At 55.1% G+C, this 57,671-nt stretch carries 46 protein-coding genes and 1 pseudogene (1 of these 47 running past the window's edge); 36 read left to right on the top strand and 11 right to left on the bottom strand.

All coding sequences use genetic code 11. The features are described 5' to 3' along the window. On the top strand, nucleotides 1–559 hold the end of the coding sequence (locus HJW02_RS07490) for a sulfite reductase subunit alpha (RefSeq protein WP_180970920.1). 572 nt of this gene lie to the left of the window's left edge; 559 of the gene's 1,131 nt are visible here — the last part of the coding sequence; the start codon falls outside the window, past its left edge; the stop codon is at nucleotides 557–559. Between the two features lie 187 nt (nucleotides 560–746). On the opposite strand, the gene HJW02_RS07485 is transcribed toward HJW02_RS07490, so the two are convergent. Further along, entirely contained in the window at nucleotides 747–1,745 is a 999-nt protein-coding gene (locus HJW02_RS07485) for a glycosyltransferase family 2 protein (protein ID WP_180970921.1), read from the bottom strand. A 494-nt stretch (nucleotides 1,746–2,239) separates the two neighbouring features. Here HJW02_RS07485 and HJW02_RS07480 point away from each other — a divergent pair, with 494 nt between their 5' ends. Next, nucleotides 2,240–2,416 (top strand): hypothetical protein, encoded by a 177-nt coding sequence (locus HJW02_RS07480; protein WP_156340794.1) that lies wholly within the window; start codon nucleotides 2,240–2,242, stop codon nucleotides 2,414–2,416. 78 nt (nucleotides 2,417–2,494) lie between these two features. On the opposite strand, the gene HJW02_RS07475 is transcribed toward HJW02_RS07480, so the two are convergent. Continuing rightward, complete coding sequence (locus tag HJW02_RS07475; protein WP_146018114.1) at nucleotides 2,495–3,547, bottom strand: glycosyltransferase family A protein; 1,053 nt, start codon at nucleotides 3,545–3,547, stop codon at nucleotides 2,495–2,497. Nucleotides 3,548–3,969: 422 nt separating this feature from the next. On the opposite strand from HJW02_RS07475, the gene HJW02_RS07470 reads away from it, so the two are divergent. From HJW02_RS07470 to HJW02_RS07460, 3 genes are all read left to right on the top strand, one after another. Beyond that, on the top strand, nucleotides 3,970–4,800 hold the full coding sequence (locus HJW02_RS07470; protein ID WP_208050622.1) for a glycosyltransferase: 831 nt from the start codon (nucleotides 3,970–3,972) through the stop codon (nucleotides 4,798–4,800). A gap of 221 nt (nucleotides 4,801–5,021) precedes the next feature. Then, complete coding sequence (locus tag HJW02_RS07465) at nucleotides 5,022–5,969, top strand: glycosyltransferase family 8 protein (RefSeq protein WP_102722120.1); 948 nt, start codon at nucleotides 5,022–5,024, stop codon at nucleotides 5,967–5,969. A gap of 854 nt (nucleotides 5,970–6,823) precedes the next feature. Beyond that, nucleotides 6,824–8,128: a BACON domain-containing protein gene (locus tag HJW02_RS07460; protein ID WP_146018115.1), complete on the top strand. Its 1,305-nt coding sequence runs from the start codon at nucleotides 6,824–6,826 to the stop codon at nucleotides 8,126–8,128. A gap of 79 nt (nucleotides 8,129–8,207) precedes the next feature. Here the strand turns inward: HJW02_RS07460 and HJW02_RS07455 are convergent, their stop codons facing one another. Further along, nucleotides 8,208–9,767 carry a flippase gene (locus HJW02_RS07455; RefSeq protein WP_022397692.1) on the bottom strand — a complete coding sequence of 520 codons (1,560 nt, stop codon included), beginning with the start codon at nucleotides 9,765–9,767 and terminating at the stop codon, nucleotides 8,208–8,210. A gap of 270 nt (nucleotides 9,768–10,037) precedes the next feature. On the opposite strand from HJW02_RS07455, the gene HJW02_RS07450 reads away from it, so the two are divergent. The 8 genes from HJW02_RS07450 (at nucleotide 10,038) to mnmE (ending at nucleotide 18,943) form a co-directional block, all read left to right on the top strand. Further along, nucleotides 10,038–11,225 carry a glycosyltransferase family 4 protein gene (locus HJW02_RS07450; RefSeq protein ID WP_102733093.1) on the top strand — a complete coding sequence of 396 codons (1,188 nt, stop codon included), beginning with the start codon at nucleotides 10,038–10,040 and terminating at the stop codon, nucleotides 11,223–11,225. 344 nt (nucleotides 11,226–11,569) lie between these two features. Beyond that, a complete protein-coding gene (locus HJW02_RS07445) occupies nucleotides 11,570–12,739 on the top strand; it encodes a glycosyltransferase family 4 protein (RefSeq protein WP_102722117.1) in 1,170 nt (389 codons plus the stop codon). A 62-nt stretch (nucleotides 12,740–12,801) separates the two neighbouring features. Then, the gene (locus HJW02_RS14025) at nucleotides 12,802–13,404 is read left to right on the top strand and encodes a DapH/DapD/GlmU-related protein (RefSeq protein WP_102722116.1); all 603 of its coding nucleotides are present in this window, start codon (nucleotides 12,802–12,804) and stop codon (nucleotides 13,402–13,404) included. 7 nt (nucleotides 13,405–13,411) lie between these two features. Further along, a complete protein-coding gene (miaA, locus tag HJW02_RS07435) occupies nucleotides 13,412–14,326 on the top strand; it encodes a tRNA (adenosine(37)-N6)-dimethylallyltransferase MiaA (protein WP_180970922.1) in 915 nt (304 codons plus the stop codon). 142 nt (nucleotides 14,327–14,468) lie between these two features. Then, entirely contained in the window at nucleotides 14,469–15,458 is a 990-nt protein-coding gene (locus HJW02_RS07430; RefSeq protein WP_102722114.1) for a hypothetical protein, read from the top strand. An 18-nt stretch (nucleotides 15,459–15,476) separates the two neighbouring features. Beyond that, nucleotides 15,477–16,304, top strand: a complete 828-nt coding sequence (locus HJW02_RS07425) for a hypothetical protein (RefSeq protein WP_102722113.1) — start codon at nucleotides 15,477–15,479, stop codon at nucleotides 16,302–16,304. A 219-nt stretch (nucleotides 16,305–16,523) separates the two neighbouring features. Continuing rightward, complete coding sequence (gene mnmA / locus HJW02_RS07420; RefSeq protein ID WP_102722184.1) at nucleotides 16,524–17,597, top strand: tRNA 2-thiouridine(34) synthase MnmA; 1,074 nt, start codon at nucleotides 16,524–16,526, stop codon at nucleotides 17,595–17,597. Next, complete coding sequence (mnmE, locus tag HJW02_RS07415; protein WP_102722112.1) at nucleotides 17,594–18,943, top strand: tRNA uridine-5-carboxymethylaminomethyl(34) synthesis GTPase MnmE; 1,350 nt, start codon at nucleotides 17,594–17,596, stop codon at nucleotides 18,941–18,943. Before mnmA ends, mnmE begins: the two co-directional genes overlap by 4 nt. Nucleotides 18,944–19,520: 577 nt before the next feature. Here the strand turns inward: mnmE and HJW02_RS07410 are convergent. The 6 genes and pseudogenes from HJW02_RS07410 to HJW02_RS07390 all read right to left on the bottom strand — a co-directional run bounded on the left by HJW02_RS07410 (nucleotide 19,521) and on the right by HJW02_RS07390 (nucleotide 27,408). Further along, nucleotides 19,521–22,817, bottom strand: a complete 3,297-nt coding sequence (locus HJW02_RS07410) for a reverse transcriptase domain-containing protein (protein ID WP_102733094.1) — start codon at nucleotides 22,815–22,817, stop codon at nucleotides 19,521–19,523. A gap of 81 nt (nucleotides 22,818–22,898) precedes the next feature. Then, nucleotides 22,899–23,552 (bottom strand): hypothetical protein, encoded by a 654-nt coding sequence (locus tag HJW02_RS07405; protein ID WP_102722110.1) that lies wholly within the window; start codon nucleotides 23,550–23,552, stop codon nucleotides 22,899–22,901. Nucleotides 23,553–23,573: 21 nt separating this feature from the next. Beyond that, the gene (locus tag HJW02_RS07400; RefSeq protein WP_102722109.1) at nucleotides 23,574–24,626 is read right to left on the bottom strand and encodes a CHC2 zinc finger domain-containing protein; all 1,053 of its coding nucleotides are present in this window, start codon (nucleotides 24,624–24,626) and stop codon (nucleotides 23,574–23,576) included. A gap of 123 nt (nucleotides 24,627–24,749) precedes the next feature. Beyond that, nucleotides 24,750–24,925 (bottom strand): annotated as a pseudogene (locus HJW02_RS14135) (AAA family ATPase); the annotation flags it as partial. Between the two features lie 1,021 nt (nucleotides 24,926–25,946). Next, nucleotides 25,947–26,576: a trimeric intracellular cation channel family protein gene (locus HJW02_RS07395; protein WP_180970923.1), complete on the bottom strand. Its 630-nt coding sequence runs from the start codon at nucleotides 26,574–26,576 to the stop codon at nucleotides 25,947–25,949. Nucleotides 26,577–26,628: 52 nt separating this feature from the next. After that, a complete protein-coding gene (locus tag HJW02_RS07390) occupies nucleotides 26,629–27,408 on the bottom strand; it encodes an MBL fold metallo-hydrolase (RefSeq protein WP_022397703.1) in 780 nt (259 codons plus the stop codon). A 157-nt stretch (nucleotides 27,409–27,565) separates the two neighbouring features. On the opposite strand from HJW02_RS07390, the gene HJW02_RS07385 reads away from it, so the two are divergent. The 23 genes from HJW02_RS07385 to HJW02_RS07275 all read left to right on the top strand — a co-directional run bounded on the left by HJW02_RS07385 (nucleotide 27,566) and on the right by HJW02_RS07275 (nucleotide 55,704). Further along, nucleotides 27,566–28,021, top strand: a complete 456-nt coding sequence (locus tag HJW02_RS07385) for a protein MraZ (RefSeq protein ID WP_022397704.1) — start codon at nucleotides 27,566–27,568, stop codon at nucleotides 28,019–28,021. Between the two features lie 9 nt (nucleotides 28,022–28,030). After that, nucleotides 28,031–29,596 carry a 16S rRNA (cytosine(1402)-N(4))-methyltransferase RsmH gene (rsmH, locus tag HJW02_RS07380; protein WP_240454359.1) on the top strand — a complete coding sequence of 522 codons (1,566 nt, stop codon included), beginning with the start codon at nucleotides 28,031–28,033 and terminating at the stop codon, nucleotides 29,594–29,596. Between the two features lie 23 nt (nucleotides 29,597–29,619). After that, nucleotides 29,620–29,964 carry a hypothetical protein gene (locus HJW02_RS07375; RefSeq protein ID WP_022397706.1) on the top strand — a complete coding sequence of 115 codons (345 nt, stop codon included), beginning with the start codon at nucleotides 29,620–29,622 and terminating at the stop codon, nucleotides 29,962–29,964. 16 nt (nucleotides 29,965–29,980) lie between these two features. Then, the gene (locus tag HJW02_RS07370) at nucleotides 29,981–32,080 is read left to right on the top strand and encodes a penicillin-binding protein 2 (protein ID WP_102722107.1); all 2,100 of its coding nucleotides are present in this window, start codon (nucleotides 29,981–29,983) and stop codon (nucleotides 32,078–32,080) included. A 7-nt stretch (nucleotides 32,081–32,087) separates the two neighbouring features. Then, nucleotides 32,088–33,593 carry a UDP-N-acetylmuramoyl-L-alanyl-D-glutamate--2,6-diaminopimelate ligase gene (locus HJW02_RS07365; protein WP_102722106.1) on the top strand — a complete coding sequence of 502 codons (1,506 nt, stop codon included), beginning with the start codon at nucleotides 32,088–32,090 and terminating at the stop codon, nucleotides 33,591–33,593. 18 nt (nucleotides 33,594–33,611) lie between these two features. After that, complete coding sequence (gene murF / locus HJW02_RS07360; protein ID WP_102727615.1) at nucleotides 33,612–34,985, top strand: UDP-N-acetylmuramoyl-tripeptide--D-alanyl-D-alanine ligase; 1,374 nt, start codon at nucleotides 33,612–33,614, stop codon at nucleotides 34,983–34,985. A gap of 5 nt (nucleotides 34,986–34,990) precedes the next feature. After that, on the top strand, nucleotides 34,991–36,094 hold the full coding sequence (gene mraY / locus HJW02_RS07355) for a phospho-N-acetylmuramoyl-pentapeptide-transferase (protein ID WP_022397710.1): 1,104 nt from the start codon (nucleotides 34,991–34,993) through the stop codon (nucleotides 36,092–36,094). 11 nt (nucleotides 36,095–36,105) lie between these two features. After that, complete coding sequence (gene murD / locus HJW02_RS07350; RefSeq protein ID WP_180970924.1) at nucleotides 36,106–37,416, top strand: UDP-N-acetylmuramoyl-L-alanine--D-glutamate ligase; 1,311 nt, start codon at nucleotides 36,106–36,108, stop codon at nucleotides 37,414–37,416. 23 nt (nucleotides 37,417–37,439) lie between these two features. Next, on the top strand, nucleotides 37,440–38,240 hold the full coding sequence (locus HJW02_RS07345) for a LysM peptidoglycan-binding domain-containing protein (RefSeq protein ID WP_102722103.1): 801 nt from the start codon (nucleotides 37,440–37,442) through the stop codon (nucleotides 38,238–38,240). A gap of 27 nt (nucleotides 38,241–38,267) precedes the next feature. Next, complete coding sequence (locus tag HJW02_RS07340) at nucleotides 38,268–39,410, top strand: putative peptidoglycan glycosyltransferase FtsW (RefSeq protein WP_022397713.1); 1,143 nt, start codon at nucleotides 38,268–38,270, stop codon at nucleotides 39,408–39,410. After that, entirely contained in the window at nucleotides 39,407–40,531 is a 1,125-nt protein-coding gene (gene murG, locus HJW02_RS07335) for an undecaprenyldiphospho-muramoylpentapeptide beta-N-acetylglucosaminyltransferase (protein ID WP_022397714.1), read from the top strand. The genes HJW02_RS07340 and murG overlap by 4 nt, the downstream gene beginning before the upstream one ends. Beyond that, nucleotides 40,524–42,821 carry a UDP-N-acetylmuramate--L-alanine ligase gene (gene murC / locus HJW02_RS07330; RefSeq protein ID WP_102722102.1) on the top strand — a complete coding sequence of 766 codons (2,298 nt, stop codon included), beginning with the start codon at nucleotides 40,524–40,526 and terminating at the stop codon, nucleotides 42,819–42,821. The genes murG and murC overlap by 8 nt, the downstream gene beginning before the upstream one ends. Nucleotides 42,822–42,844: 23 nt before the next feature. Then, on the top strand, nucleotides 42,845–43,780 hold the full coding sequence (locus HJW02_RS07325) for a D-alanine--D-alanine ligase (RefSeq protein ID WP_022397716.1): 936 nt from the start codon (nucleotides 42,845–42,847) through the stop codon (nucleotides 43,778–43,780). A 47-nt stretch (nucleotides 43,781–43,827) separates the two neighbouring features. Beyond that, entirely contained in the window at nucleotides 43,828–44,778 is a 951-nt protein-coding gene (locus tag HJW02_RS07320) for an FtsQ-type POTRA domain-containing protein (protein WP_102722101.1), read from the top strand. A 223-nt stretch (nucleotides 44,779–45,001) separates the two neighbouring features. Continuing rightward, nucleotides 45,002–46,042, top strand: coding sequence for a recombinase RecA (gene recA / locus HJW02_RS07315; RefSeq protein ID WP_022397718.1), 1,041 nt, complete (start codon nucleotides 45,002–45,004; stop codon nucleotides 46,040–46,042). Between the two features lie 187 nt (nucleotides 46,043–46,229). Then, nucleotides 46,230–47,216: an N-acetylmuramoyl-L-alanine amidase gene (locus HJW02_RS07310; protein ID WP_180971818.1), complete on the top strand. Its 987-nt coding sequence runs from the start codon at nucleotides 46,230–46,232 to the stop codon at nucleotides 47,214–47,216. Nucleotides 47,217–47,250: 34 nt separating this feature from the next. Beyond that, a complete protein-coding gene (gene lipB, locus HJW02_RS07305) occupies nucleotides 47,251–47,937 on the top strand; it encodes a lipoyl(octanoyl) transferase LipB (protein WP_102722182.1) in 687 nt (228 codons plus the stop codon). A gap of 156 nt (nucleotides 47,938–48,093) precedes the next feature. Then, complete coding sequence (gene leuC / locus HJW02_RS07300; RefSeq protein WP_102722100.1) at nucleotides 48,094–49,506, top strand: 3-isopropylmalate dehydratase large subunit; 1,413 nt, start codon at nucleotides 48,094–48,096, stop codon at nucleotides 49,504–49,506. Nucleotides 49,507–49,525: 19 nt separating this feature from the next. After that, on the top strand, nucleotides 49,526–50,134 hold the full coding sequence (leuD, locus tag HJW02_RS07295; protein WP_022397722.1) for a 3-isopropylmalate dehydratase small subunit: 609 nt from the start codon (nucleotides 49,526–49,528) through the stop codon (nucleotides 50,132–50,134). A 48-nt stretch (nucleotides 50,135–50,182) separates the two neighbouring features. Further along, nucleotides 50,183–51,304, top strand: coding sequence for a hypothetical protein (locus HJW02_RS07290; protein ID WP_102722099.1), 1,122 nt, complete (start codon nucleotides 50,183–50,185; stop codon nucleotides 51,302–51,304). Nucleotides 51,305–51,346: 42 nt separating this feature from the next. Further along, complete coding sequence (locus HJW02_RS07285) at nucleotides 51,347–52,918, top strand: trypsin-like peptidase domain-containing protein (RefSeq protein WP_022397724.1); 1,572 nt, start codon at nucleotides 51,347–51,349, stop codon at nucleotides 52,916–52,918. Between the two features lie 5 nt (nucleotides 52,919–52,923). Then, nucleotides 52,924–54,504, top strand: coding sequence for a S1C family serine protease (locus tag HJW02_RS07280; RefSeq protein WP_102722098.1), 1,581 nt, complete (start codon nucleotides 52,924–52,926; stop codon nucleotides 54,502–54,504). A 36-nt stretch (nucleotides 54,505–54,540) separates the two neighbouring features. Continuing rightward, the gene (locus HJW02_RS07275; protein ID WP_102722097.1) at nucleotides 54,541–55,704 is read left to right on the top strand and encodes a 3-dehydroquinate synthase; all 1,164 of its coding nucleotides are present in this window, start codon (nucleotides 54,541–54,543) and stop codon (nucleotides 55,702–55,704) included. Between the two features lie 28 nt (nucleotides 55,705–55,732). On the opposite strand, the gene HJW02_RS07270 is transcribed toward HJW02_RS07275, so the two are convergent. Beyond that, nucleotides 55,733–56,893: an amidohydrolase gene (locus tag HJW02_RS07270; RefSeq protein WP_102722181.1), complete on the bottom strand. Its 1,161-nt coding sequence runs from the start codon at nucleotides 56,891–56,893 to the stop codon at nucleotides 55,733–55,735. Nucleotides 56,894–57,425: 532 nt separating this feature from the next. After that, a partial coding sequence (locus tag HJW02_RS07265) for a hypothetical protein (RefSeq protein ID WP_208050621.1) occupies nucleotides 57,426–57,671 on the bottom strand: 246 nt, incomplete at its 5' end.

The following is a 57,671-nucleotide window of genomic DNA, read 5'->3' as shown; positions in this document are numbered from 1 at the left end:
GGACCGCAAGCGCGGCGGCGTGTGCTCCACTTACATGGCTGACCGCCTCCAGCCGGGACATACGGCCAGGGTGTTCGTACATACCAACAAGAATTTCCGCCTGCCGGAAGACGGGGATACCCCCATCATCATGGTTGGCCCCGGCACCGGCATCGCCCCCTTCCGGGCATTCTGGGAGGAACGCATCGCCTCCGGGGACAAGGGCGGCAATTGGCTGTTCTTCGGCAACCCATACAAAGCTACCGATTTCTGCTATGAAGACGAGCTGGCCAAATTGACGGCGGACGGCAGATTGAAATTGTCCGTAGCCTGGTCCCGCGACCAGGAGAAGAAGGTATACGTTCAGCATCTCATGGTCCAGGAAGGCGAAGAGCTCTGGAAATGGCTGGAAAACGGCGCCTGCTTCTACGTCTGCGGAGATGCCTCCCGCATGGCCAAGGACGTTGACGCCGCCCTTCATGAAGTTATCCAGACCTGGGGCCACAAGACTCCGGAAGAAGCTGCGGAGTACGTAGCGGACATGAAACAGCACCGCCGCTACCAGCGGGACGTGTATTAATCCGGTTGACGCTTTCTTTCCTTTTACCGCGCCTTTCCACTATCCGTGGGAAGGCGCTTTTTCTTTTTACTACGGAGAAACCGTTACCGGTAAATCCGGTTGACGCAGGGAAGAGCGGCTTGCCTTTTCTCCTCCATCCCTTTTTCCGGGTTTTCCGGACCCCTTGCGGAAAGGGAATTTACTTGCCCTATAGAAACCCCTTATACAACCCATTTACCAGGAGGGACCAGGGACGCATGCACCATCTTTCCGCCCTGTCCGCCCAGACGCACCAGCAGTTTACCCGGGCCTGGAGCTTGTCAAACGCCTTTTCCATCTCAGCCGGCTCCTCCCGCGAGCAGGCCTGCACATAAGCATTAAAACAGGGTCCCTCCAGCCATCCATGCAGCATGGAACCAATCTCTTTGAGGAGCCGGATACGGGCTTCTTTCTCCATCTTCAGCAGTCTGGGCACATGTAATTCCCGCAAAATTAAAAAGTGCACGGCAAACTGCCATTCCCTGTGCGGCATCAGTTTCCATTCCTCCAGCCGATGCGTCAGCAGGTCTTCCACGGAAATATCACGGCAAGCCTGCTCCTGCATGGCAGAGCCGGCACGCTGTACATAGATGGAGCCCACTCTTTTTCCCAAGCCAATCATCGCCGTTCTTCTCATTAACCGCATCCAGTACAGGACATCCTCTCCGTATTTCATGCCTGCTTCCCACAAGGGAAGAGAAGATGCCAGGGAGGAATTCAGAACAACGCTGCTCGTATGGATGGATAAAAGCCCTCTTAACCCCAGTTTCCTGACTACGAAGGAGCACGGTTTTCCCTTCCTGCGGGGAATGCAATCTTCCCTGTTCCATGTATATCTGGCGGCATAAACGTACACGCCGGGATGTTTCCGGAAAAAATCATATGCCATCTTCAAATGATCAGGATACCAGTAGTCATCTCCATCAAGGAACGCCACGTATTTTCCTTTGGCCGCTTTCATTCCCGTGTTTCTGGCATGCGAAGCGCCTCCATTTTCCTGGGAAATGACGTTAATTCTGGAATCCTGAAAAAATTCCACCACTTGAAGGGTGCCATCCGTCGAGCCGTCATCAACGATGATCAATTCAAAATTCTTAAATTCCTGATCCAATACGGATTGAACGGTTTTTCTCAAATAATGCTCCAGATTATAGGCGATTAAAATCACGCTGAATTCTATCCAACCATAGCGGCTATATCGGAGATTCCTGTTCTTTTCTTCCATTTTCCAGATTTAAAACTCGGTGGAGAAATACAGGATTTCTAATCCGGGTTCTTTGTCCGGATACATGAAGGTTTACCAACATGCACATTATGAGCTTTTTATACGGCTTCATGCTGCTGCACGACAGGAAGGACATTTCTTTCCAGGATTGCCTCCCCTCAACTGTCACCATTTATATTAAGTATTTTTTATTGAATCCGGATTAGAAATTCGCGGTTAAGCCATCAGTTCTCATTTTTAGTAACAAAACATAAAATGCTTTTTGCTTTCTTATCCTGATTCCTGTTTTTCCGGACAACCAAAGAAGGATGATTCCATGAAATACGGCACTTCCTTCATTTTTTCCCTACATCCCTCCGATCAATCCCTTCGGTTTGAAAAGAAGCTTCCCGGAGGCTTTCACCTATCGACAAAGATTATGCATCGCCCTTCCCTGCATGCAGTTCATCCCCCTGTGTCCCTATCTGCCAAATGACCGGTATCAAGATTTCCCCTTCTTCTTTTTCGCGCATGAATACGCATTCATCCCCTTTTTCCCATTCCACGCACTCAAACCTGCACACGCTATTCCACATGCAGCAGAGGAAGCAGCCATGCAGAACATGGTTCCATGAACACTTCACGGAGATTTTATCCAAGAGCTTTTTCCCTGCCCTGGCGGTCCCTTTCCATCCGGGGTCTTCAGGCACCCCCTACCGCACTCCACAAACGGCTCTTTTCACTTTCCTGAGCTTGAAAAAGAAGACCATGCAGAACAGATACAGTTTTTGCGGCAAGCAATGGACGATGCCCATCCATCCCGGCTTCCTTAGCGCCCACCTTCGGCGAAAGGAATAGTTCCACCAGTTCTGCTGTTGATCAATGCAACGTATCGCCTTTCTTCTCTCCTCCATTTCGGCAAGCAATTCTTCCCGCGAACGGAAAACCGGAGTGCGGCCCTTCAACAAGTCCTTACACAGTTCCAGGCCGGCTTCCTTGCTTTTCTTCAACTGGCGCCGCATCATCCGATCCCTTTTTTCAAAGGCCGCAGCCGTTTTCATGCTGGCAAACCGCGCTGCACTGTTGACGGCACAAATATTTTTGACGGCAAACCTGTAATAGTACAGGGAGACATCCGGCAATTCATAGATGCTGCCTTGCAGCCACACATGAAATCCCATCAGGTCATCTTCAAAATTGTCCGTCATCGGCAGGGAGCGCCCCCATTGGCAGGCGCTTTTCCTGATCATCATACTGCCTCCGTAATGGGCAGTGGAGGAGAAAGTCCCCTCTTGAAGCCTGATCACCGGGGCCTTTTCCGGAACAGCGGGAAACGCCGGGAATTCGAACATAACGCCGGCTTCCTCATACACGCGGGTCATCTGGCTAACGACAGCCACGGCATCCGGATGCCTTGCCACCGCCCCGGCAAACACCCTGCACCTCCAGGGGAAGGAACAATCATCCCCATCCTGGCGGAGAATCCATTCATGGGAGGCCAGCTCCACCATCTGCCGTATATGCGGCCCGCGCCCCAGAGGGGTTTCATTCCGGTTCAATACCACACGGTGCGGTCCCCGGTACTCCGCCGCCATTTCCTGCATGACTGCAAAGGTACCGTCAGATGAACCGTCATCAGACAGGATGATTTCTACCGGCCCCTCGTAATCCTGCCCGAATACGCTCCGGATGGCATCTCCAATGCAATATTCCTCATTATGCCCGGTCAGAATAATGCTGATGGAGGGGAGTTCCGGAGGATTCATGAAGAAAAGCGGCACGGAAAAGGAAATGTGAATCCCGAGATGGACTATGATCCACAGTACTTATAGATAAGGCGTCACGTTTGTACCGGATTAAGAATCCGGCGTCAACGGAAAAATCTGGGAAAAAGTTTGTTAGGGGTAATGGGGAATATAAGGATGACGGGGATAACGGGGATTAAAAAGATTCTCCTATCATCCTGATGTTCCCTATCATGTGCAACTTTTATGGCGGCGTTGATTAATCACGGATTCTTAATCCGCTATGATTTGGTCCATCAATGCGTTGATTAACAATGAAGGCGTCACGAGGGATTTTTTCCCTCCTCCATTTACCGATTGTTATTACTCCAGAATCAGCGCGAAGTCTTTCCTCCACATCCGGATTCCCGTCCAGCTCCAAAAGCGTTCCATCTCCTTCCTAAATGCAGAAGCCATTTTTCAGCGTTATTATTCCAGCCTATAACCTGGAAAAATATATTGCTGCTACCATTCAGTCGGTACTGGCTCAAATATTTCAGGATTTTGAAATTATTATCGTTGACGATGGTTCTACAGACGGAACCGTTTCTATCATCCAATCTTTTCACGACCAAAGAATTCATCTTATTTCCCAGCGCAACGGCGGCGTTTCGCGAGCACGAAATGCAGGAATGAAGAAAGCCCAAGGCCTTTATATCGCTTTTCTGGACGGGGACGATTACTGGTACCCAGAACATTTGGCGCTGGCGGCTAATTTTTTCCATCTTCATCCTGAGATATTGGTTTATTCCAACCGTCACATCCTGGACGAGTTGGCCAACATAGCGCCACGTCCCCCATCCCATTCTGTATTCATCCGGAAATTGGGGTTAAGGGGATTGCTATTCATGCACCCAAGCAATGTTATCCTGAGTTCATCTCTTGCGTTTCAACTTCCGTCCTGGGAGGAAAATATGTCCTATGGAGAAGACGGCCTGTACTGGACGCGGTGCATGAGGCAGACAGCCCTGATCGGGCTGGGAGGAACCGTCACCTCAATTTACCGGCAAAGGGCATCATCCGCCATGCATGATGTGAATTACCGGCATGTCTCCATTCATACGCTCCTTGCGCCCTTGCTGGATGAACTTGAAGCCATGAAAAAACCCACATGGCAGTTCGCCGTTCATTTCCTGATCATCAGGGAATTGCATTCCAACAGGTTGCTGGCTCTTGACGAAGAGGAAAGGATCTCCTTGCTTGGCAGAATCAGGAAGGTGACGCATCCCTCCTGAACCGGACCTATTTTGACGCCTATGCGAAGGCATGTTTTGCAAAGGAAGGAATGGAACAATCATTTACTGCGCTCATGAATAGAACCGTTTCCTTATGCGTCTGGCTGGACCGCCTGGAAAGAATGGGAAGATCCATGTTGTTTCTCAATAGAAACCAGTAACGCGGATGGGAAACGCAGATCCATTTCTTCACCTGCCATAGTCCATGCCGGACCTTTACCATGAACATCGTATACGCTACAGACGATAAGGGAGCGCTGGGAACGGGGGTAAGCATCGTTTCCCTCATGGAGAATTTACCAGCCGACGTTCATGCCGATATTTACATCATGACAGACGGTTTGAACGAGGATAATACGGCTCGTTTAAATTCTCTGCAACGGTCTTACCGCCTGAGTTTACACTTCATTGAGATGAAGGATAAATACAAGGATTTTCCTGTTGGTTCCAAGTGGTCGGCAGCGACGTATTACCGTCTTGGCCTCGCAGGGGAACTTCCCGCCACGGTGGAACGCGCCCTGTATGTAGATATTGATACCATTTTCAACCGGGATATCAGTTCCATGTATGAAACCGAGTTCGGGGATTGCCTCATCGCCGGCGTTTTCACTACGGAACATTTGACTGAGGAGTTTTTCTCACGCTGGAAACAGGAAATGAATCTGGGCAGGGATTCCATTTACATCAATGCAGGCGTTGTTCTTTATCATATTAAGAAAATTCGTGAAGAACGGTTTGAATCCCAAGTTTTATCTTATGCGAAAAGCAACATCCATCATCTCTCCTGGCAGGATCAGGATATTTTGAACGCATGTTATCAAGAACGTATTTTCTTGCTCCATCCCATGTGGAACATCTGCGACGGCGCCATTTGGTCGATCCGCTGGGAAGGAATAAAAAGCTTCGAGAATAATCCCCTAGAGCCGAAGGATTTGTTGGAAGCCGCCACCAGTCCCGGCATCATCCATTACTGGGGGCATCCCAAGCCCTGGCAACCCAATAGCCTGCGTCAGGATAACGGGCTGTTCTACAAGTATTGGAAAAAATCTCCGTGGAAAGATAAGATCCGGGATTTCCGAAAGCAAAATGATTCTGCCCGAATGTTTGTTTCCCGAATGAGATGCCTCCTGGGGAAGGGCAAACGGCTTTTGCAGGGCAAACACCAGTAGGATTGCGCCAGCTTTTCCTGCCTTTCCCGATGACCAGGAAGCAACCGATTTACAGAGCGCTTTTTTATTAAGGAACGCCAATATCAGCCATTTTTTTTCGGGATACCATCCGTATTCCTTTTTTCCTTGGTATTTCCCCGAGTCAGGAAACTGTCCACTCGGGATTTCCATGGCTGCAAATGCTTCAAATGCACGAAGCTCATGTCTTTTTCATTCCGCGGCTGATGATGATCCGAAGCCACAGCTTCAGAATTTGCCTGTCTTTCCCGCACATAAACGTTATTACGAAAGCAGAATAAGCCCATTTTTTCCTTTTGATTTTTAGCTTTGCGTACAAAGGGTTTTTCATGGAAGCCCTTTTCACGCCCAGATTCCGGTATAGTGATTTTCCGGCTTGTCCAAAAAGATCATTTTACGGATGCCTCCATTAGTTTTCCACGACCGGGTTCCACGGTGACTATTTCCGCCAACCAGTTCTGGCAGTATACGCATTCAAAGCAGACCAGAAAAGCGTGTGCAAGAATGCGTCAACGTTTTATACCTGATGACCGTATCGGCAAGTAGGGAGTATTTTAAAAATTAGTTTATTCATGAAAGTTGACACTATCAAAGGAAGTTCCTATGTAATGACTTGTACAAAAGCTTGTACAGTACATGCCGTTTTAAGTTCCAGCGTGGATCTCATGCTTGTTCTGGAAGCAGGAAAAGCGGGCCAATACGGTTTTGTGGCTCCGACGGATGCGGTAGAAATATCCGATGAAGACGCTTTTGTCATACAGATTTTTAAAACGCCGGTCCCGAGATTGTTTGTCCAGGACGGCGTTCAACCCGGAGAGGATGCCATTTTAAAAAATATGATGGCGGAGTCCGGAACCTTTGCCGGCACCGTCAACGCCAACGGAGGCGTACGCGTGCCGCTGCCTGCCACGGCCCAGGAGGCCCTGTCCTGGGACTCCATGCTCGAAGAGCAGGCCAGACGGGAATGGCTCCTGGTGCGCAGCGCCTCCTATGCCGCCGTTCCGCCATGGGTGGCATTGCTGGCGCGCATGCAATCCCTCAGCATTTACAAGTATTCCAGCGCCAATGCATCCGTCAAGGAAGGCATCATTGAAAATGAACTATATGACCATGTCATTAGAATGACTCCCGCCTCCGGCATTTCCTTGCTGGGGGTGGGCACCAAGCCCTGGAAATTTGCTCATTCACTGGGAACCTACAAAGATTCCAGTTTTGCGGCGGCGGCGGCATGGTGCATTACGGGGGCGGACAAGGCGTCCATCATGCTGGGAAGCACCACACATGGCTATGGATGCACCACAAACCCGTCCTCGCCATGCTATGCGCATCCCATTCACTGGTGCAATTATGACCATGCCGGAACAGGGCAGGATTACAGGTTTCCTCTGCTCAATTCCGTTAATAATTACAACGGTTATGATATGACGCCCGCGTGGCAGGCGACTTTATACGGCAAGTCTTACCTGGGCAGTTCTGCATCCTGCTTGATTCGCGGCACGGATTACGGGCGCGGCAACGGGGAAGCCCGGTATGTGTGGGCGCTGGTCCCAGACGCCACCTATCTTGCCGTAGCAATGGCGCCCCGGCATGCGGCAGACCATCCCTACGTTGAAAACAGGTGGGAGTTGTTCGTCGACGGGCAATACGTCATGCCCATGACAGCGCGGTTCTGCGGCGGCGGCCATACGGCTGTATTGTCAGCAACAGTCAAAGCCCATGAAGTGGCCAGCGCGCAGGAGACAGGGTTGAGAATGGCCGGAATGCGGGTGAACACGGGCAGCCTGCCCGGCAGCACGGCGGCCAGGGATATCCTGGGGAAGGTGGTCATGGACGGAGTGGCGGTCAAGCCCGTGCCGGAGGTGACGGCTTCCGCGCTGGAGGTGGGAGCGGAAGGCGATGAAGTAACGCTGACGGTATCCTCCACGCTGGCGGAGGCTGTGTACGCCATTAACGACACGATGTGCGGGCATGACCCCGCCGCCGTATGGTGCAGCCAATCCGCGGAGCAGATACCAGCCGGCGGCGGCCAAATCACCCTGACGCTTGCCCCCAACACGACCGGGCAACCCCGGCAAGTGTGGGTTTTTGTCGGCCACCACTATGCCCAGACTGCTGTCGTAGAAATCAACCAGTTACCCTGAATATATGAATAAAAAAGAGTTGCACTTATTTTTCCTGCCAAGGAAGTAAAAAATCCTTATAATGCCCCATAGGGAACGCTTACTTTTTCCTCTTCCAGAGCAGCCGCGTCCCCGCTATTGCCAGTCCACGATGTACCATGCCACGCATGCCTTTCGTACAGCAATACATTAAAAGAATCGTTATGACGCCATAGGAAACAACCATCAGGAAGGCGCAGGCAAACCAGTTCAGGAAAGACCCGGAGGGTTGCAAGGGGGAATATTTCCAAATCCAGTTCATCAGCACCATAGGTATCAGAATCAGCGCCAGCTGGTAACCGAATTGGAGCCAGTAATTCATCACGTTCTTTCTGAATCCCCAAGTGTACAGCATGAAGGGTTTCCAAATGCCAACAATAAGCACCAGGCTGGAAATACCCCCCAGAAGAATGCCGGGCAATCCCCATAGGTAACCTCCGATAATTGCTACGGAAATGTTGATCACGCTTTCTACAATGGGCGCCCAGACATCCCAGAACAGGCCGTAGCCGTATAAAAATTGATCCACTGCACCCCGCGTGACAGTGATGAACAGGTTGATGATGATCAGGATCATGATTTCCCGGGGGAGGATGTAGCCCGCTCCCAGCCAAAGCGTGATGAATGGCTCCAGAAGCTGGTAAAGGGTAAAGCAGATTGTCCCGGCTATCAGCATGCGCAGGGAAAATAATTCATTGAACACCTTGCGGATTTTTTCCGCATTCCCCTCCGCGATCAGATTTCCCACGCTGGCTTCCGTGCTCCCCAGCAGGTTGTTGACCAGGAGGAACAGTTTATCCATGATGGTGGAATAGTTGCCATAGTAGGCCACCATCTGCAGGGAAACAAATGCATAAACCAGAAACGGCGTGACCTGGAACTGGAAAAAATAACCCAGCCGATGTACAAAGAGCTGCCTGGTATATTTAATAACCTCAGGGTATTTCCTGAACAGTTCCTTTCCCAGAGCCACATTGCTTTTCAACCAGGGATATACCTGATTAATTTTCCAGTTAAGGATGAAGGAATAAATAATGCCGAACAGCAGTTCTATCATTATCCATAGATAATAGCTGCCCGTATACCACGCAGATAATATCTGGCATAAAATTTTGATTATGGAGGCCGTCTGGAAATAGAAGGCCACCACGTAATTCCTCTGGTCCGCCCCCAGGAGAGTCTGCCTGTAGTTGGCGAAGTACCCAATCAGGGAAGAGGCGAGAAAAGAATAATAAGCAAAATAGATGATTCCATAGGAAAACCCCGTTGAAGGGAAGATCAGCGGCAGAAAACAGGAAAGCAGCAATCCGGCGGCAATAATGATGCGCCCTATCCACCGGTACATGTAACCCAGAACAGAAATAATTTCATTAATTCTGGCCTCATCATGTTCAAAAATAGGTTTATAAAGCACATATCCGATAGCCGTGCTTATGCCAAGCTCCGCCAAATTAAGAAAATTCAGCAGATTCATTAAAGTTCCCGTCAAACCGACGAAATCAGCGCCCAGGCAATTCAGGAAAACTTTTCTTGAAAAAAATGAAATGATGAGAATCAGAACATAAAAAATGAGGTTCACCCGGGCATTCAACAGGCTTTTTTTTACGCGAGACTCCTTCATACCATTTATTCCATGGACTTATCCTCTCTTCACGAGAAAACAAAAAATACAGAAATCATTCATACCCGGTTTCATTTATCCGGCTGGTAAAATACAAACAGGATATTCTGCCAGTCATACGGCCATGAAAAGCGGCATTAATCTAGCACAACATTCCACTGCATCAACATCTTTTTATCCATAAGCCACAACCTGCTCCATACCAGTTATCCAACATTGTTCCATAAAGCATTCTTGTTTTATTTCCCTCTTTCATCTATATTACCGCCCGTGAGCAAAGGAAGGATTCTGATTGCCGCCTATGCCTTCCCTCCCGGAGAAGGAGGCGTGGGTATGGCGGCCTATGAAATGGCGCACAGCCTGGGCTCCAGAGGCTGGGACATTCACGTTCTCACCCGCCAGCAGGATTTGCCGGAGGATCCTTCCCGCACAAGATGCTGCCCCATCACGGCCCTGCCGGATTCCCTGACGGACGACACCAACCGCTTGAAGGAGTACCTGGACGCTTTTTTAAAAGATATCCAGCCGGATTTTATCGTTTACCATTCCTGGTCGGGCTGGTGCCGGAAGGAATTGCTGGCATGCGCACGGGAAAAGCGCCTTCCCTTTTTTCTGCGTTCCCACGGCATGCCCACCAACCTCCGTTCCTATTTCCGCGTGGACTACCCTCCTTTTTTCGGCATGAAAAAATGGCTCTGCTCCTTTTTCCAAATACGCAGGGGCATTCTGAACGTACACCGGGAATCCCCGTTAAACCGCCTTGTTTTCCTTGACTCCTATGGAACGCCCTTCAAAGGGTTCGATTATTACTACTGCTCCAAACTGAATCTTTCCCGTTACGTCTGCATTCCCAACACGTTTCCGGCGCTGAAACAAGCCGTTCCTTTCTTCCGGGAAAAATACGGATTGTCCCACGCTCCCGTTTTCACGTGTCCCGCCAGCGCCTGCAACACGAAGCGGCAGCTTCTGTTTATTCGCCATGTAAAGCAAACCAAGCTGGACAACATCGTTTTCCTTTTCCTTGTTCCGCAACGCAATTCCTACGCTGAGCAAATGGAGCAGGCTATTGGGGACGATCCCAGATTCAGGATTCTTTACAATCTTCCCCGTCCGGAGGTGGAAGCCGCCATTATGGAGAGCGCCGCCGTTTTCCTTTACTCCTATCAGGAGCAGCAGCCGCTTTGCATTCTGGAGGCCATGTCGTGCGGCATCCCATGGTTTGCTCCCGATGTGGGAGCCGTTTCCACCCTGAAGGGAGGCATCATCCTGAAAAAAACATCCTCCGCCACATTGGAAAAAACCGTGGGGGCTCTGACGGACGAAAAATTCCGGGAGCGCCGGGGGCAGGAGGGGCTGCGGCAATGGCAGGAACAGTATGACCCATCAGTCGTATATCAACAATGGGAAGACCTGCTCAGCTCCATTGCCTCCTCCCGTACCCCAAAGCAGAAGGATTGAATTGATTCCATGGGATGAATTCGGCCCCGGCTATTTTCCTCACGAACGTTATCCCACGGTAAAACGCCTTCTCACCATTTTCATCATTGCATTTTCCGGACCAGCCAAGTTTCTCAGTTATGAGAATTTTCGCGTTAAAATTTTTCAATAGGAGATTGCGGAGACCAAGTCTCCCGTTTTAAAGAAAGACCATCATTGTATCAGTTTAAAAAAGGGATTCCAGATAGAAAACAGACACAATCTTTTTTTCATCTTGCTCGCAGCCAAGGCGCTCATCATCATACTTGCGCATTTTCTGGACTTTTCAATTCGTCCGCGTTATTAATAGTCCTTGCTGTTTTTATATGGAAAATCGGTCATCTCTTCCTGTTATCGCCATTTTGGCAAACATGCCTTTGGGACGCTTGCTTCCTGAAGAGTTTCAAGATCAAGACCACACCTTGATTCCATGGATTTATGCTTTTTTCTGCGATCTGGCTCATCAAAAACGCTATGAAATTCATTGGATTACTCTCAAAAAATATGTAAAGGCCCATACCGTCCGGCAACTGAAAGGCCAGACCATTCACATTCTGCCTGATCCAAGTTTGGCTCTGGGACTTTTAAGCGGGCATTTTCTTGCCTCTAAAAGAATACGCCTTCTTCTCCATTCCCTGAAACCAGCCCTGGTCCATGCATGGGGCATTGAATTTCCATATGCCAAGGCATGCATGAACCAGCCGTATTCCCGATTATTATCATACCAGGGGGCCCTGCATGCCTATTGCCGGGAAAGTAAAATGCCCTTTCTGGCGCACCTTCAAGCATTCTGGGAAAAACGAACAACTCCGGCATACCAGCATATTACATGTGAATCACCATGGGCTGCGGAATGTGTCCGGAAACTCAACCCGGCAGCCTCCATCCATCTTATCGACTACGGCATTGAGTCCGAGTTCCAGGAAAAGAAACGCGCTCCCAGTACACGGCCATCCTGCCTGTTCGCAGGATCACTGAACGAACGTAAAGGTCTTCCCTTTCTGATTGAAGCCTTTAAAGATCCCTCCCTGGCGCATGTAGACCTTTATATTGCAGGAAACGGGAAACTACGCACCAAGCTAAATTCCGGATGCCCTCCCAATATCCATTGGCTTGGAGAACTATCCAGGATGCAACTCAGGCAGCAGATGGAAACGGCCTGGTGCCTGTTACTTCCAACTCTGGCCGATACAGGACCCACCATTGTCAAGGAAGCCCGCTGTATGGAATTACCGGTTATCACTACGGTCAATGCCGGGAGCAAACAATACGTCAAAGACGGCAAATCGGGATACATCCTCCCAGTCAAAGACAGCGAAGCCATTCGCCAAGCCGTCCTTGCCGTGACGGAATCCCTGGATAAATCCATTGCCATGGGAAAATACGGAATAGAGGAAATAAAAAGGAAGCTCAGTATTCAAACTACTTCCCAAGACTTTATGGACGTCTATGGCTCGCTGCTGGAGATGAAAGAGAAAAAAGACACGGCTTCCTGACAGGCAGGTTTTTCTTTTACCTCCGGAGCTTCCAAAGAAAACCTGTTTTCGCCTTTCTTCCCATGATAAAAAAGCTCATTATTCAGTTCCTTTCAAAGATAGGCTGCCTGCTGCTCAAGCTCCGGGGAGTGCGTACCGGAACGGGCGTCATCCTGTCCGGCCTGCCCCGGATTAAAAAATTCCCGGGGGCTTGCATCACCATCGGCAACGGCGTCACCATCCACTCCATGGCGCGGATGAATCCGGTCCTTTCCCACCATGCCTGCCTGGCGGCCCTTTCCAATGAAGCCCGCATCAGCGTGGAGGACGGCTGCGGCATCAGCGGAGCCACCCTGGTTTGCGTCAACGGCATCCACATCGGGCGCCATACGCTGATAGGCGCAGACACGCTGATTCTGGACAACGACATGCACTATCCCCGGAGCGGCGCCAGCTGGGGCAGCACATGGGGAAATCCCGGGCACGGCAAGCCCATTCACATCGGAGAAGGCTGTTTCATCGGAGCCAGGGCCATTATCCTGAAAGGCGTCACCATCGGTTCCGGAGCCGTGGTAGCCGCCGGAGCCGTCGTCACCAGGGATGTGCCTTCCGGCTGTCTCGCGATCGGCAATCCCGCAGAAAACAAGCCGCTGCCCGAACGCCTCAGGCATCCGGAAAAATCCTGACTGCGCCATGCTCGGCATTTCTACTACAGGCCTTCCCGCCACGCTGTTCCTTGCCGGCCCCACCGGGTCGGGAAAATCCGCCGTGGCCGTGGAACTGGCGGAAATGCTGGGTGCAGAAATCGTCGGTTCGGACGCCTACCAGGTGTACCGTGAGCTTCCCATTCTAACGGCGGCTCCCTCCCCGGAAGACCGGGCACGCGTTCCCCACCACATGGTATCCATCATTCCGGCCCGGATGCCCTGGGACGCCACGGAACACTACCACCGCGCCATGCGGTGCGTGAAGGATATCCATGCCCGCGGAAAAACGGCCATCGTCACGGGCGGCTCCGGACTGTACTTCAAATTCCTCTCCCACGGCATGTCGGAAGCGCCGCCGGGGGATGCCGCCCTCCGCGCCGCTTTTGCGGACTGTTCCACGGAAGAATTGTACGCCAGGCTGGCTTCCCTGGACCCGGAAGGCGCAGCCCTGACCAACTCTTCCAACCGGCGGTATGTGGAACGCAACCTGGAAATCGTCCTTGCCGGAGGAAAACCCCTTTCCTTCTGGAAGCGGAACTGGCTGAAGCCGCCCCTGGGGCCCGGCTGGGTCATCACCAGGGAAGTTCCGGAACTGGACGGGAGAATCGCCCTCCGCGCCGCACGCATGATGCAGGAGGGGGCCGTGGAGGAAGCAGCCGCCCTGGGCCCCTGCTCCGCCACGGCGGAACGCACCCTAGGCCTGGCGTTGATACGCAGCCTGCTGCGCGGGGAAATCACCCGTGAAACCTGTCAGAGCCAGCTGGCGCTCGCCACCCGGCAATACGCCAAACGCCAGCGTACCTGGTTGAAACGGGAGCAATGGCTCCGGGAACTTCCGGCTGCCCCCTCCGCCTCCCCCCGGGAGCTGGCGAAATGCATCATACGGGAGCTGGAGCATTAGCCCCCTCCTAGGACGGTAAACATCCGGAAAACCGCCCGTTTCTTCCCCCGGCAAACTGTATCTAACATATTTTTGGATGCATTGACATTAAAAGGGGCGGAAGACTATCATGAGCATAACTCTCCTCAGCTCGCACCCTGGCATGAATTTCTCCTCTTTCCGCCTTTCTTCTACCGGCATTTTTCTGCACGCCCTGGCAGCGCTTGCGCATGCGGAAGATATTCCCGCCACGGATGACCGCTCCCTGTACATCGAATCAGAAACGAAGGTTGTTTCTCCTCAATGCCTCATCAACCAGGGAGACCAGGACGAGGACAGGAAACGTACCAAAGTCGGTATTGGAGAAGTGGTCACCTTGGCCCTGAACGGCAAGAGAGTTAGGGACGTAGACCCGGATTCCCTTGAATGGTCCCTGGAGCCGGAGAAGGCGGCCAGCATTGAGAAATCAAATGACGATATTAATCAAGCTACGCTGACCATCAGCAGAAACCTTACCGAGGATACTAACCTGAAGGTTCGAGTTAAAACCAGCCTTGATGAAGAACTGCCGAAAAGAGAACCCTCCGTTTTCAGCATTCTCGTTCCCTCTGACATTAAAGCGGAACATTCCGGGAAACGGGTGGAAAAACATCCCCGGGACAAGGAGAAAGACAGACCGGGAGCTTCCTCCAAGCTTGTCGTGACTTTTCTTCCCTTGGCGGTCAGTTTCAGCAATGTTCCCATCATGGAACGGGCAGAAGACCCGGAAGGATTCAAACCGGTGCATACCCCGGGAAAACAGCTGATGTGGCCCAATGCCCTGAATGCCCACCATCATGACAACATCGGCTGGAGATGGGACAAGGAGAAGGATATTCGCTTGCAGCACTTGCAGGACATGAAACTTCCCGATTCCTTTTCATGGACCTGCGGGTGGTACGTACACGCCGACGGCAAGGACTGCTGCAAGGTTGGCAATGACACGTATTCCCAGGATTTCAGTTTTGAGTACGAAGATGAAAGGGAAACCAATAAAGACTCTCCCACCAGGGGCTTGAAAAACATCAAGGTAAGCATCACCAAATTCGGATGCACCGTCACGCGCAGCACGGCAGGCAACGCCCTGCATGCCGACTCTACCGCCAATCCATAACCTCCTGTTTTTAGCATCATGAATAAATCTTATCCCTTCCTTCTGTTATTCGTCCTTTACTCGCTGTCTTTTCCCTGTTCAGCCTCTCCGGAGCAGGACCAGCTCCCCCTTCCTTCCGCCATCAGGAATCTGAACAAGCAAAACCCGGAACTCCTGCGGCTTAAGAAACTGCTGGACAGTGACCAGATCATTCCGTTCTACCAGGGGGCGGATAAAATATTGAAAGAAGCCAACCGCTACCGGAAAAAGGACGTCACCCCTCAGGAGCTGACGGAGGGGCTTTTCCTGTGCTATCTGATTGCCAAGGCCCCGTTCATTGACCTCAACGATTACGAAAATGTCGAATGGCTTGCTACCTACACTAGCGTAGATCACCACGCAAAAGAGTTTTTCACGAACAGCATCCCTTTCCTTGCGCTAACGGACAAGAATAGCAGCCTCCCAGGCAGGGAAGAGGCCCTTCGATTTTATTTATCCGCAAAAGCTCTGATCATCAAACAATTCCACAGCCAGGTAGATTATGCTTTTGAAGCTACGGAAATTTTCGCCCACATGCTCATCGACCATGCCTCCGGAATGCCAGAAGGAAACGATACCAAGCTGTTCAACAAGACAAGCGCGCTGAGTTCGAGAAGCAACAACGCTCAATTCGCCATCAAAAGCAAAGAACGCGGATTTATCAGGGAACTGATGACCTGCTTCCCGACCAAGGCCCAGGAGGTTAAAAAATACCTGCGTCTGGCCGGATACAGGGACAAGGACATTCCGGCCCTGCTGGACAGAACCGTCGGCCGGGTGCCGAAAGCGGCCTACCTTTACAAGGGATTGCCCAAACAGAAAAATTAAAGCGTCATCTAAATCCGGACAACAAAAGCGTCACTAGTGCAAACCCTTTCCTGCATAAAAAGACTGTAAGGCATCTTCTTGTTTTCCCAGGTTACGTCCGAATAATCGTCTCCCCCGCTTTTTGTCTTGGCTTACGGGGGTATCTTTGATTTACAGGGGCAGGCGGGAAAGACTTCCCAAACGCAGGTTCCCTATCACACCCATATCCTTTTCAACATCGTGGCACGCATTCTTGTAGGCTTATCCGGCGGGGTGGACAGCTCCGTGGCAGCAGCCCTGCTCGTGGAGCAGGGACATGACGTGGTGGGGGCCTACATGAAAAACTGGGTGAATGACGAGGGCATTCCCGGCGAATGCCCGTGGGAGCAGGATATTCAGGACGCGCTGGCCGTCGCTAAAAAAATCGGCATTGAATTCCGGGTCATTGACCTGGTGGACGAATACCGCTCCCGCATCGTAAATTATCTGATTGAAGGCTACCGCGCCGGATACACGCCCAATCCGGACGTGCTGTGCAACCGGGAAATGAAGTTCGGCGTCTTTCTGGATTACGCCCTGGAGCAGGGGTTTGACTCCGTAGCCACCGGCCACTACGCCCGCAGGCTGGATACGCCGCAGGGCTCCTTCATCTTGCGCGGGCGGGACCCTAACAAGGACCAGTCCTACTTCCTGTCTCTGATGCGCCCGGACCAGACAGCCCGTGCCGTGTTCCCTCTCGGGGACCTGCTGAAGCCGGAGGTCCGCGTACTGGCGGACAAATACGGCCTTCCCACGGCGCGCAAGAAGGACAGCCAGGGCATCTGCTTCATCGGCCAGGTGAAAATGAGCGACTTCCTGCGCCACTACCTGCCGGACAAACCCGGTAAAATCGTGGATACGGAGGGGAAGGTGCTCGGCTCCCACAACGGCCTGCACCTGTTCACCATGGGCCAGCGGAAAGGCCACGGCGTAGCCTCCCCCCGGGAGGGAATCGCCTATGTGGTGGTGGGGAAGGACGTCAAGCGCAACCGCCTGATCCTGGGGTATGAGGATGCGTCCACGCAGGGACTGTACGCCGCCCATGCGGTGGTTGGCGGCATTTCCAATACGCTGGCGCCCCTGCCCTCCCGCGTGATGGCGCAGCCCCGCTACCGCGCCAAGGCGGAATGGGCCGCCTGTGAATATCTGGAGGAAGGAAAGGTACGCCTGAGCTTTGACACTCCCCTCCGGGCGCTGGCCGTGGGACAGGTCTGCGCCTTTTACGACGGAGGCAAGCTGCTGGGCGGCGGTTTTTTTGAATCCATAGAACCATGATTGACCCGGAACGCACCATAGCCGCGCAGGCCACCGCCGCAGGACAGGGAGCTATCGCCGTCATCCGCATGAGCGGCCCCGGCTGCATGGCCGTCCTGGAACAATGCACCCCCACGACCTTCACGGACCGCCTCCAGCCGCGCCGGGCAACGCTGGCCCGCATCCTGGACGCGGAGGGAGCCGCCATTGACCAGGCGCTCATCACCTGGTTTCCGGCTCCGGCCAGTTATACGGGGGAAGACACCGTGGAAATCTCCTGCCATGGCGGCATGCTGGTGACGGACCGCCTGCTGAAACGCCTGTACCGGTGCGGAGCCTCCCCGGCGGAACCGGGAGAATTCACGAAGAGAGCCTTCCTGAACGGGCGGATGGACCTGACCCAGGCGGAGGCCGTGATGGACGTGATTTCCGCCGGGAGCGACCTGGCCCTGAAGGCCGCGCAAAGCCAGCTGGACGGGGGCATCGGCTCCCAGGTGGACGAACTGAAGGAAAGCCTGGTTCATGTCCTGGCCCATATTGAAGCCTATATTGATTTTCCGGATGAAGACATTTCCCCGGACACCGCTTCCGGTTTGCTGGAGCGTCTCCGGAGCATGGAAGAAAAACTTTCCGACCTCCTCCGGACTGCCGAGGGAGGGCGCCTGCTGCGGGAAGGAATCCGCACCGCAATCGCAGGCCCGCCCAACGTCGGAAAGTCCAGCCTGCTGAATACCCTGCTGGGGTATGACCGGGCCATTGTCAGCAATATTGCCGGAACCACGCGGGACACGGTGGAGGAATCCATCCAGCTCGCCGGGCTGGCCCTGCGGCTGATTGACACGGCAGGCGTCCGGGAATCATCCGACGTAATTGAACAGGCCGGCATCACCCGCACCAACCGGGCGCTGGAAACCGCCGACCTGGTTCTGGAAGTGGCGGACGCCTCCGCGCCCCGCACAGAGCCCTTCCTGACCGCCGGGCGCACCGCGCCGCGGCTGCTGGTCCTGAACAAGTGCGACCTGGGAATCCATCCGGACTGGAAAACCATTCCCGGCATCAGGTTCTCCTGCGCCGCCGGAGAGGGCAGAGAGGAATTGGAAGAAGCCATCGTCCGCGCCTTTGCCTCCGCCCTGCCCGGTGAAACGGGCAGCTCCCAGGTGGCCATCAACGCCCGACACCAGCATGAACTGGGCCTGTGCCTGGAGCATGTCCGGCTGGCTTCTGAGTCCATCTCCCGGCAGGAAAGCCCGGAATTCGCGGCGCTGGAACTGAGGGAAGCCCTGACGCACCTGGGGGAAATCACCGGAGCGGTGGATACGGAGGACGTCCTGGGCGCTATTTTCTCCTCCTTCTGCCTAGGCAAGTAGGGAATAGTTACCAACGATTAACATATGTTCGGCCTTATAATATTTCGAAATTATTTCCTTTAGTCTTGTCGAAATCGCTCTCTTTGTTTTACCTTTTTTGAATTCTTGATGAACAGCGCCGGTCTTTCATTGTTGCCATCCAAATTCCGTCGATGACTGATAAAAACGGCGTTATAAGATTACCCTATATAATTCCGTAATATTTTATGCGGAATCAGGAAATACCACTTATTAAATTAGAAACGATTCTTCTAAAATTAGAATAATCAATAAGAATCAACATTTCACCATAAATAATTATCGACAGTTAAAGATATTAATTATTTTAAATTAAAATTAAAAATTCTCTAACATCATACGCTGAATAACAATGACAACATCGAATGCTATATCCTAATTTTAGGAAAAGAGAGGAATGGCATTTAATAATTTATTGATTGTTTGATGATATACAAAATGAGGATCGAGAGTTTTGCTCAACATTGATTTCCTTGTTTGTAAAAAATTAACATCGACTTTTAGCAGAAATGTTACATTCATCATAAACATTTAAAGTTTTATTTTCTCCGTCCACTGGTTACACTTCCAAATATTCTTGTACATAGTCAAACATATCAGGATCGAGTCCCATATCACCACGATAATGTATATTAAAATTTATTCTTGTTTTTATGAGGGAGTTATTTACAGAAAAAAGATAGTCGTTCAGGGCAACGAGTTCCGGAATGAGCCACTCATGTTTCTTCATCATCCATCGGCAGAGAACACTGCACGCGTCCTGGTGGCATTTCTCTCTCGGCTTACTGCCACTTTTTATTTCTATGCTGATGCTACCGTCTTTCATATTGCATTGGCAACTTTCACACTTATTATTTTTAGTTGCAGAAGTAAGTTGTTTGACATTCAGATATAAATTAAGGTTTATATCCTCTGAAATTGGTTTTTCGTCCAACTTCTTCTCCTCGTCTTCATCTGCTTTGTAAACGGTCTTCAACTCGATCCTATCTGTCACGAGATGCGAAATCCAATGGAATTTCGATGTTAAAGACAAGTGTTGGAGATTCTGTTGTAGCAGATGATAATTCACTCTGTCGTTTGCCACATCAAGTAAATCTGCTAATCGGACGAGTATCATCAAATATTTCAAGCTAACCGTATCATCTTTTGCTCTCGATTTCAAACCATATACATCATATACGTCATAGCCATGACTTTCGGATACTTTTGCCACAAATGAAAGTAACGCAGGTTCAAGGTAGCTGAGCAATGTATTAGACCTGTTGCGAATAAATCGCGCACTATCTGTAGCATGATGGTCTCTTATTTCACTCTCAAAATAACTATATACCTCATTGAAAATAGATATCAAGAACTTACCCGCATTTTTCAACCGAGAATTCTTGCGGTCTTCAGGCTTTATGGAATTGAAAGCTTTCAATTCATCCTGCATCTTCACCATCAAATCGGATATGATAGCTATATTCTTACCTTCGGCAGAACTCATTCTGCCAAGGTCGGGATGAATCACCATGCTAATGTCATGTAGATAACAGGCTAAGAATAAGATATAATAATCAATATCTTTCAAGACAAAATAGTCGATTCTATTAGTCAACTCCAACGACTTGTCAATTAGAGTCACTGCGTGTTCCTCATTGTGAAGTGTGTATGTATTAAGAAACTTAGAACCGTTATACCACAGACCTTTTGTCAGTCGATGAGTGAGAATCAATGAATCAACCCATTCTGGCTTACGCACATGACTGATGAATTTGTTCAACACGCCAAGTAGTCCCATATCAATACCCATACAGTTTGATATATCCTTGTCTTTTATATGTTCAACAAACTCTTCAAACTGCTCTAACTTAAAATCTTTGTTCCTCAGGTATGCTAGTATTCGAAGTTCGGTATAGCGGAACTTGCGGGAATTGGTTTTCATAAATGTCAAGGCATCTGACGGAACAACGCCCATAATTTCTGAAAAATAAACATTCAGAATTCTTCTTTGGTATTCCGAAGATGATTTCATCACAAACACCGTAAAACCTTTCCCTCCGTATCCCTTATCCCTCATTCCATACATTTCCATTAAAGATTTTCCGGTCATGAATGCGCGGAATTTTTCCATCTGCTTTTCAGAATTAATGCTTTTGAGTCCGCTAAAGTTCTCTTTAGACCAACGAATGAGGGATGCGTATACGTCCTGAGAAAATGATTTCATCATAACGGCACTACTGGCATCTTTAGCAAAAAAAAGATACTTGTATCTTTTTTCATCATCTTTGTTTCCAAGTTTTAATGCCTTTTTTTCGAATTCACTAATGTGTAAACTTAACTTTTGAGCTTCCTCTTTCGACTCTTTTTGTATAAGTAATCTATATTCAGACTGGAATATGTCCTCATCGTTCTGCTCAAACCAGTCTGTGAGATTGTTCACCTTTTTTAAAAACCGTTCTTCAAAGCTCTTGAGCAAGGCTACATTGGGACCTCCTTCTTCTCTTATTTTTAATAATCGATTACGATAAAGGAAAAATTTCTTAAATCTGCGCAGGAGTTTCAATTTCGAAGACACTTTGTTTTTATGCTCAGCACCAACATTCTCTTCCGTCTTTTTTTTCTGCTCTTTTATTTCTCGAGAAATTACCTTATCAAAAGCTTCCAGTTTTCCAAGAGACACTTGATCGTCTATTTCATCCAAACTCCAAGAGAATTTGGATGAAATAGATATTTCTCTAGTTAAATTCAGAATCGAGCCAAATTGATTGTCAATTGTATCTATTGGGGTGAACACACTTTTCCCATCCTCATGAAACTTAATTTGATATTTCAACTCTGTATGGAAATCCAAATATCTTTGTGAAACGAAATCTTCTATATCACTTTTATCCAGCGCTATCTTGTTGCACCATTTAGAAAGATCTGCATTAATCTTATTTATTCTTTCTTTGAATGAATTTTCATTCAATTCTGCTTGAACATAAATCACCGAATCATCAACATAGAAATAGGCATCACCGCGGAAACATTCATCTTTCATAAGGCAATTCTTGACTTCTATCATACAGAGATTGCCGAAGAAATAAGACTGAGGCAAACCTTGCGGAATACCGCAATTCATGAACAAATCACCACGCTTTATTTCAAAATCATCTGGATAGTAACAATCTTTCCAAGGCTCAATATTATCTTCCTCTAACTTGAAGAATAGCAATTTTGCAACAGCCATCTTCAAAGCCGGCAAGTCATCTTTATATGTTGAAGAAAGCTTTTCAATAATATAATTATAAAGCAATTTTGGTGAAATAGACGGGAAGAAATTCTTAATATCCAGACACACTTCCGTCAGATAATTATGATTATTCTGATATGATCGGCAATGTTCAATCACATTTTCAGTATATTCCTTGTACTTCGTCTGCCATTTATGGAACAAGTACTGAACATTCGTGCTTGGTATATTACCATAAAAATTATGTGGTACAAGTTTTGACAAGTCCGACAAATTTCTCTTGCCTTCTTTGTAGTTGTCTTCATACATCAAACTATTCAAGATGCTAACCATACAAATTAAGTCAATCAAACGAGCTATATGCAACGGGCGAAATTTCAGCACCTCGTCATCATAATTCTTTAGTTTGAAATAGACTTTAGCTTCAAACAAATTTTCTTCGCTTGAAAAAATCCACTGAAGCTTCTGTTTACAAACTATTATGACCTTTTCTATCAGCTCAACATTATGTTTATCTGCGAGAGCATAATATAACTCCAAATCATTTTTTGCTATTACATCACTCACCTCTCCAGATTTGTCAAAAAAATTAATTGGATCATCAGTATTCAACAAACCTTTATCAAATATATACGATTCCATGCAGAATATCGCATTGAAAATATTCTGATTATCAAGAATCTTTTCATATAATTTATATTGAGTTATATTCAGTATCATAGCCTAAGTTTTGTCCTCTATTTCCGTCTGTTCTTTCCATGCGGCTAACACTTGCCTCACTCCATTGATAAATAAATCTAGATTATTACTATATTTGCGGTAACATGTTAGCAAAGTAGTTTTGCCGATTTTGGCGGATATATAGTAACCACTCTTAACCTTATTGATTTGATTGAAATTTTCCCAATTAAGAGTCGTTTTTACAAACGGCTTGTCATCAATAAATTTTACATTAAATAATCCATTTAACACAATATGCAAATCTTTATTACCGCTAAATTCTGTTTTCATCTCATCTATGTCTGCAAGAAGATAACTAATAAACTTGTGTACGTCGGAAAAGAAGTCTACATATTTGTCCATTTGCTTGCGCAAGTAGTTCCATGAGTAATCGAAGTCAGTATTTGATGATAAAAAAAATGTGTAACCAAACAAAAGTCCATTTCCTTCTATATTGAGTTCAATTGCTTCTTTTATTTTTTCCATGTTATCTTTCTTAAAGATGTACGTCGGAAGTTTCATGTCAAAGATAGCTTGGAGAACCTTCAGCTTATGCCTAAAGTCTCGACGAGCTTTCTCTCCTTCAGGAGTATCCTTTACACACTTTTCCGGAATTGTCTGTATGTCCTCAAACAATTCAACTTTTGTATATAACATAATAGTTTGTACTTTTATTATTCAACCTTCTTGTATTCCATGCGTCGTTATATAATATTCACTGTAATCCTTTACTTCTTCGGGCAGCTGTTCCTCTTTGAACATCGCATAGTGATTGATAAAAAATCTTCTAAGATTAACACACGCTTCCCTTCCTGCCTTATCTCGGTCTGGATACATGTGCAGTTTATAAGTTTTCAACTTGATCAAATCAAATTGTGGCAATATCCTTGCACCCGGTATTGCCACAGCTTTTTTCCCAGTTGAAAGCAATGCCAAGCAGTCGGTTACGCCCTCACTGATGTACAAATCCTCGCCAGACTTCATCGTATTCAAGACAGGCAAATTAAATAACCTTGTCTTCTGTGCTGATATAAACTGAAAACGCGGAGCGTCCTTCTGTGTACCTAAGTATCGTGACTGCATTCCTATTAAGTCAGTTCTTTCATCGTAGTAAGGGAATATCAAGCAAGGTGTGAACAAACAGAAGTATAACTTTCCGTTGGTGGCAGTTATGAAGCCACTATCTTGCAAGGTATTTGAATCGAAAACCTTGACCATCTTCTTAACTAACAATTTGGAATCGTCGATTGATACGATATTCAATTGTTTTATTACCTCATTATTGAGGAACCGCTTCCCAAACAGAAACTCCTTTCCTTTCTCAGTGAGTGAATTATTATCCAGGATCCATTGAGCTACATTCTTTGAAAATGGTTTCTCTGTCTTTTCTGACTTTAATTTCTTTTTGATACAGACTTCCTTTATGCTGTTCTTAGCATGATAATAATTTTCAATAGGAATTCCGAACTTTTTACATAGCCACTGACACGCTTCTACAAAGTTAGATTCCATGCGTTCAGTCACAAAATCTATGGCACTACCACCTTTGTTGCAGACAAAACAATTCCACCTCTCCCTATTGTTACCAAAAAACGATAAACTTGGGTGATGGTCTTCGTGCATAAAGCATAAGGCCTTATGTTTTCTCACTTCAATTCCTAACTGCTCTGCCACACTCTCGCAAGAGAGCATACGCAAACGGGATATAGTTTCTTGTGATATTCTTGCCATATAAAAACTGAAATTTTACATGATTATCTATTTACATTCAATCCAGTAAATATCTCAAATGGTGAATAAATTCTTGGCTGACAAAATTTCCTGATAGCTTCAGTGATTCACACGGATTTCCTAGAATCGTCCTACCAATGATTCTGACAATTCCTTTTCCAATAGTACGCGACTACTACCAAGAAGCAAGACTTTGATATTAAGGTCGTGCAATGTATCTTCATTCCACTCTTTTTTACGACTTTGCTCCAGTTGATTATCTTCTGTATCTCATCAATAACGGAAATAGTACTTTCCAACCATTACTACCTTTCAAACTAGAACTGCCGCTCTATAATTGGAAATCTGAGCACTTCTGGCAACCGGAACTATTATTCAGCACTTTGTATTTGATAGTAAACATTCCACAAAACGGCTAAAAGAAAGCAGTACATTATGTACAGAAAAACAATGATCACCTAAAATTTGCATTTTCCCCATATTGTATATTTACAATTTTTATACTGATTAAACGAATTGTTACTGATTATCAGTGATTTAAATATATTGCTTGGGAAGTAGAGGGATGCGTCCATCAACAGGTTTCTCCCGGCTCCGGATCTTTCTTCTCACCATCTTATGAAAAGAAGACAATCACTCAAAAACTTTTTGCAGATATTTTGAAATGATTCCATATTTCTAATCTGGATATTAGTTTAATGTTATTACAATAAGAACTTTTTATTTTTTCTTCTCACGCTAACTTAGGTCAAGGCCACCATTTATTTTTACTCACAAGGTTCCAGAGATTCGGGGCTCGTAAACACCGAGAATACTGAAAAGGAAATTCCAACTTATGTTGGGCCCACGACAGAATGAAAGCACAAGAATGGAGATTACGATGTATCTGCAACAATTTGCCAATACTGAAAAAGCATGGAAACAACTTGCAGTGGTATCTGCATGGGAAAGCCCTCAATCTTAACAATTATCTCTATGATTTCAAAGATACCGCTACCAATCCGAAAACACAGAACGCTGCTGGGAGGGATATATGCCTCTGGGGCTCTCCTCTTCCAGCTAAGAAGGCAACTCTCTCTTCATCAGCAGTAAGCATTTTACGCAACACGATTTTTCCCTGCAGTTCGGCACAGACCTCGTTCATTTTTAAAGAACGGCGGCGTGGAGGACCTTTTCATTGCTCCTACATCAGGCCCCCGGCTAATGCCTTGCCTCTGCCCTTTTACAATATCCCAGTGCCCTCCGTGACAAGTCTTAGCGCCATTGGTCTTTTGCCGCAGATGCCGCACTCCTAACGACTCATGGAAACATTCCCACCTGTCAGGCTTCCGGTTCTTCAGGCGGAGAGTCGGCATCCGAAGTGAATAATGGAATATAGGAAGGCAGGTTCCAGTTCCAGCGGATGGCCGCCAAGCGCACGGAGAGCGTGACGATGAATCCCGTCACAAAGCAGGTGGAAGAGTCGACTCCGAAGTAGTAAAGTACCGCGTACGCTACGCCGCCCAGCAGAGCCGCGGTGGCATACAGTTCCCCGGGACGGAACACGTAGGGAACGTTTCCGGTGAGCACGTCGCGCAGCAGGCCGCCCGCCACGCCGGTGCAGATGCCCATCATCACGGAAACGGTAGACGTATAGCCGTGTAGGTAGGATTTTTCCGTGCCGATCATGCCGAAGAGGGCCAGAACGATGGCGTCCGCCACGCGGATGGTGCCCATGGGCGGCGGGTATTTCTGGGCCACGTAAAAGGTTCCCAGGCTGGTGACGACGGCGGCCAGGACAAAGATTTCCCCGGAGGGCAGCGTCCAGTACACCGGAATGTCCAGCAGAAGGTCGCGCACGGTCCCTCCGCCCAGGGCCGCCAGGGTGCCGCAGACAATCACGCCGAACAGGTCCATTTTCACGCGCGAAGAAGCAATGGATCCCGCCAGGGCTCCAATGATCGTGCTCATGATTTCACAGATGGAGAGGAACATGGCGGCAGGAGGAAGGAAAGAGGCGGATTCAGCAGACCCGTATCCACGGCAGGCAGGAGTCCTGGCTGGCGCAGAACAGGGAGGTGGAAGCCAGTCCCATGTCATGCAAGGTAGCACGCATCAGGCTTTCTGCCAATTCCGGAGAATTGCTTTCTGCGCTCAGGTGGGCCAGCACTACGTTTTTCAGGGCGTCATGGGCGATGCGCCTCAGCAGGTCGCAGGCCTGTTCATTGGAAAGGTGCCCGTGCGTGGAGGCGATGCGCTGCTTCAACGGCCAGGGCCGCTTGGGGGTGGCCGCCAGCATGTCCGGATCATAGTTTGATTCCACCACCAGGCTGTCCACCATGGAGAGGTGTTCCGCCACGCAGCCAGGGGCCTGCCCCGTATCGGAAATGAAGCCCAGGCTGGACCGTTCCGTTTCAAACTTGAATCCCACCGGGTCCACGGCGTCATGGTAGGTGGCAAAGGGGGTGATGACGATATCCCCTATTTTAAAGGACTGCCCTTTTTCAAAGTAGGCCCAGGGAGCTTCCGGCGCCTTTTCCTGAACGCACATGGCCGTATGGCGGGTGGCATAGACGCGCACGGTGTATTTCCTGGTGAACTGATGCACGCCCTTCATGTGGTCCGTGTGTTCATGGGTGAGCAGAATGGCGTCCAGCTCCTCCGGTTCCACGCCGGCGGATTTCATTTTATCCCGCAGCCTGGCGGCGCTGAACCCGGCATCCACCAGCAGGACGGTTTCCCCCGCCTTGACGATGGTGGCATTTCCTCCGCTGCCGCTGCCCAACACGCAAAACTGCATCATGCGCGGAATATAATACCGGTCCCGGAGCGGCGCAAGAGCGGATCAATGCTTTTTTTCACGACATGAACACAAGAAAAAATACTTTTTTCCAGTACGGGGTTGACATTTCAGGTGCATTAAAGTGTATTGAAGTCACTACGTAGTGTACTTGCATGCGATGAGCAGTGTATCAGACAACCTTTTTGGTGCATACACGCACAAGCTGGACCCCAAAAACCGGATTGCGATTCCGGCTGAATGGAGGCCTACCGAAGGCTGCGCCCTGCTCCTGCTATCCGGCCGGCGCCTTGAATTGCCGACCGTTAAAGCCTATACGCGGGAAAAATTCCAGCAACTCATTGACAAGATAGAAGCCACGCCCGGCTACACGGAAGCGCAGATCGACCTGTTCATCGGCAGATTATATGCCAACTGCGTGGAGGCCATCATCAACGCCCAGGGCAAACTACTGATACCCAAACAAATGTGCGAACACGCACAGCTCAGTTCCTCCGTCCGGCTCGCCGCTCGGAGAGGATATTTCGAATTATGGGAACCTTCTCTCTATGAAGAAGTCTCCCGGCGTGAAAACGCCAATATTTCCGATATCAACCAATCCTACGGCATTCTCTGATCTCCCTCCATGCCCCCAGACCCTACCATTCCGCCCACGCATCAGGCCCATCCCTACGCAACGCTTGCGCTGCGCCCGGGCTGGCTTGTTTCCGGCCTGGGCGTCGGCGCCAGAACCGGGCTGAATGCGGAGGTTACGGCTTATTCCATTGTTTTCTGGGGGCATGACGCCCTTCCGGCGCAGGACATGATCGCCTGGCAGCAGGAGAAGGCACGCATCACCGCGGAAATGTCCCTGGCGGGACAGAAGGGCGCTTATGGCAAATTGGGCGCATTGTCCTCCAGCCTGAACCGGGCTTTTGACGGCCATGTTGAGCTTTCTTTACGCGCGGGCGCGGGTACGCATGTCCGCACGGAGGAGGCGCAGGCCCTGGCAAATGCCATTGCGGCGGAAACGTCCTGCCGCGTGCTGGCATGGAGCATCTGCCGCAACCATGTGCACGTGATTGCGGAGTTGACGGAGGAGAAGGGGGTGGACGAGCTGGTCTGTTCCTGGAAGGCGCTTGCCCCCTCCATGAACTGGGAAGGCGTGTACCACACGGAAGCCCTGAAAGCTCCGGAAGCCGGAGCCAAAGTGGACGCCCTGGTTTCCGAACTGGGGGATGACGCCGTTTCCGCCTCCGCTGACGCGGAAACGGACGGAGCCGTTTCCGGCAACGGTTTCAACCATGTTACGGTTCTGCTGCATGAGACGGTGGACATGCTGGCGGCAGGCCCCGGCAAACTGATCGTGGACTGTACGCTCGGCGGCGGCGGCCATACGGAATTTCTTCTGGAACAGGGCGCTACCGTCTGGGGCATTGACCGCGATCCGGACGCCCGCCGCGCCGCCGCGCTGAAACTGGCCCGCTTCGGCTCCCGTTTCAAGGTGCTCGCCGGCAATTTCCAGGATGTGGAAAGCATCCTCGCCCAGCAGGGCGTTTCCCAGGTGGACGGCCTGCTGGCGGACCTCGGCGTTTCCTCCCACCAGCTTGATACCGCCTCCCGCGGCTTTTCCTTCCGGGAAGACGGCCCGCTGGACATGCGCATGGACACCCGCGCCGCCTTTTCCGCCCGCAACCTGGTGAACGAGGCCCCGGAAGAAGAGATCGCGGACATCCTCTGGCAGTTCGGAGAGGAACGGGCTTCCCGCGCCATTGCCCGCGCCATCGTAAAGGCGCGTTCCCTGGCTCCCATCACCACCACCGCCCAGCTCGCCCGCGTGGTGGAATCCGTCCTTCCGCGCAAGGGGCGGCAGCATCCCGGCACCCGTACGTTCCAGGCTTTGAGAATCGCCGTCAACGGGGAGCTGGACGCGCTGGACGCGCTGCTGAATTCCTCCGTGCGCCTGCTGGGCAAGGGGGGCCGCATGGCCGTTATTACCTTCCACAGCCTGGAAGACCGCAGGGTCAAGCAGTTCTTCGACCTCCGGAGCCGTCCGGAAATCGACCGTCCGGAATGGCCGGCTCCGCGCCCCAACCCGGATTACTGCTTCCGCCTGCTTTCCCGCAAGCCCGTCACTGCGGGAGAAGAAGAACTTTCAACCAACCCCCGTTCCCGCAGCGCCAAGTTGCGCGGCGTGGAAAAAATCATCTGACCCATCTCTCCTTCGCCACCGCCATGAAAAGATTCAAACAGCGTTTCACCGGCCACCAGATCAGCGTGAGCATGATCATGTGGCTCATTGCCTTCGCCTCCCTCACCTGCGGGGCGGGCATCACTTATGCCGTGCTGAAAAACGACCAGATCCAGGTCGCGCGCGACATCAAGCAAATGAACGAGGAGATCGCTTCCTGCGAACTCACGAAGGAATATTACCGTTCCAAGACTTCCTCCCTGACCAGCCGCTGGGCCATCCGCGACAGGCTGGCCCAGGACAAGTCCAACCTTCAGCCTATCGAGCCCTCAGCCGTAGAATACATTTCTTCCGAAAACGCCTCCCGCATTGCCGCGGCAGGCAATTAAATGCGCCGAGCCGTTCATGACCACGATCACGAAGTCCAGATTTGCCAGAAGAAGCCTCGTCCTGTGCGGCGTGGCGGGCGCTGCGGTCATCTGGCTGATGCTGACGCTGGTCAACCTCCAACTGGTTTCCCCCCGGAAAACGGGCGGAGTCCCCAGCGGCGGCATTATTGAACGGGAGGTTCTCCTGCCCCAGCGCGGCCGCATCATGGACGCCAATGAGGAGATCCTCACCAACAACATGCAGAGTTCCGAGCTGATTGCGGACGGCTACCACCTGAACGATCCCAAGACCATCAGCTGGGCGCTTGCCTATTCCAAGGCCGTCCACTCCGCCTTCTGGGGGGAAGCCGCCACGGACAAGGAGAAAGAGAAGCTCGTTTCCGGTTTCCGTAGCAAAATCCTGGGACAGGCGGCCAGCAAGAAGGACGGCAGCAAGGAGCACAATCTGGCGAAAATCCTGCTGGAAGAGCCTGAGGACGGCCCGGAAGGGGTGGACATGGCCAGGAAGAAGCTGGAAGAGCTTTATGAGCCGGAGATGGTGAGAAAATACGTGCAGGCCCATCTGGAATACGCCGCCAGCGTGATCGCCCCCTTCCTGCCGGACATGAGCGTGCAGGACATCATCAACACGGTGGAAAAGGACGGGGAGATTCCCAAGAAGCGCATCGTCATCGCCAAGAACCTGTCCGAGGAAAAAGCGGAACTGCTGCGCCAGGCCATCCAGAACGCCCGCGTCCAGGGGTTCCGGTTTGAGACTTCTTCCAAGCGCGTTTATTCCGTGCCGGAATGCATGGTGCACATTCTGGGCTACATCGCCCAGACGAAGGACAGCGGTCCGCGGCCCGTGGCCCTTTCCGGCCTTGAAAAGCAGCTGGACGACCAGCTTCTGGGCCACAACGGCATCAGGGAGTACCGGAAGGACAGCCGGGGCCGCATCATCCCCTCCGCGGATTCCCGTTTCAAGGACGCCGTGGACGGCCTGAACGTTCGCCTGACCGTGAACATGGAGTACCAGACGATCGTGGAGGAGGAATTGGACGCCGCCATTTCGTTTTACACGGACCAGACCCACAAGCCCCGCGGCTGCATTATCGTCGTGGAGCCCAAGACCGGCAGCATTCTGGCGATGGCCAGCCGTCCCCACTATAATTTAAATACGCGCGAGGGCCTGCAGGAAGGCGCCTACCACTTCGCCGTGCAGTCCCTGTACGAACCGGGTTCCACCTTCAAGATCGTTTCCGTCACGTCCGCCGTGGACAGCGGAAAGGCCACATTCGATACCATGATCAACTGCACGCCCTACATGGTGCCCGGCTCCCGCCCCGTCACGGACGCCCCCCGTTTCTACAGCGGCCTGACCGTGGCGGGCGTGCTGAAAAAGTCCAGCAACCCGGGCGCCTTCCGCATTGCGCTGAAATCGGGCTGGCCCACGTATAAAAAGTATTTTGACCTGTACGGTTTTTCCTCCAAGACGGGCATCGACCTGCCGGGGGAAACCAACAGCCAGTGCCAGGACGGCAGCAACTTCGTCAACTTCTCCCGCATCAGCTTCGGCTATTCCCTGATGGTCTCCCCCTTGCAGGTCGCCATGGCCTACGCCGCCATCGCGAATGACGGCGTGCGCATGCGCCCCCGGCTGGTGGACGGCATTTACGTGGACGACAAGAATTTCCAGCCCTCCCCCCCCGTGGAAGTATGCCGGGTCATGAGCGTTAAAACAGCCCGGAACCTCCGGAACGCCCTGTTCCACGTCACGGACCTGGACGGAACCGCCAAAAGGGCGCGGATTGAAGGCTACAACGTGGGGGGCAAGACCGGCACCGCCCACAAGGTGAAGCCCACGGGCGGCTATTTTGACAACCGCTATACCGTCTCCTTTGTAGGGATGCTTCCGGTGGAGGACCCGGCCTTCGTCTGCCTCATCGTCATTGACGATCCCACCTCCAAGCACTGCCACCCCGGCGGCGGCACCGTATGCGCTCCGGTCTTCCAGAAACTGGCCACCCGCCTGGCGGCGGCCATGAACATTCCCAAGAATACCCCTTCCGCGGAGGCAGACAAAAAAGCCTCCCGCGCCCAAGCCTCTTCCTCCCCGTCCAAACCGCCGCGCAGATAATCCTATCATGAAGCTACTTACCTTGCTCAAAGACCTTCCCGCCCATACGCTCACCGGCTCCCCCCAGGTGAAAATCTCCCATCTGGAATGCGACAGCCGCCGCGTTCTGCCCGGCTCCTGCTATATTGCCCTGAAGGGAACCCAGGCGGACGGCCACGAGTTCATTCCGGAAGCCATCCGCCGCGGAGCCTGCGCCGTCGTCGCGGAAATGCCCTGCACGAAGGAAGCCAGGGACGCCGGAGTCAGCTGGGTGGAGGTGAACGATTCCCGCCTGGCCGTCAGCCTGATGGGCGCGGCCTGGAACGGCCATCCCTCCCGCCACATGACCATGATAGGCGTGACGGGGACGAACGGAAAAACTACGACGGCCTACATCGCCCATTCCCTGCTGAAGCAGTCCTGGCTGCGCGCCGGGCTGATCGGCACCATCGCCTATGACAACGGGGAGGAAATCACCCCCTCCACCCACACCACGCCCGGCCCGCTGGAGCTGGAACACCTGCTGAAGGAGATGTTTGAAAACGGCTGCCGCGGCGTTTCCATGGAGGTATCCTCCCATGCGCTGGACCAGGAACGCGTGGCCGGCATTAATTTTAACGTGGGCATTTTCACCAACCTGACCCAGGACCACCTGGATTACCACCACACCATGGAGAATTATTTCCAGGCCAAGGCGAAGTTGTTCGAGCAGATGGCGCAGGACACCAGGGCCCGCCGCAAGCCCGTGGCCGTCATCAACATTGACGACGCCTACGGCCGCCGCCTGGCGGAAATGTTCTCCGGCCGCATGGCCGTCAAGACCTACGGTTCCGCCCTGGGCGCGGATTTCCGCATGCTGGTGCACCACGCCACGGCCAAGGGCAGCGAATACGAACTGGAATACAAGGGAAAAAGCTACCTGGTGCGCGTGCCCCTGATCGGCAAATTCAATATGTACAACAGCCTGGCCGCGCTGGCGGCCGTCATCTGCGCCGGCATCCCGGTACGGGACGCCATCGCGAACCTCCAGAACATTCCGCAGGTTCCCGGCAGACTGCAATTGTTCACCCACCCCGGAGGCGCCCAGATCTTCATTGATTACGCCCACACGCCGGACGCCCTGGAAAACGTCTGCAGGACGCTCAAGGAAATCTGCTCCCGCCGCCTGATTACCGTGTTCGGCTGCGGCGGTGACCGGGACAAGGGCAAGCGCCCGCTGATGGGCGCCGTGGCCGCGCGCCTGTCTAACGCCTGTATCGTCACTTCCGACAACCCCAGGAGCGAGGAGCCCCTCTCCATCATCAGCCAGATTACGGCGGGCATGCCGGAAGGCAGGTACGCCATCATTCCGGACCGCGCCCGGGCCATCGCCACGGCCATCGAACAGGCCCGGCTGGGGGACGTCGTCCTGATTGCGGGCAAGGGCCATGAAAATTACCAGGAGCTTTCCACCGGACGCATCGATTTCAGCGACGCCAAGGAAGTGCGGCGCAACATGTTCATCAAGGAGAGGGAAGAGTTCCCGCAGGCATAACACATCATTTCATCTTTCATGACCTCCCTCACGGCACACGGCATCTGCAACGCCATCGGCGGAAAACTGGTCAGCGGCCCCTTTGACAGGGTCGCTTCCGGAGGCGTGTGCACAGACAGCCGCGCCCTGCCGCCCCATGCCGTTTTCTTCGCGCTGGGAGGAGAAAAGTTTGACGGCAACCTGTTTGCCCCGGAGGCTTCCCGCACCGCGGCGGCAGTCGTCGTCAGCCGCGTGGAGGAAGGGATGGACCCCTCCTGCGCCGTCATCCTGGTGGAGGATACGCTGAAAGCCCTCCAGCAGCTGGCCTCCTGGTGGCGTGCCGGACTGACCCTCACCGCCATCGGCCTGACCGGCTCCAACGGGAAGACCTCCACCAAGGACCTGACCGCCTCCGTTCTTTCCCAGGGACTCCGGACCATCGCCACGCAGGGAAACCTGAACAACCACATCGGCGTTCCCCTCAGCATCCTCCGGGCCTCCCCGGCGGACGAGGCCGCCGTGTGGGAAATGGGCATGAACCATCCGGGAGAACTGGCCCCCCTGTGTGAAATGACGCGCCCGAAGATCGGCATCATCACCAGCATCGGCACCTCCCATATTGAATACCTGGGCTCCCGGGAAAACATTGCCCGGGAAAAATGCACGGTAGCCCGCTGCCTGCCGGAAGACGGCTTCATGATTTTCCCGGCGGACTGCGATTATGCGGACATGATCCGCCGGTCCACCCGCGCCGCGTGCATTGAGTGCGGCATTGACTCCGGAACCGTCCGCGCGGAAAACCCGGTCTCCACGGAGAATGGGACGCGTTTCACCCTTTCCATTCCTGATTTCTGCCGGGAGGTGGTGGAACTGCCCGTCCACGGCCGCCACATGGTGGCCAATGCGCTTCTGGCCGCCGCCGCCGGCTGGGTGGCAGGTCTTGCGAAGGAGCAAATCGTCTCCGGCCTCAACCGGGCGCAGCTCACGGGCGGCAGGCTCCACTGCACCCGGTCCAACGGCATTCTGGTAGTGGACGATACGTATAACGCCAATCCGGATTCCATGCAGGCCGCCCTGCACACCGCAGCGGAGCTTTCCTGCACCGGCAGGCGCTTTGCGGTGCTGGGCAGAATGGGGGAACTGGGAACGTTTTCCGAAGAAGGGCACGCGCTGGTGGGACGCACGGCGGAAAAGCTCCGCTTTGACTGCGTGGTCAGCGTGGGAACGGACGCCGCCCGGATTACGGACGCCATTTCTCCGAACTCATCTACCAAAGGACTGAACTTCGGCTCCGCAGAGGAAGCCGCCGAATGGCTCCGCAGCCACACGGCGCCGGGAGACATCGTCCTTTTCAAGGGCAGCCGCCTTGCCCGGATGGAGCAAGTCATGAACCTCACCTTTCCGCCCCAGTAAATTTTATGCATTCCTTCATTGAACAGCTCAGCCCCGCGGGGGCGCTTGCAGAACCGGCAGGGAGAGCCCTGCTGGCCTGCCTCATCTCCTTTGTCCTGACGATGATGTTCGCCCCGCGGGTAATCCGCGCGCTGATTTCCCTGAAAATCGGCCAGCCCATCAGGACCGCGGAGGAAGTGCACAAGCTGGCGGAACTCCACGGAGCCAAGGCGGGAACTCCCACCATGGGCGGCGTGCTGATCGTAGGCTCCATGACGGCGGCTACCCTGCTGTGCGCCAGAATGAACAATCCCTTCATCATCTCCTGCCTGTTCGTCACCCTGGCGCTGGGACTGCTGGGCTTCCGGGACGACTACCTGAAGGTGGCCAAGAAAACCTCGGACGGCATTTCCGCGCGTAAAAAACTCTTCATCCAGTTCCTGGCCGGGCTGGCGGGCGTCACGTTCCTGTACCTGTACCCGGAAGGCAGCCCCCGCGTGGAACTGCATGACTACGTCTCCTCCCTGTTCATTCCGTTCTACGGCCAGGTGAACCTGCCGTGGTACGTTTACATTCCCTTCGGCGTCGTGGTGGTCATGTCCGCCTCCAATGCGGTGAACCTGACGGACGGACTGGACGGCCTCGCCTCCGGCTGCTCCGTCACCACGGGCATCTCCTACGCCATCATTGCCGCCATTTGCGGGAACTGGCTGATGGCGGATTCCCTGGACATCCCCTTCCACCCCGGCGCAGGGGAAATCAGCGTTTTCATGATGGCCCTGGTGGGCGCCTGCCTGGGTTTCCTGTGGCACAACTGCTACCCGGCCAGGGTCTTCATGGGGGATACCGGCTCCCTGGCCCTGGGCGGAGCATTCGGCATGGCCGCCGTCTGCACGGCGCAGGAGCTTCTTTTCATCGTCATCGGTGGCGTTTTCGTCATGGAGGCCACATCCGTCGTTCTCCAGGTAGGCAGCTTCAAGCTGCGCCACGGCAAACGCATCTTCGCCATGGCTCCCATCCACCACCATTTTGAACTCAAGGGATGGAAGGAAACCCAGGTAATTGCCCGCTTCTGGATGATCAGCCTCCTGCTGGCGTTCCTGGGCCTTTTCCTGATCACCACCGCCTGACAACCACGAACATGCAGCTCAACAACCTCAACATCGCCATCCTGGGAGCGGGAAGAAGCGGACGCGCCGCGGCGCGCCTCGCCATGAAGCATGGCGCCCGGGTGCGCGTGTTTGATACCTCCGCCTCCGTCGGCGGCTGGCCGGAAGACATTCCCCTGCACGCCGCCGCCACGGAGGAAGACGGGCGGGCCTTCCGCGCGGACCTGGTGGTCATCTCCCCCGGCATTGAGACGGACAGCCCCTTTGTCAGGGCCTTCGGGCGGGAAGGCGTGGAAACCATCGGTGAAATGGAGCTGGCCTGCCGCTTCTACCATGGCCGCATCATCGCCATCACCGGCACCAACGGAAAAACCACTACCACGTCCCTGGTGGAAAAAATCCTGCTTCGCGCCGGAAAGGCGGCCGTCGCCTGCGGCAATTACGGCGTCCCGATGGCGGAAATCCTGCTCCGGGATTCCGTGCCGGACGTGCTGGCGCTGGAGGTCAGCTCCTTCCAATTGGAAACCATCCGCGATTTCCACCCGGACGTGGCCGTATGGCTCAATTTTGCGCCGGACCACATGGACCGCTACAAGTCCGTGGAGGATTACTACCACGCCAAGCTGCACATCTTCGACAACCAGACGGAAAACGACCTGGCCGTGGTACGCTCCGAAGAGCGGCTTCCGCACCTGGATGTACCCGTCCGCACCTTCAGTTCGGAAGATCCGGCGGCGGACCTTTATTACCGGGAACCGCAGGTCATGGAGGGAGACAAGCCCCTGCTGAACCTGGCGGATACCACCCTGAACCAGCGCCACAACGCGGAAAACGTCATGGCCGCCCTCCTGGCCTGCCGCCACCTGGGCATTCCAGCGGAAACCGCCGCGGAAGTATTGAAGGAGTTCACTCCCCCCGGCCACCGCTGCGAGACCGTCCGCACGCTGGACGGCGTGCTGTGGCTGAACGATTCCAAGGCCACGAACCTGCACGCGCTGGAAGCGGCACTGAAATCCCAGAATTCCCCGGTCATCCTGATTGCCGGAGGCAAGGACAAGGGACTGGATTACCTGCCCCTGCGGCCCATGCTGAAGGAAAAGGTGCGCGCGTGCGTCGTCTTCGGCCAGATTGCGGACCAGCTCCAGGACGCCTTTTCCCCCGTGGTTCCCACGGAAAAAGCAGCGGACGTGGCGGACTGCGTGGCCAAGGCCCGCGCCCGCGCCAGGACGGGAGACACCGTCCTGTTCTCCCCCGGCACCTCCTCCTTTGACATGTTCACCGGCTACGTCCAGCGCGGCCAGGCCTTCCGGGACGCGGTGAACGCCCTCTCCCCCCTTTCCTGACAACCCACCAGAAACCCACCATCATGAAAACGACCAAGACCCCCGATCACAATCCGACCGGACGCACCCGTCCGAAACGCAAAATGGGCACCGTGCTCCGTGCCAAGCTCAGCAGATACCGCGCACGCGTCTCCGAATTTGAAGATGACGCTCCCAGCAGCACCGTCGTGCGCTGGCTCGTCGTCCTCCTTCTTCTCCATCTTCTTGTTATCGGCGGCGTCTATGTCCGCAGCACCTGGTTCAGGAATACGACGGAGACCGTGGAAATGGCAACCGCCCTTCCCGCGCCGCCCACCGTTTCCCAGACGCCCGTTCCTGCGGCTCCCCCGGCGGTTCTGCCCCAGGCTCCCCAGGCCGCTCCCGCAGCTCCGGTCACCATCACCCAGCCGGAACAGGTGGTGGACGCGCGCCCGAACAGGCAGCCGGCTCCCGCCGTGCAAGAACACATTCCGGACGCCGCTCCGGTGGCAGGTCCTGCGCGCCACATCGTGCGCACGGGGGATACGTGGGAACGGATCGCCCGTGACAACCAGGTGGCCGTCAATGACCTGAAAGCCGTCAATCCCAGGGTGCAGCGCCTTGTCAGCGGAAGCACGCTCGTCATTCCGGCACGCCCCGGCGACAAGATGGCGCCGGAAAAAACCGCCGCCGCGGAAACGGAACCGGACGGCGTGGCGCATATCGTGAAGAAGGGTGAGACCCTCTCCGTAATCGCCCGCAAGTACAAGATGAACTGGCGCTCCCTCCAGAAATTCAACAAGATGAACGACCGGGACGTAGCACGCCTCAAGATCGGTCAAAAGATCATGATTCCCAAGAAGTAAGTTCTTTCTCTTGCCGCCCCTGCCGCCATGTCTTCCAAAGTCTGCATGATTCTGGTCTGGTTTTTCGTCATCTGCCTTCTGGTCGTGGGCCTGGTGATGGTATCCAGCACGGCGGCCTGGGCGGAAGAAACCAAGCACCCGTACGAGCCCCTGTTCAAGCAGACCGCCTTTGCCTGCGCGGGGCTGGTGGGGGCCATGATCCTCTCCCGGATAGATTACCGGATATGGCGGAAGTATATCTGGTGGATTCTGGGGTTCGCCTGCTTCCTGCTGGTGCTGTGCTACGTGCCGGGCATCGGGAAGGAGATCAACGGGGAACGCCGCTGGATCACCATCGGCATGCAGTTCCAGCCCAGTGAATGCGCCAAGCTCTGCATGATGATGGCGCTGGCCAACTGGCTGGCCCTGTACCGGGACCGCACTACCTCCTTCTGGTGGGGGTTCGTGATGCCCGGCGTCATCTTCGGCATTCCGCTGGCGCTGATTCTTTTTGAAAAGGACATGGGCACCTCCGTAGCGCTGGCCCTGGCCGCGTTCTGCGTGATGTTCGTGGCCGGCACGCGCAAGATTTACCTGGGCGGCGCCCTAGCGCTCGCCGGAGCGGCCCTGTACGTTCTGGTGCAGAGCAACGCCAACCGCCTGGAACGCTTCCTGGCCTGGAAGGACCTGGACGCCCACCGCCTGGGCGCGGGGCTCCAGCAGTACCGCGCCTCCATCGCCCTGTCCCGCGGCGGCCTGGACGGGGTGGGCCTGGGCAACAGCGCGGAAAAGCACGGCACGCTTCCCTTCGCCCATACGGACTTCATCTTCGCCCCGCTTGGGGAGGAGTTCGGCTTTTACGGAACCATGTTCGTCCTGCTCTGCTATTTCCTGATGACCTATGCGGGCATCGGCGTAGCCATGCAGTGCCGGGACGCCTACGGCCGGTTCCTGGCCGTGGGGATCGTCGCCATCATCTTCTGCCCCGCCATCCTGAACATTGCCGTGGTGACCAACGCCGTGCCCAACTCCGGGCTGCCGCTGCCCTTCATCAGCTTCGGGGGCACCAACCTGGTCTTCACGCTGGCCGCCCTGGGCATGCTCACCAGCATTCAGAGATTTTCCACCGGTGCACAGCCCAACTGTGAAATCACCCGCAAAGACGAACGCTCCATTGACGTAAGATTATGACTGAACCCTCTCCCTCGCGTCCCACCCTGAACATCGTGATTGCCTGCGGCGGCACGGGGGGACACCTTTTCCCCGGCATAGCCGTAGCCCAGGAACTTAAAAAGCGCGGCCACAACGTCACCCTCCTCATTTCCCAGAAGAAGGTGGATGCGCAGGCCAGCAAGAATTACGGCGATCTCAATTTCCGCACCATTGAGGCCATCGCGATGCCCAAAATCCCGTCCATGTCCCTGCTGGGCTTCGGGCTCAGGCTGTACAAGGCCATCCGTTTCAGCCGCAGCCTTCTGGACGAGGTGAATGCGGACGTCGTCATCGGCATGGGCGGCTTTACTTCCTTCCCCCCCGTTTACGCCGCCCACCGCAAGGGCATCCGCACCTACGTGCACGATTCCAACGCCCTGCCCGGAAAGGCCAACCGCATGACCGCCAAATGCTGCACGAACGTGCTGCTGGGCATTGAGGAAGCCAGGCATTACTTCAACCCCGCCAAATGCATTGTCACCGGCACCCCGGTGCGCCAGGAAATGGTGGCCAGGAAGGACAGGAATGAATCCAGGGCGGAGCTCCACCTGCCCCGGGACCGCCGCGTGGCCCTGGTGATGGGCGGCTCCCAGGGCGCCAGGAACCTGAATTCACTGGTCATTGAAGCGGCCCGGCAATGCGCGGACTTGTGCGATTTTCTCATCATCACGGGCTCTGCTGACTTCGCGCGCGTCAGCCAGCTGACGGCGGACATGCCCCATGTGCACGTCATTGAATTCTGTTCCGCCATGGCGACTGCGTACGCCGCGGCGGACGTGGTCATTTCCCGCTCCGGGGCGTCCAGCCTGACGGAGCTGGCCCACATGGGGAAGGCCGCCCTGCTGGTTCCCTACCCCTTCGCCGCGGACGACCACCAGGCGCACAACGCGCGCGTCTTCGCGGCCCACGGCGCGGCGCGCATGATGCGTGAAAACACCCTTACGCCGGACGATATTGCGGCTTTTCTGAATGAAGTCTTCAAGGATTCCTCCCTGCTGGCCTCCATGAATGAATGTGCTTTACGTCTGGATACGCCTGATGCAGTATCCCGCATCGCCAATGTCATTGAAAACACGGACCATGCAGCCATCCATGATTGAGACTTTACGCAAACGCCTGATGGACAGGGAACATCCGGCACGTCTCCACCTCATCGGGGTGGCCGGGTCCGGCATGTCCGGCCTGGCGCTCATGCTGATGGAAATGGGGCACCGGGTGAGCGGCTGCGACCGGGTGACCAGCACGGAAACCGAACGGCTCCAGAGCCTGGGGCTTTCTTTTTCCTGCCCGCATTCAGCGGACGCCGTCTCCGACGCGGAAATCGTCATTTATTCCAGCGCCATCCGGGAGGACAATCCGGCCCTTTCCGCCGCGCGCAAACTGAACATTCCCTGCATGCGCCGCGCGGAATGCCTGGCGGCCATCCTGAACGGGAAGAAGGGCGTCGTGGTCTCCGGCACGCACGGCAAAACCACCACCTCGGCCCTCTGCGCTCACCTGATGCGGGAAGGCCGCATGCGCCCGTGCCACTATGTAGGGGCGGAAATCCCCGTGCTGGGCACCAACGCCCACTGGAACGAGGACAGCGAATACCTGGTGGCGGAAGGGGACGAGAGCGACGGCACGCTGGTGAACTACATCCCGGAGCACAGCATCGTCCTCAACATTGAGCCGGAACACCTGGACCATTACAAGGACCTGGATGAAATCAAGGCCGTGTTTGACCAGCTTTGCTCCCAGACGCGGGGCATGATCATTTACTGCCGCGCCCATGCCGGCGCAGCGGACGTATGCGCCGGCTATCCCAATTCCGTTTCCTACGGCTGGTCTGGTGCGGATTACACCGCCACGGACATCCTGGAACGCCGCGGCCGCACTCTGTTCACCGTCCTGAAAGGGGAAGAGGAACTGGGCCGCGTGGAGCTGGGCATTCCCGGACGCCACAACGTGCTGAATTCCCTGGCGGCCATTGCGCTGGCAACGGAACTGGGCGTGGACTTCCCGGCGATAACGCGCGGCCTGGCTTCCTTTGCCGGGGCCAAGCGCCGCTTTGAGACCAAATACCTTTCCCCCACCATCCGGATTGTGGACGATTACGGCCACCATCCCACGGAGATAGCCGCCACGCTCCAGACCGCCCGCTCCCTCCAGCCGAACCGCCTGGTGGTTTACTTCCAGCCGCACCGCTACACGCGCACCCAGATGCTGGCGGACGACTTCGGCAAGGTGCTCCAGGCGGCGGACCTCGTCTTTGTGGCGGACGTTTACCCCGCCAGCGAACTGCCCATTGAAGGAGTGAGCGGCCAGACCATCATCGACGCCATGCACAGGCACGGCCCGGTGGAAACCCATTATCTTCCCGACCTGGGCACGGCCCACCACGCCATCGGCAACGCGTTGAAACCCGGAGACCTGTTCCTGACGCTGGGGGCCGGAAACGTCCACGAATGCGGCATGCGCATCGCGCGCGACCTGGCTCTGCTGGAGGATCTGGAACGCACCGCGGGCGAATCCCTGGAAGGCAAGCTGTACGAACCCATGTCACGCCACACCACCATGAGGGTGGGAGGCTGCGCCCAGTACTGGCTGGAGCCCTCCACCTTCTCCGGCATGCAGACGGCCGTCAATTATTGCAGGGACAGGAACATTCCCGTGCACGTCATTGGCCGCGGCTCCAACATCATCGTCAGGGACGGCGGCCTGCGCGGCGCCGTCATCCACCCCTCCGGAGGCGAATTCGACGTCCTGGAAATTCAGGGGAACCGCCTTTCCGCCGGCGCGGGAGTGCGGCTGAAAAAGCTGGTTTCCACCGCCGTCCAGAACGGCCTGGGCGGCCTGGAATGGATGGACGGCATTCCAGGCAATGTGGGAGGAAGCCTCCGCATGAACGCCGGGGCCATGGGCATGGACATGATTAAAAACCTCGTCTCCGTCGTCTGCCTGGATGAAGACGGGGAAATCCGCAGTCACACAAAGGAGGAACTGAACGCCCAGTACCGCTCCATCCCGGACCTGGCCCATAATTTTGTGCTTCAGGCCGTGTTTGAAGCGCAGCCCGCCCCGGCGGAGGAAATGGAACGGCTCCTGGCGGCGGCCAGGGCCAAGCGCAAGCTTTCCCAGCCCGTAGGAGCCAGCGCAGGCTGCATCTTCAAGAACCCGGAGGAAATCCCGGCGGGCAGGCTCATTGACGAGCTGGGCCTGAAAAACGCCTGCGTGGGGGATGCCTGCGTGTCAGACGTGCACGCCAATTTCATCATCAACCGCGGCCATGCCAGGGCGCGGGACATCACCATCCTGATTGACATGATCCGGAAGGAAGCCATGGAAAACCGCGGCATTGACCTGAAATCGGAAGCTCAGGTCATCGGAGACCGGGAACCCCAGTTTTAACCCATTCATTATTTTATTTCAACATGAGCACTCTCAAGCGCGACCTCAAGATTGCCCTTCTCCTTGGCGGCCCCGGAGCGGAACGGGAAGTATCTCTCGTCTCCGGAAAGTCCGTTTACGGCGCCCTGCGCCAGGCCGGGTTTACCGACGTAACGGAGGTGGACGTACATGGTCCGGACTTCCGGCTGCCGGAAGGCACGGAACTGGCCTACAACATCATTCACGGCACCTTCGGCGAGGACGGGGCCCTTCAAGCCATTCTGGAGGAACGCGGCGTTCCGTATACGGGAGCCGGTTCCCGTTCCAGCGCCCTGTGCTTTGACAAGTCCGAATCCAAGAAGGTATTTCTGGAAGCCGGGGTTCCCACCCCCCGCGCGGAAATCCTGGACTGCTCCGGCGGCATCGTGATGCCGTCCCTTCCCCTTCCCTTCGTCATCAAGCCTCCCTGCGAGGGCTCCAGCGTGGGCGTCCACATCGTCCACAAGCAGGAAGACGTGCTCCCCGCCATGGAGGAAGCCGTTACCCACGGCACCACCGTGCTGGTGGAGGAATTCATTCAAGGCCGTGAACTTACGGTGGGCGTTCTGGACGGGGAAGCCCTCCCGGTCATCCACATCTGCCCCCGCTCCGGCTTCTATGACCTGAGCAACAAGTACCCGTGGATGAACATGGGCGGAGGCACGGATTACATCTGCCCGGCGGACCTTCCGGAAGAAACCGCCGCCAAGGTGCAGGAGGCCGCCCTGAAGGCCTACCGCGCCGCCGGCGTGGAGGTGTACGGCCGCGTGGACGTGCTGCTGCGCGAGGTAGACGACTCCCCCTTCGTGCTGGAAATTAACACCATTCCCGGCATGACCCCCTCCAGCCTGCTCCCCAAGGCGGCGGCTGCCGCCGGCTGGTCCTACGAGGCCCTTTGCGAAAAAATAGCGGAATTATCGCTAGCCACCCCCCGGAAATAGCGTAATATTTGACAGAGGGCGGGGAGTCGCCCATCCCACACCCCCCGATGTCGCACAAAGCCACAACGCCAGTCCCCCGCTCCGCCAAAAGGCCGGAAATGCTCCTGCTGGAACGGGAGGCCAGAAAAGAAACCATTGAGCGCAAGGGCAGGAACTACCGTTTCTGGCTCTTCCGGCGCAAGCTGTACCACATCGTCACCGTTTACACGCTCATCTTCGGCCTTATCGGGGCCATCGTCTTCCTCTGGACGGATTACATCCTCAAGTACGACTGGCTCTCCATCGACACCGTCACGTTGAAAAGCAACGGCATTTTCAACTCCGAGCAGGCTTTCGCCGTCATGGGGATAGGCCCGAAGGACAACATCTTTTCCATGGATGCTGCGGAACTGGAACAGCGGCTGGAAAAATGCCCGGCCATCCGCCGGGCGGCCGTCAAGCGCCAGATATCCTCCAATCCCACGCTGCTGGTGGACATTGACGCGCGCATCCCCGTGGCATGGATTGACTGCCCGGAACTGGGCGTCCACCCGGGAGACGCCAAATACGGCGTTCTGGCGGACAAAGAGGGCGTCATCTTCCCCTGTATGGAGCAGGTCCACCTGCCCTACATCCAGGGCAGGCACATGCCCTCCGTCACGCTCAGGCCGCCCAGCTCCGGCCAGCTCAGCTACGGAGTCGGCATCCGGGAGCTGGAAGCGCCCATGAAGCTGATTGAGCTGCTCTCCGGCACGGTGACGGAATACCTGCCCAGCATCGTCTCCATCACCACGCCCAACGACTGGTCCTTCTGCGTGCGCTTCTCCAACGACTGCCAGGCCACCTTCAGCCATTACGGCCTGGAGCACCAGGTGGAAAAACTGTCCCGCGCTCTCCGGCACGCACGCCAGACGCACCGGAAAATCAGCGCCATCAACCTGATTCCGGAGCACAATATCCCCGTCATTTTCGACGATTCCTACGAGGACATCCCCCTTGCGGAACCAATTGAGGAATGACGCCGTGCCGGCGTCCCCTGCCGGAAGCGGTTTTTCCCCGTTCCCAGCCTTCTCCCGGGAACGTTCTCCCATATTTTCCTCAATTCCTCCCGAGCGAAACACCCGGTTTTCACAGGTTTTCCCCCATGTCAGAATTCTATTCTTTCTCAACGGGAAATGAGGCCGCGAAGACCTATTGAACACTTGCCAATAACGCCGCGCAAGCTATACTTTCCACGATATTATGAGCAACGAAACACCTTTATCACCCGAAGCGGAAAAACTGGCAGCGGCCCGCAAGCGCAACCTTGACCTGGCCCTCTCCCAAATCCAGAAAGACTTCGGAGAAAACGCCATCATGCGCCTTGGAGACAACGTCAAGATGGAAGTGGACGTCATCCCCACCGGCAATCTTCTCATTGACCGCGCGCTGGGCGTGGGCGGCTTCGCCCGCGGCCGCATCGTGGAAATCTACGGGCCGGAATCCTCCGGTAAAACCACCCTGACCCTGACGGCCATCGCCCAGGCCCAGAAAGCCGGGGGCCTGGCCGCGTTCATTGACGTGGAACACGCCCTGGACCCGCAGTACGCCGCCCGCCTGGGCGTCAACCTGGACGACCTGCTGGTCTCCCAGCCGAGCTCCGGGGAAGAAGCCCTGCAAATCTGCGAAGCCCTGGTGCGTTCCAATTCCATTGACGTCATCGTGGTGGACTCCGTGGCCGCGCTGGTCACCAAGCAGGAGCTGGAAGGCGAAATAGGAGACTCCACGGTGGGCGCCCAGGCGCGCCTGATGTCCGCCGCCCTCCGCAAGCTCACCAGCTTCATCTCCAAGGCCCGCACCGTCTGCGTCTTCACCAACCAGATCCGTGAAAAAATCGGCGTCATGTTCGGCAACCCGGAAACCACTCCCGGAGGACGCGCCCTGAAATTCTACGCTTCCGTGCGCGTGGACATCCGCCGCATCGGCCAGATCAAGGCCAGCGACGGCTCCGTAGCCGGGAACCGCACCAAGATCAAGGTGGTCAAGAACAAGGTGGCGCCCCCCTTCACGGAATGCGAGTTCGACATCATGTACAATGAAGGCATCTCCTCCGTGGGAAGCCTGCTGGACCTGGCGATGGAGTATGACATCATCCAGAAGCGCGGCTCCTGGATCAGCTATAACGGCAGCCAGATCGCCCAGGGCAGGGACGCCGCGAAGGAAGCCCTCAAGTCCAATCCTGACCTGTACAAGGAAATCGAAGAACTGGTCAAGGCCAAGATGGACGAGAAGGCGGCCAAATAATCCGGCTCCTTCCCTGTTCCCACTCATTCAAGGCGGCTCCCCCTTTTGGGAGCCGCCTTTTCTCTTTCCGGAGACGGGCGCAAAAGAATCTTTCACGGAAACTTTTCTCTTGTGCGTCATGAAAAATCCGTTAGTCTGAACGCGATATCGTCCTATGTATCCGACCTCTCGCACATCATTTGCAGCCGTGCTCGGCGTTTTGGGCATGTTTCTGCTGACGCTGTCCACGGCCTTCGGATGGAACCCGGAAACCATCAACGGCGTGCAGTACATTCCGATGTCCGAGGTGCGCACCCATTACAAACTGACACGGGAACGCACGGAAGGACGGCAGAAAGTTTATGAAGTGCCGGAAAAGATCCAGATACGCATGCAGGCGCACAGCCAGGACATGTTCATGAACAACATGAAGTTCGTGCTTTCCTATCCCGTGGCGGACCATCCGTCCAAGGGGCTGATGGTCTCCAACATGGACCTGCACAAAATCATTGACCCGGTCCTGCGCCCCACTTACATCGCCAACCGCCGCAGCTTCAATACGGTAGTCATTGACCCCGGCCACGGCGGCCATGACAGCGGCACGCGCAACCGCATCAGCAGGGAGGCGGACATCAACCTCTCCGTCGCCAAAAAACTGCGGGACCGCCTCAAGGGCATGGGCTACCAGGTGGTGATGACCCGTGACACGGACAACTTCATTACCCTCCAGGACCGCGTCCGCATCGCCAACAGGCACAGCAACGCCATCTTCATCAGCATCCACTTCAATGACGGCGGCCCCTCCGCCCGCGGGGTGGAAACCTTCACGCTGGCCCCTGCGGGCACTTCCTCCTCCATGTCCCGCAACATCCGCCAGGACGCCCTCCAGGGCAACTCCCAGGACAGCATGAACATCGCCCTGGCTACAGCCGTGCAGGGGCACATGCTGAAAGGGCCGCTCGCCATCAAGGAAGGCATCTCCATGGTTGACCGGGGCATCAAGCGCGCCCGCTATTCCGTGCTGTGCACCATCAAGCACCCGGCCATTCTGGTGGAAGGCGGATTCATGTCCAACCCGCAGGAAGCCCTGCTCATCTCCACGGAGCGCTACCAGAACTTCATGGCCTCCTCCCTGGCCGCCGCCGTGCGCCAGTACCGCACCGCCCTGGGCCAGCAGGTGCGCAGAACGCGTTAAGCCCCGCACTTACCGGGGGTTGCCCCTCCGCAGCATGAACATCATCCGCATTCCCGGCCTGGCAGACTATCAGGAAACCCTGGAACTTCAGGAACAACTGGTCCGGGCCCATCAGGAAGACCCGGAACGGGAAGATGACCTGCTTCTGCTGGAACATGCCGGGGTTTATACCATCGGGCGCACGCGCGACCACGCCAGCCTGCACCCCGGTTCCGCGCTCCCCTTCCCCGTTCATGAAATCAACCGCGGCGGGCAGGCCACCTACCACGGCCCCGGCCAGCTCGTAGGGTACCCCATCACGGACTTGAACCGCTGCGGCAGGGACCTGCACAACTACGTCACCACCCTGGAAAACGCCTTGATTGAAGCTTGCGCCAAATTCGGCGTACAGGCCCGCATCCGGGAAGGGCTGGTGGGCGTATGGGTGGAGGACCGCAAAATAGCCTCCATCGGCGTAGGGGTGAAAAAATGGATTGCCATGCACGGCTTCGCCTTCAACGTGACCCGCGAATCCCTGCCCCCCTTCCAGGCAATCACTCCGTGCGGCATCCAGGGCGTGCAGATGACCTGCCTGGAACAGGAAATGCCGGAATCCGGGCAGAAGGACGACCTGCTGGATCGGTTCGGAGACGCTTTTGCAACACTGTGGAAGGAAAAATTCCACCGGAATTCAGAAGGTGCAGAGTGTGCCGGGGAGCATGAAAAATCCTTCTTCCCTTGAAGACGGAAATGCGCCAAAGGCTGGGAAGCGGCCATTTCAGACCATGAATGCAGGGGAAATGTTCAAAAAAACACTTCCTGTAAGACACAGACCGTGTCAGCAATACGTCCTTGCATCTTGACGCGGTTCCCGAACGGACGGATGCTTATACCAGTTATGGGGAAAACACTTTTCCAAAAAATCTGGGACGCTCATTCCGTCGGCATCCTACCGGACGGAAGAACGCAAATGTTCATCGCTACACATCTGCTGCATGAAGTCACCTCTCCGCAGGCTTTCGGAATGGTCCGGGACCTGGGCCTAACCGTGCGTCACCCGGAACGCACCTTTGCCACCGTGGACCACATCATCCCCACGGACAACCAGGCGGAACCGTTCGCGGACACCACGGCTGACGCCATGATCAAGGAACTGCGCCGGAACTGCGCGGAAAACGGCATCCGCTTTTTCGACCTCCCCACCGGCCTCCAGGGCATCGTGCACATGGTAGGCCCGGAACTCGGCATCACCCAGCCGGGCATGACCATCGTGTGCGGGGACTCCCACACGGCTACGCACGGCGCGTTCGGCTCCATTGCCATGGGCATCGGCACCACGCAGGTGCGCGACGTGCTGGCTACGCAGACCATGGCCCTCAGCCCGCTCAAGGTGCGCCGCATCAACGTGAACGGGAAACTGGCCCCCGGCGTGCGCGCCAAGGACGTGGCCCTGCACATCATCGGCCTTCTGGGCGCCAAGGGCGGCCTGGGCTTCGCCTATGAATACGGCGGCAACGTAATAGACGCCATGAGCATGGACGAACGCATGACCCTCTGCAACATGTCCATTGAAGGCGCGGCCCGCTGCGGCTACGTGAACCCCGACCAGACCACGGTGGAATACATCAAGGGCCGTCTGTTCGCCCCCACCGGCGCGGACTGGGACAAGGCCGTGGAACGCTGGTTGAGCTTCGCTTCCGATGCGGACGCGGAGTACGACGAGATCGTGGAGATTGACGGAGCCGCCATTGAACCGACGCTGACATGGGGCATTTCCCCGGACCAGAACACGGGCATCAGCGGCAGCACGCCCAACCCCTCCTCCGCCAGGAACGACGACGAACGGAAGATGATCAATGAGGCGCTGGAATACATGAAATTCCCCGCGGACATGCCCCTCAAGGGACTGCCGGTGCAGGTGTGCTTCGTAGGCTCCTGCACCAATGGCCGCATCTCGGATTTCCGGGAAGTAGCCGCCCTTATCAAGGGGCGCCATGTGGCTCCCGGCATCCGGGCCCTGGCCGTTCCCGGCTCCCAGATGACTGCCAGGCAGTGTGAAGAGGAAGGCATCGCGGACATTTTCCGTGAAGCCGGCTTTGAATGGCGCCTGGCGGGCTGCTCCATGTGCCTGGCCATGAATCCGGACAAGCTCCAGGGGGACCAGCTCTGCGCCAGTTCCTCCAACCGGAACTTCAAGGGCCGCCAGGGAAGCCCCACCGGGCGCACCCTGCTGATGAGCCCCGCCATGGTGGCCGCCGCCGCCCTGACCGGGAAGGTCTCCGACGCGCGCGACGTGTTTTCCCTGAATTAACTTTCCAACTTTTTCCTTTATGTCTCTGACCAAATTCACCTCCATCACCGGCACCTGCGTTCCCGTTCCCGGACCGGACATGGACACGGACCGCATCATCCCCTCCCGCTTCCTCAAGTGCATCACGTTTGACGAGCTGGCGGGAGTCATGTTCTGGGACGAACGCTTTGACGAAAACGGACAGTCCAAATCCCATCCGGTGGACGATCCCCGCTTCAAGGGGGCTTCCATCATCCTGGGCGGCTCCAACTTCGGCTGCGGTTCCTCCCGCGAACACGCTCCGCAAACCATCAAACGCTCCGGCATCAAAGCCGTCATCGCGGAATCCTTTGCGGAAATCTTCTTCGGCAACAGCACCGGCATCGGCCTCCCTTGCGTGTGCGCGTCCGCGGATGACATTGCCGCACTGACCCGGTACATTTCCGATCATCCGGAAACGGAAGTGACGATCGACCTCCTGAACATGACAGCCTCCTGGAAGGAAGGTTCCTTCCCCATCCGGATGCCGGCGGAAGCCCGTGAAGCCCTGAGCCGGGGCCGCTGGGATTCCATTGCGGAACTGCTTGTCAACATGGATGCCGTGGAAAAGAAAAATGCGGAACTGCCCCAGGTAACAGCCTCCTGCTGATTCAACATTGACCTCTCCCTACCCCCCCTCTATCCCCCACCTCCCCATATGATTTTCAGAATTACAGACTACGTCCACTACGGCACGCTGGACAACCGTGAACGCGGAACCGTCAAGCTTGCGCTACAGCTTATGGGGATGCCCCATCCGGTGAATATCACCCTGCAGGGGGACTGCCTCCAGGACCTGGCCGGATGCCTGGTCGATTTCAGGAACCCCTCCCCCCAGATGCTCCCTGCGGAACTTACCCAGCTCCCGGAAAACATCCGGGGCGTGGCGGGGGACATGACGGCCAGCCGCCGCATGCCCGTCAAGGGGAAGAAAACCATGGAAAACTCCCTGTACCTGGAATGGTTCACCAGCCACCACGACATGGTGCTGCTGGAAAGCACGGCCTTTTCCATCAAGGTCTCCCTCCCCGAATGGATCATGGATTCCTGCGAGGAACAGGTTCAGATCATGGCGAACCAGCAGATGCTGCGCACCCAGGTGAAGGAATGGTCCAAAACCTATGCCAACACCCAGGAAGACGGCAACCTGCCCGACCACCACTGGGACAAGCGCCTGCGGGAGGCGGAAGCCATCGCCATCGCCTACCAGGAAGTGTTCCAGAAATACAGGCTGAACCCCACCGGAGACATCCGCCTGGCCTTTGTGATGGGCTGGGACGACGTGCTTGACAACATCGCCCAGTCGGAGGAAACGGGCACTCCGTGTTCCTGCAAAAGCACCGGCATGCTCAGCCTCTTTGACATCCTCAACGAACAGGAGGCCCAGGAAGTGCAGTCCTGCATGTTCCACCCCCTCTTCCAGCAGGTCATGGAGCTGACGGACCTGTGCCAGCGCCAGTTCAGCCGGGAGATCAACAAATCCCAGAGGAACCGGACGGAACCGCCGGAACCCCTGAACCAGATTTTTTACTGCATCCGCTACATCACCCCGCGCATTCTCTCCTGCCTGCTCCAGGAGAAGGAAAACGCTGCGGACTACTGCACCATGGCTGCCCGCATGGCCCTGTGCGTGGAACAGACGCGCCAGACGGTAGCCGCGCTGGACATCCGCCGCAGCCAGGTGGACGACGAGGTGACGGAACGTTTTTCCTCCTTGCTGGAGGAAGTCAACTCCTTCCAGGAAAGCCTGGCAACCCAAAGCCGGAAAAGCAATCTATAACCAACTTACTTTCATAACATTACCTCTTCACTACAGACCACCATGCACTTCCATACCTGCCTCCAAGGACTGTGTGCAGTCCTGGCCGCCGCCGCTTTTTCCTACGCGGATGAACCGGCCGTTTCCATTTCAGACTTCGGGGTGGACAAGGTCATGTCCGGCCCCGTCGTTTCCATCAATGACCAATACAAGGGAGTCGTGAAAATCGAAGTGGATTCCCTGACGCCGGACTACGCCACTCCATGGGATACGGGCCGCTACCAGGGCGGCATCGGCACCGGCTTCCTGATCGGGGAAAACGCCTTCATGACGAACGCCCATGTAGTCAGCAACGCGGAACGCATTTACATCTCCATGTACGGGGATTCCCGCAAAATTCCCGCCAGGGTCAAATTCATCGCCCATGACGCGGACCTGGCCCTGCTGGAAGCGGACGACCCCAAGCCCTTCAAGGGCATCCGGCCTTTTGAATTCAGCAAGAACCTGCCCCACCTGGAAGACGAGGTGAGGGTGATCGGCTACCCCATCGGCGGCAACAGGCTTTCCGTCACGCGCGGCGTAGTCTCCCGCATTGACTTCACCACATATGCCCACCCCCGCAACACGGAACACCTGACCATCCAGGTGGACGCCGCCATCAATCCGGGCAACAGCGGAGGCCCCGCCCTGATGGGGGACAAAGTCATCGGCGTAGCCTTCCAGGGCCTGAACAACGCCAACAACACGGGCTACGTGATTCCCACGCCCGTCATCCGCCACTTTCTGGAGGACATCAAGGACGGCGTCTATGACGGCTACGTGGACATGGGCATCCAGGCCGCGCCCATCCTGAATCCCGCCATGCGCAAGGCATTCGGCTTGCCGGACGACGAGAAGGGCGTCCTGATCGGCAAAGTGCTCAAGGGCTCCTCCGCCGATGGAGTACTCCGCAACGGGGACCTGCTGATGAAGGTGGACGGCTACGACGTGGACAGCTCCGCCATGATTGAGCTGGACGGCCAGAAAATCAGCATGAAAGAGCTCATTGAACGCTGCTTCAAGGATGACCGGCTCCCGCTGGATATCATCCGCGACGGCAAGCCCATGAAGGTGGAGATGGTGATGAAACCCTCTCTCTCCAAGGATCTGCTGATGGCGGAATACGACAAGATGCCCCGCTATATCGTCTTCGGCGGCCTGGTGTTCCAGCCCATCCAGCGCAATGTGCTTGCGGCGGCGGACATCTCCATGCTGGACGTCGCCCTGGATATCCGGGATTACCAGGAAGACGGCGGCTGTGTGGACCATGAAGACATGGTAATCATCACCAAGGTGCTGGACGATGAAGTGAACGCGCGCCTGTCCGGCTCCATCTCCAACGCCATCGTGGAAAAAATCAACGGCGTGAAGGTCAAGGGCCTCACCCACGCCTACGAACTCCTTTATCCGAAGAATATGCCGGAATACGTGATTATTGAACTGAAAAACGGGGAACGCCCCCTGATCTTTGAAGGCAAGGCCATGGAGGCGGCCAACAAGCGCATCTCCAAAACCTACAACATCCCGAAAAACGCCCGTCTGGACAGCGCCATTCCCGGCCGCCAGCCTGACCGGAACACCAACCCCGCCCGTTAACCGCCATGAAAATTCTTTCCCTTTTCGCCCTCGGTTCCCTGATTCTGCTCGGCGGCTGCCAGCCGCGCGAAGCCGGACGAACCGCTCCCGAACCCCAGCCCGGGCAGCAGCCGGAAACACCGCCTGAACAGGTGGAGGAAACGGCCGCTCCGGCGCAGCTCCCTTCTCCCACCAACTCCATGGTAGGCATTAACGCCACCAACCAGGGCTATGCCATGGTCCAGCCGTGGAGCAAGGAAAACCCGGCGTACAGCCAGGGCTTCGGCATTTACCTGGGGGACGGCAATATTCTGACGGCGGCCAACATCGTTTATTCCGCCAGCTTCGTGGAAGTGACCTCCGCGGACGGCTCCCAAACGGTTCCCGTGATCGTGACCGCCTTTGACCCGGAAGCCAATCTTGCCCTGCTGCGCCTGAAAAACGAGACAGACGCCGCCTTCCTGGACAAGCTGGTGCCCGTCACGCTGGGGAACGCACCCCGCCTGGGCGACAAGGTGACCTTCTGGCAGTTCAATGACGACGGCCTCCCCATCACTACGTCCGGAACCCTTCTGGCAACGGAAAGCTCCAGCCCTTTCACCAACAGCGAACCTTTTGTCCTGTACAATGTCAAATCCTCCGTCACGCCTCTGAAAGGCGGCGCAGGCAACCCCATCATGAGGGATAATAAACTGGTGGCTCTCAGCGCCAGCTGCGATCCTTCCGCCCAGAAGGCGCTGGCCGTGACCCATACCATGATTTCCCGGTTCCTCCAACAGGCCCGGTCCGGCAATTACACCGGCTTCCCGGCGGACGGCACCCAGGTCACGGAGCTGACGGACCCCGTTTTCCGCAAGTTCCTGGGCCTTCCGGAAACCGGCGGCGGCTTTTACGTGGTGAAACTGCCTGTCTACGGTTCCTTTTACAAGGCAGGCGTGCGTCCCGGAGACGTGGTGGAAAGCGTCAACGGCATTCCGCTGGACAGCAAAGGCCTGATCAGGGACCCCGCGCTGGGCCCCGTTTCCGCCAACGTCCTGTTCCGTGACTCCGCCATGCCGGGGGACACCATCACGCTGGGCATCCGCCGCAAGGATAAGGACGGCGTCAGCCAGCCCATGACGCTGGATGTCAAGCTTGACCGGAGCGCGCTGGAGGGGGATCTGATCAATCCGGCCCCCTTTATTTCCAATCCCCCCTACCGCATTTACGGAGGTCTGGTGTTCGTCCCCCTGACGGGAGCCCTGATGAGGGAAATCAATAAGCTCAGCAAGAACCGCCCCCCTCTCAACCTGCTGGAAGCTATTCAGAAAAAGGAAGACATCCGGAAAAAAGGCGTGGATGAAATCGTGGTCTTCCTGATGGCGCTGCCCACCCAGGCCACGCTGGGCTATGCCCAGATGAACTCCTCCATTGTGGAAAAAGTGAACGGCGTCCAGGTAAAGAGCCTCAAGCACCTCAACCAGCTTCTGGACCTGCCCGCTCCCGGCGGCACGCACCGCATTGAGGTGGCCCAGCAGCCGTACACCATGTACATGTCCCAGAAAGAGGCCGCCAAGGCGGACCGCTTCATCCAGATGAGGGCTGTTCCCGTGCTCCGCAGGGATTAGGAAAGCCGCGAGCCATTCCATTGCATTCCTTCTGAAATGTCCCTTCATACGCTGAATATCCGGCTGGATTTTCCCTATAGAACGGGCTTTACCCACGGAGCCTTCCGTCCGGAAAACGATGCGCTGGCCAGCCTGATGGAGCAGAGGCCCGGAGGCCGCGTCCTCGTCCTCATGGAGGAAGGGCTGGAACGGTTTTATCCGCAGCTCCCGGCGGACATCGACCGTTATTTTGAAAAGAACGCCGGAGAACTGGCCTATGCCGGCTGCCGTTCCGTTCCGGGCGGGGAAGCGGCCAAAACCGGCTTTGCCGCGTGGGAAAAGGCCCTCCGCCACATTGTGGAAGCGGGCATCGACCGCCATTCCTACATCATTGCCGTGGGAGGCGGGGCGTTTCTGGACGTAGCGGGCTTTGCCGCCGCCACCGCCCACCGCGGCATCCGGCTGCTGCGCGTGCCCACCACCACCCTTTCCCAGGCGGATTCCGGCGTAGGCGTCAAAAACGGAATTAACTTCATGGGGCAGAAGAACTACCTGGGCACCTTCGCCGTAGCCTGGGCCACGCTTAACGACTTCCTGTTCCTTCATTCCCAGCCCCTCTCCCTTAAAAGGGCCGGCTTGGCGGAAGTGGTGAAGGTGGCCGTGGTAAAAGACGCCTCCTTCTTTGACTGGCTGGAAACGAACGCCGACGCGCTGGCCGCCTGCGAGCGGGACGCGCTGGAATATGCCGTGGAGCGTTCCGCGCTGCTGCACGCCGCTCACATCGCCGGAGGTGGAGACGCCTTTGAACTGGGTTCCAGCCGCCCCCTGGACTTCGGACACTGGGCCGCCCATTACATGGAAACCATGTCCGGCTACACGCTGGGCCATGCGGAAGCCGTTTCCGTGGGCATGTGCCTGGATATCCTTTATTCCGTCAGGAAGGGATGGCTGCCTGCTGCGGAGGCGGAAAGAATCGTCTCCGTACTGAAAGCCCTGGGACTGCCCGTGTTCCACCCTCTGCTCTCCCGCAGGACGGAGGATGGCGCATGCGAAGTGCTGAAGGGCCTGGAAGCCTTCCGTGAGCACCTTGGCGGCCATTTGACGGTATTGATGCTTACCGGGATAGGCCGGGGAAAGGACGTCCATGAAATAGACGCCGCGCTAATGGAGGAATGCATCCGGGAAATGCAGGAGGTCGCCCGCTGCTCCAGCCAGGAATAGGGGCCTTTCCCTTGTTGCCTTCCTCCTTTTATTTGGAGTTCAGGTAATCCAGGATAATCCGGACCTCCGCCTTGATTCCGTTGAGAATCGCTCCGTCGTCCGCCTTGAATCCGGGATTGTGATTCGCAGGGCCGTCCCCGGAACCGATGGTCATGAAATAAGTGGGCGCTACCTGCGCATAATAGGAGAAATCCTCACTGGCCGGTATTCTGGGAGAATCAAAAACGTTCTTCTCACCCACGGCTTCAACGGCCGCCTTCTTCGCCAGTTCCCGCAGGGCAGCATTATTCTGGATGGACGGATAGCCCAGAACGTAATCCAGCTTGTACTGCGCTCCATTGGCCTTGCATACATGGTCGATGACGGACCGGGTGCGTTCTTCCAGCAGTTTGCGGGTTTCCGGCGTTACGGAACGGATGGAGGCTCCCAGCACCGCTTTGTCCGGAATGACGTTGGGAGCGTTGCCGGACTGGAATTTTCCCACGGTGATCACGGCCATGTCCCCGGGCGTCGCATTGCGGGAGACGACCGTTTGCAGCACCATCACGATTTCAGAGCCCGTGACGATGGGGTCCACGCCCAGCTGTGGCATGGAGCCATGGGAACCCTTCCCCTGAATGGTGAGGAAAAAACCGTCCGACGAGGAAGAGGCGGCCCCCGCCGGCAGAATGCCGATGGACCCGGCAGGTTCATTGGGCATCACATGCGCACCGAAGATGGCGTCTACGCCTTTGAGAACTCCACTCTTGATGATCGGAAGGGCGCCCCCGGGCGATTTTTCCTCCCCGGGCTGGAAAATGAAATACACCGTGCCGGGCAATTCCTTCTGCATGGAGGCAAGAACCTTGGCTGTTCCCAGCAGCATGGCCGTGTGCATGTCATGCCCGCAGGCATGGCTTACGCCCGGTGTTTTGCTGGCAAAGGAAAATCCTGTCTCCTCCTGCACGGGAAGCGCGTCCATGTCCGCCCGGAAGCCGACGGTTTTCCCGGGCTTTCCGCCGCGCAGAATGCCGACCACGGAGGTCTTCGTAGGCCGCAGGATTTCAATGTGGCCGAAGGAGGCAAGCAGGTCCGCCACATAATTGCTCGTCTTGTATTCTTCAAAAGACAATTCCGGATTCTCATGGATATGGTGCCGCCACTCCACGGCGTCCCTGGCGGCGCTCTGCACCTCCGGTTGCTGCGCCATGGCCGAAAAAGTCTGGAGAAGAAGGACCAGCAAGGTCAACAATGATATTTGCATGTTTTTAAAACGGGAAGGACTGTTTTTAGTCAGACAACGCGCAACGACTTTCATTCCATAAAACTGTGCCATCATTTCAGAATTTTCAAAGATCAAACATAAACCCTGCCAATAACCTCCGTAAAATCGAGCCAATCACTCCTTGCAGGTTCTCCACCTTTGAGCTTTCATGAAATTAAATATAAATTATTGAATTTATTTATATGATGATTTCAAAAGAGATAAGAAAAAGTATGGGAGAGTTGAAAATAAAAAACTTTGTCTTCCTGCCCTCAGTAACAAGAAATAACTTCAAATCCATATTATTCGAATTCTAGAGTGTACTTTTAACAACAAAAAATCGGCAAAAGAAACCATCACCGTTTTCGTCCAATCTAACAATACCTCAAAAGTTGAAATCATGTTCACTCTAAACACGGATTCCATCTATACCCTATTCAAGATTTCTGGAAATTAATCAGAAGCGGTCTGGTATTAATCAAGCTCGGGACGGCGGCTCTGGAAGATTTCCCTTATATGACTGTACCCAGTAATTATAGAAATAAATCAAAGGAAACAACTGTTCCATGAAGCTTTTCATCTTTTTTCCATAACGTAACAGGCGTATTTCACCGGTAGGAAATGTTCCCCATTCTGGCTGTGTTTGTTTGGCAACTTCAATTTCAAGATCATGAACAACACTTTCAACATCGGCGCCATGGACACCGTCTACCCCTTCATTCCC

It is taken from the genome of Akkermansia sp. GGCC_0220 (assembly GCF_017566105.1).
In the GTDB taxonomy this organism is placed as follows: Bacteria; Verrucomicrobiota; Verrucomicrobiia; order Verrucomicrobiales; family Akkermansiaceae; genus Akkermansia; species Akkermansia massiliensis.
Note: the sequence above shows the minus strand (reverse complement) of the source record. Positions and strands in the feature narration are given on the sequence as shown.

Coding starts and splice junctions, on each gene's coding strand:
- HJW02_RS07370 (WP_102722107.1), top strand. CDS start 29,981: ATGACCACGATCACGAAGTCCAGATTTGCCAGAAGAAGCCTCGTCCTG.
- HJW02_RS07365 (WP_102722106.1), top strand. CDS start 32,088: ATGAAGCTACTTACCTTGCTCAAAGACCTTCCCGCCCATACGCTCACC.
- HJW02_RS07400 (WP_102722109.1), bottom strand. CDS start 24,626: ATGGCAAGAATATCACAAGAAACTATATCCCGTTTGCGTATGCTCTCT.
- HJW02_RS07475 (WP_146018114.1), bottom strand. CDS start 3,547: ATGAATCCTCCGGAACTCCCCTCCATCAGCATTATTCTGACCGGGCAT.
- HJW02_RS07460 (WP_146018115.1), top strand. CDS start 6,824: ATGATGGCGGAGTCCGGAACCTTTGCCGGCACCGTCAACGCCAACGGA.
- murG (WP_022397714.1), top strand. CDS start 39,407: ATGACTGAACCCTCTCCCTCGCGTCCCACCCTGAACATCGTGATTGCC.
- HJW02_RS07405 (WP_102722110.1), bottom strand. CDS start 23,552: ATGTTATATACAAAAGTTGAATTGTTTGAGGACATACAGACAATTCCG.
- HJW02_RS07425 (WP_102722113.1), top strand. CDS start 15,477: ATGAATAAATCTTATCCCTTCCTTCTGTTATTCGTCCTTTACTCGCTG.
- recA (WP_022397718.1), top strand. CDS start 45,002: ATGAGCAACGAAACACCTTTATCACCCGAAGCGGAAAAACTGGCAGCG.
- HJW02_RS07270 (WP_102722181.1), bottom strand. CDS start 56,893: ATGGCGCAGCAACCGGAGGTGCAGAGCGCCGCCAGGGACGCCGTGGAG.
- HJW02_RS07320 (WP_102722101.1), top strand. CDS start 43,828: ATGTCGCACAAAGCCACAACGCCAGTCCCCCGCTCCGCCAAAAGGCCG.
- murC (WP_102722102.1), top strand. CDS start 40,524: ATGATTGAGACTTTACGCAAACGCCTGATGGACAGGGAACATCCGGCA.
- HJW02_RS07445 (WP_102722117.1), top strand. CDS start 11,570: ATGGAAAATCGGTCATCTCTTCCTGTTATCGCCATTTTGGCAAACATG.
- leuC (WP_102722100.1), top strand. CDS start 48,094: ATGGGGAAAACACTTTTCCAAAAAATCTGGGACGCTCATTCCGTCGGC.
- HJW02_RS07345 (WP_102722103.1), top strand. CDS start 37,440: ATGAAAACGACCAAGACCCCCGATCACAATCCGACCGGACGCACCCGT.
- HJW02_RS07480 (WP_156340794.1), top strand. CDS start 2,240: ATGCAGTTCATCCCCCTGTGTCCCTATCTGCCAAATGACCGGTATCAA.
- lipB (WP_102722182.1), top strand. CDS start 47,251: ATGAACATCATCCGCATTCCCGGCCTGGCAGACTATCAGGAAACCCTG.
- HJW02_RS07275 (WP_102722097.1), top strand. CDS start 54,541: ATGTCCCTTCATACGCTGAATATCCGGCTGGATTTTCCCTATAGAACG.
- rsmH (WP_240454359.1), top strand. CDS start 28,031: ATGCCCCCAGACCCTACCATTCCGCCCACGCATCAGGCCCATCCCTAC.
- HJW02_RS07385 (WP_022397704.1), top strand. CDS start 27,566: ATGAGCAGTGTATCAGACAACCTTTTTGGTGCATACACGCACAAGCTG.
- HJW02_RS07340 (WP_022397713.1), top strand. CDS start 38,268: ATGTCTTCCAAAGTCTGCATGATTCTGGTCTGGTTTTTCGTCATCTGC.
- HJW02_RS07430 (WP_102722114.1), top strand. CDS start 14,469: ATGAATTTCTCCTCTTTCCGCCTTTCTTCTACCGGCATTTTTCTGCAC.
- mnmE (WP_102722112.1), top strand. CDS start 17,594: ATGATTGACCCGGAACGCACCATAGCCGCGCAGGCCACCGCCGCAGGA.
- HJW02_RS07390 (WP_022397703.1), bottom strand. CDS start 27,408: ATGATGCAGTTTTGCGTGTTGGGCAGCGGCAGCGGAGGAAATGCCACC.
- mraY (WP_022397710.1), top strand. CDS start 34,991: ATGCATTCCTTCATTGAACAGCTCAGCCCCGCGGGGGCGCTTGCAGAA.
- HJW02_RS07325 (WP_022397716.1), top strand. CDS start 42,845: ATGAGCACTCTCAAGCGCGACCTCAAGATTGCCCTTCTCCTTGGCGGC.
- miaA (WP_180970922.1), top strand. CDS start 13,412: ATGCTCGGCATTTCTACTACAGGCCTTCCCGCCACGCTGTTCCTTGCC.
- HJW02_RS07465 (WP_102722120.1), top strand. CDS start 5,022: ATGAACATCGTATACGCTACAGACGATAAGGGAGCGCTGGGAACGGGG.
- HJW02_RS07410 (WP_102733094.1), bottom strand. CDS start 22,817: ATGGAATCGTATATATTTGATAAAGGTTTGTTGAATACTGATGATCCA.
- HJW02_RS07470 (WP_208050622.1), top strand. CDS start 3,970: ATGCAGAAGCCATTTTTCAGCGTTATTATTCCAGCCTATAACCTGGAA.
- murF (WP_102727615.1), top strand. CDS start 33,612: ATGACCTCCCTCACGGCACACGGCATCTGCAACGCCATCGGCGGAAAA.
- HJW02_RS07395 (WP_180970923.1), bottom strand. CDS start 26,576: ATGAGCACGATCATTGGAGCCCTGGCGGGATCCATTGCTTCTTCGCGC.
- HJW02_RS07375 (WP_022397706.1), top strand. CDS start 29,620: ATGAAAAGATTCAAACAGCGTTTCACCGGCCACCAGATCAGCGTGAGC.
- HJW02_RS07285 (WP_022397724.1), top strand. CDS start 51,347: ATGCACTTCCATACCTGCCTCCAAGGACTGTGTGCAGTCCTGGCCGCC.
- leuD (WP_022397722.1), top strand. CDS start 49,526: ATGTCTCTGACCAAATTCACCTCCATCACCGGCACCTGCGTTCCCGTT.
- HJW02_RS07280 (WP_102722098.1), top strand. CDS start 52,924: ATGAAAATTCTTTCCCTTTTCGCCCTCGGTTCCCTGATTCTGCTCGGC.
- HJW02_RS07290 (WP_102722099.1), top strand. CDS start 50,183: ATGATTTTCAGAATTACAGACTACGTCCACTACGGCACGCTGGACAAC.
- HJW02_RS14025 (WP_102722116.1), top strand. CDS start 12,802: ATGATAAAAAAGCTCATTATTCAGTTCCTTTCAAAGATAGGCTGCCTG.
- murD (WP_180970924.1), top strand. CDS start 36,106: ATGCAGCTCAACAACCTCAACATCGCCATCCTGGGAGCGGGAAGAAGC.
- HJW02_RS07455 (WP_022397692.1), bottom strand. CDS start 9,767: ATGAAGGAGTCTCGCGTAAAAAAAAGCCTGTTGAATGCCCGGGTGAAC.